Origin of the sequence: Bacillus sp. RC240, assembly GCF_044907945.1 — a bacterium.
In the GTDB taxonomy this organism is placed as follows: Bacteria; Bacillota; Bacilli; order Bacillales; family Bacillaceae_G; genus Bacillus_A; species Bacillus_A mycoides.
On the sequence record NZ_JBIYCT010000007.1, the window covers coordinates 115,343 to 173,013 of the forward strand.

A 57,671-nucleotide genomic window follows, 5' to 3' on the forward strand; every position below is an offset into this window, starting at 1 on the left:
GAATTAATGTTTTAATATCATAGTTGTAATCTGTTTGTGTATTAATTGGTAAGAATTCTAAATCTTTATTAATCTTTTTATCAATCGTTGGCTCTTCATAGTTCTTCACTTCCACAGTCTCTACTTTACCAGATGTAATTGAACCGTCCTCATTAATTGTACCTGATTCAGTAATTGAAAATGCATGTTCTGTTGGATCTGTAACATAACCTTTTGGTGCTTCTTTCTCTTGGAAATAATAATTACCATACTCTAAACCTTCTACACGAATTTTACCATCTGTACCTGTTACTAACTTTTCTTCAACTAATTTACCATCCTCTGTATATAAAGAGAATTTTACCCCTGGAAGTACTTTACCTTTTGCACCTATTTTTGTTAATTCTACTGCTCCACGTTTGATTTCATTCTTTGGATACATGTGAACATCGTAGTTTAGCACATCGCCCGTTTTACTTGTCATTGGAATGTCGACTGTATACGTATTTGGATTTAAGTTAACATGTGCTGGTCCAGCAACTTCTTTTACTTCATAACGTCCTAACGGTAAATCTGTAAATACTGCCTCACCTTTATCAGTTGTTGTCATTTTGATTGACTCTGCGTTTGTTACAGGCTTTACATATTCCTTTGCAATCTTCCCATCATTTGAAATCTTTTCGAATGACGCAATTTGCTTAATTTCAAATGTTACACCTTTTAATGGCTTAACGTCCTCAGGTACTGTTTGATTCGCAGAACCATCACCTTCTACACCTGGCTTCCCATTTTTTTCTTGTTCGTACTTATGAATGGTTAAAGAACCTGTATTTTTTGATGCTGCACTCACAAACATACTAGGCAACATAGAAAACGTTAATGCTAAAATTAACAACATACTAAAAATCTTTTTCATATTATTCTTCCTCACTATCTCTATAAATTTTTCAATTTAAAACTCTATTACTTATTCCTTTTATTTCGAACATATAAGAACACAACTAGTAACATTAAAATCCCACCGATGGAATAGAAAATGCCTGTTCCTATACCTCCCGTTTTCGGGATTTCCCACTGACTCTTTTGATTTTCTATTGTTATTTTGTGTACTGATGATCCGACTTCTACTGTAATTGGCTCTTTCAAAAGCATATAACCATCTGGTGCTTGTACTTCTTTAATTGTATATTTTCCGAACAGTAATGGATTGGAAACTGCCCTACCATTTTCATCGGTTGTTAATTTCCCAATCTCTTTACCATCTTTGTCTAAAATCTGAAACACAGCATTTTTTAATTTCAGATTGACATCTGTAGCATCGACCTTCGAAATTTCAATTACACCTTTTTCTAGCAATTCATTTTCAACGGTCTTCTCTATCGGCATTTTTGTGTCTTTCGTTATTTCAAAGTCGTATGATTTATTATCTAGTTTATAACCTTCTGGAGCTTCGACTTCAACTAGCTTATATTCACCAATTGGTAAATCCATTGCCTTAGCTTTTCCATCTTCACCCGATGTAATTGTTTGAATGACATGATTATCTTTATCTCGGACTTCGAAAACAGCACCTTTTAATGGAATATTGCTGCCTTTTTCTACTTTCGTAACTTCTAACTCCCCAGCACCAACTATATCTTCAACTAGTCCAGCATCGATTGTCATATTATGTTCATCTTCACCAAGTTTGATCATTTCTGAATATCCATCTTTATCAACATTAGAATCAATTTTTTCATCGTTACCAACGTTTTTATTTGTCCATTTGTAACCATCCGGCAACATAAATCTCACTTGGTATTCACCCGGATCTAAATTTACAAACTTGTAATAACCAGGATTTCCTTTTTTGTCATTACCAGTTCTCGTCATACTAATAACTTTTCCATCTTTATCTAACAACTCTACGACTACACCATTCACACCAGTGTTTCCATCGTTTTGAATGCCATCTTTGTTTTTATCCAGCCAGACGTAATCTCCTAATGAACTCTTTTTCGAGGCATGTAGCTGTACACCCACTCTGTTTGGCTCTGCTGGTTGAATCCAATTTCCTGTTACATCATTTATCGCACTATATCCAAATGAATTCCATGCAATTCCCGCCGAAGCATCTAGATCAACAGGTGCACGCATTGACCATTCTAGTGTCGCTGCTTCGCCTGGATATACAAGCTTATTCTTATCAAATTCAAATTTAACTGCCGTTACCTTTGTTAAATCCGCCGGTGGCTCTAAAGACCACTTCGGATCATTTGCACCATCCGGGTTCACAAAAGCATCATTTCCTTGAATTAAATCATCACGCTTAGGTTTTGAAACAGTCGTGTAATAAATCTTAATGAAATCACCGTCAGTAAGTTGAATTGGTGATGTTAAGTATGGGGTCCATTTACTACCACGCTCTTGTGAATGATTCTGCGTTTGTAAAACTGACTGGTCACCCTCTGCAGGGAATATATCAATTAAGACACCATTCCTAACCGCTACGGTCCCACCATTTTCAATTTTTAAACGATACTTCACTTCTCCACCTGGTACTGTCGTCGCTACTTCTGGTGAACCTTTCCAACTATCATCTAGTTCACCTTTTACATATTTAATTGATTTTAAAGATTGCTCTTCTTCAATCTCAACAGCATCTTGACTTTCAATAATTGGGTCATTTATGTCACCATCACCATCAAGATCATTTTCATCTTTTCCTGTTGGTTGTCCCCACTTATCTGCAGATACTATTGTTGAGACATTAGACATTAAGCCCGCCTTATTATAGTACTTGCCTGCCATCGCAAAGTTATTAACCTTTACTTTAAACTTAACAGTCACAGCGTCTCTCGGTGAAACATCTAATTCAGAGAAAGTCCATCGTAAAAGGGTTCTTCCTTTTTCTTTATAGTTCGGAATCGTTTCTACCTTTACTTTTTTTGCATCATAAGGTTTTCTATCCCATTCATCTTTAACGACAGCAAATGTCTCCGATCCTGGAACATATTCTAATCCCTTTGGTAACCAATCTACAATTATTGGTTGTTTTAAAGGTGTAGAACTCCAATCAACTTTACCAGTTAATTCAAATTCCACTTCTTCTCCCTTGATATACTTTTCTCCAGGCTTCGTTAACGCCTTTTTCTTAAAAGTAACCTTTGATTCGGGATTTTCTTTTACTTTTACTTGCGCTGTCGCTTCTTTTATATAGTTTTTTCCATCAATATCATATGAAATATGTGCGGTATTTTTCAAAATACCTTCTTTAAAGTTCGGATCATCCACTTTAAACATTAACCATGCGCCATAACTCATTTTAAAATCTGCAGGCACTTTACCAAATTCATATCGAATTCCGGTTACTTTATCACCTTCAACTAATGATAAAGAAGAAACATCTAACCATTCTCCGTTCGCATTACCACGAATCATTTTCCATTCTTTCCACTCTGGATTATTCTTCGTTTTGTATAAAACCTTATATTCACTTACACCTGAAAATGCACCTGTATGCATTCTCGTAAAATGAAGTTGTTCATCAAAACGGTCATCTTGGAGCACAAAATTATCAATTTCCTTAGAATATTGATTTTGAATGTTAGATAGTGTAAAAGCAATTTCTTCTTCTTTACTGTATTCAGACTTTTGGGCAGCTTTTCTCAGCTCTGAAAAAGCTTGCTCTGGAGGAATAACAGGAGGTTTTTTATTTGATACTTCAACATACGCATGTGTTTGTTTTGTTAATTCCTCTTCCCCTTTTGGCTTTAGTTTTGCCTCAACTCTATTTAGAACTTGTTGATTTTGATCTTCACCAAAATTTTCCTCGGGGAACTTAACCTTAACTTTAACAACTTTCTCACCTTCTACATTTTTCAAATCCCATACGACTGTATGTGAATTCGCATCATATTTCCCATTATCACTAGCTGAAATAAACTGAGCTTCTTTCGGTAATATGTCTTTTATTGAAAGTGATTCAAGTGTAGTAGGCCCACTAACATGTTGAGCACGAATTGTGTATTCGACTTCTTCTCCTGGTTTAATCGTCCACTTATTAGGAGTTTTACGCATTTCCCACTCTGGTTTCTTAGGTGGTTCAGGAGGAACTTCTTTTTCATATGCTACAACCGTTACTTCATTAGAAGTTTTTCCTCCTTGATCAGATACAAAATCCGCTACAGCTGTAGCTTTTGTTCCATTTTTTGTTCCTTTAGGAAACTTCACTGTAATAGGGACTGCTTTAGAATCTCCATTGGGAAGGGGCTCTTTAAAAGTATAAATAACTGAATGCGTTTCTTTATCGTATACTGCATTCGTGCCACTAATTTTCCCATGTCTTACGTACTCGACTTCAGGTGGTAGTTTAACAATGATTTTTGCGTCTTTATGCCCACCTTCTAAACCAAATGTACTTAGATCAAGTTGATATACAAAATCTTTATCTACATCTTTTGGCGAACCATCTCCGCCCTCAACCGAAAGCTTTAAACTTACATTCGCTTCTTTGTCATATGTTTCTGCTGCTACAATATGTATAAATGGCTGTACAATAATTTGCATTACCATTAAACAAATGACAAATATACTAATCTGTTTACTCTTCATACTCACACCTCTCTATTAATCTCCTTAACAACAAGGAGATTCACTGTTTCTTCGAATACCATCCGCTTTCAGCCTAAGAACAATAAAGTGTGCCATCTTAAAACAAACATCTTATTATCTGATAATTGGGCAAATAAAAAAGGATTGTCGGGTTGCAAATTGTATTTGCAACCCGACAATCCTAGTAATAAGATTTATTACCTTAGACTCAAAGCTTTGCGACCTATTCTTTCAAATAGTGTGCCAAGATATTCCAATATTACTATTCTATAAAAAAAATAAAAATTTATCCACTATATTTTTTTATTTCACATAATAATTCTCAAAAAACTTCCAATAAACCAGCAGACATCTTACTTCTAAAGTTTAAACTGACAATGCTCCTTCTCAATATAAAGCTATACTACATATACATTATTGCTCTATCTCTTTTATATTACACTTAGCATACAATTCAAACACCCTTAAATAATTTTTTCATATATATTATAGTAAAAATAATCTTCTATAAAAAGGAGTCATACTAATGAAACATACAAAATTAACCGGTCGTGTCGTCGTACCTTCAGATCCTGACTATGACGTGGCCCGAATGAATTTAAATTTAAGTATTCCAAAACTCCCTTGTATTATTGTTTTTTGCCAAAATAAAAATGATGTGTGTAACGCATTAAAATGGGCTCGTGAACGTCATATACCATTTCGCTTAAGAAACGGACATCATAGCTATGAAAATTTTTCTCTTTTAAATAGAGGACTTATTATTGATATAAGTGAAATGAATAGAATTACTGTTCATACAGAGAAATTAACAGCAACAATTGAGGCTGGTGCAAATCTAGGCTCTGTTTATAAGAATCTTTGGAAACATGGCGTTACAATACCAGCTGGTACAAGTGCAAGCGTTGGAATTGTTGGGCTAACACTTGGCGGCGGCATCGGTATGCTTTCACGCTTATTTGGACTAACATGTGATCAATTACTAGAAGTCGAAATGGTACAAGCATGTGGAAAGTTTGGTGCAAAAACCATTCGTGCAAATGAAAAGGAAAACCCTAGCCTGTTTTGGGCATGCCAGGGTGGTGGTGGTGGAAATTTCGGAATTGTTACTTCCTTAACTTTCCGGGTCCATCCTATAAAAAACGTCTCCATTTTCTCACTCACATGGGAATGGGAAGACTTTATTGCTGCATTTCAAGCTTGGCAAAACTGGGCACCTTATATAGATGAACGTCTCACTTCATCAATTGAATTATTCTCTAAACAACGAAATAAAATCGAGGTGAAAGGTGAATTTGTCGGCTCTCCTTCTGAACTCTATCATCTATTATCTCCTCTTCTTGAAACTGGTAATCCTTCTCTCTTTATAGATGAAGTCCCGTATATAAAGGCTGTTCAATTCTTTAATAGCGGCAATATTCCTGAAAAATTCAAACGTTCTGGTTCCTACGTATATAAACCTATCCCTCTTAAAGGTATTCAAATCTTACAATATTTTCTTTCTCATGCACCAAATAAAGATGCGAGTATTTGGCACCAGTCACTCGTAGGTGCTGTTGAAAATATTTCGCCTAATGAAACAGCTTATTTCCATCGTAAAGCAATTATTGCTCAAGAATACATTACCTCTTGGAAATGCGACGATGAAGAAAATCAAAATTTACGCTGGGTTAAAGATTTAAGAGAAAGCTTAAATCCTTATACATTAGGTGACTATGTCAATTGGCCCGATATCGACATTAAAAATTGGCAAACTAGTTATTATGGCTCTAATTTTCAAAAGCTACGTAAGGTGAAGACCATATATGACCCTTGCAATGTTTTTCGATTTCAACAAAGCATTCCTCCTTTTCATACGTAAAAAAAGGAAGAACAGAATACTGTTCTTCCTTTTCACATTGAAAATCGCTCAATTGTTTGTTTCAAGTCAGTTGCTTGCTTCTCTAAATCCTTTAATAATCGATCGATTATTACCATATTTTTAGACTGTTGCAGAGTCACACGCGCCACTTCTTGTGAACCAGCTGACGTTTCCTCAGCGATGGCTGCTACAGCCTTTGTTTGTGCTCCTGTTTGATGAATGCGACTCACTTGTTCATTCATATAACTACTAATTTGCTTAGTTGCATCTGCTACTTCCATAATACTTGATGACATTTCTTTTAAAATTAATTCTGTAGCTCCCCCGCGTTTCGCCTCTTCTTTAGCTTTTTTCACTTGCTCCGTCATTTTCAATGCGACTTGTTGCACTTCCTCTTGCATATTTCGTAATAACTGCGATATATTTCTTGCAGAATGATCGCTTTCATCTGCAAGTTTACGTACTTCTTCAGCTACAACTGCAAAGCCCCTTCCATGCTCTCCAGCACGAGCTGCCTCAATAGAAGCATTTAATGCTAATAAATTCGTTTGACTAGCAATCTCACTCACAACAGAAACAATATGTTCTACTTGTTTCATTCGTTCTTCTAACTTCTGTACATTTTGCATCGAATCTTCATTCTCTTTTGCCAATGTTTGAATGCCTTGAATTAAAGAAGTAAAGACACGTGTACTTTGTCCTAAAGCTTGAACCATTTCTAAAGACAACTCGTCGGACTTTTTTGCTTTTTCTTCTACTTCACTCGCAATAGAGGTTGTTGTATCGACAGTTGAAACAATCGCCTGAATGGAAGCTGCTGATTGCTCGGCGCCAGAAGAAATCTCTGCAAGAGTTTCAGACACACCGCGTGCTTGCTTTGTCGCTTCCTCTGTTTGTCTTCTAATTTGCTGAACTTGATTATTTGTATACGAAAATGTAGTATCAATATTTTTTACCATACCTCTTAAGTTCCCTAGCATCATATTAAATGCAACACTTAAAGATTTAATCTCATCATCTACTTTTGGCAACGGGACATCTTCACGAATATCACCATCAGCCGCTTTCCTTGCTGCTTCTTCCAACTTTCGAAGTGGTTTAATTAAAAATATTGCTGCCCCATACGCTAAAATTCCAGACCATACTACACCTAATAGCATAACGATAATATTATAAACAGTTTGACTTACGTAACTTTGAAAATAATCATATATAACGTAAATAAAAAATAAACTTGTTGAATATGTAATTAAAGCTAAAACTGTAGTAAATAGCATAAGCTGTATACGTAAACCAAAGGAAAATGTCTTCCTTTCTTTTTCCATCTCTTCTTTCCCCCTTTTTATAAGCAATATAAGTGCTACCTATATATTATTATCCATATTTTCGTTATAGAAAGATATAGAGATTTTAAAAATCATAATTCCCTTGAATATCAAATTCCGTCAAAAAAATAAAGGATTCTGACAATTTATGACTAATAACAGAAATAAGGGGAAACATTTGTAAAATATATTTTTGACTGGGGGTTTTGTATGATTCAGGTTCGAAATCTAGTAAAATCATTCGGCTCGCTTGATGTTTTAAAAGGAATTGATTTAGAAGTAAAAGAAAAAGAAGTTGTTGTTTTAATTGGTGCCAGTGGTTCCGGTAAAAGTACATTACTTCGCTGTCTTAACTTTTTAGAAATGTACGATGAAGGTGAAATTCACTTACAAGGTGAACGAATTGATCCAAAGCATTCAAATTTAAACAAAGTCCGTGAAAATGTCGGTATGGTTTTTCAGCACTTTAACCTCTTTCCTCATATGACCTCACTAGAAAACATCATAGAAGCACCTATCCATGTAAAAAAATTAGAAACAGTAAATGCAAAGGATATCGGAAATCAGCTTTTGCAAAAAGTCGGCCTACAAGATAAAGCAGATGTAACTCCCCACCTTCTTTCCGGTGGTCAAAAACAACGAATTGCGATTGCACGAGCTCTTGCTATGAATCCTAAAATTATGCTATTTGATGAACCTACCTCAGCCTTAGACCCTGAACTTGTTGGAGAAGTATTGCAAGTTATGAAAGAACTTGCTGAAGAAGGAATGACCATGATTATTGTTACTCATGAAATGAATTTCGCAAGAGATGTAGCTGATCGCGTCATATTTATGGATGACGGAAAGATTGTAGAGGACGCTCCGTCAGCACAATTCTTTTCAGCTCCATCACATGAACGAGCAAAACAATTTTTACGCAACGTTTTATAATGTAATTTCTGTTTCAAATGAAAAGAAATACATCCATACGGTGCACAACTAATTGTCCAAATAAAATATCTCAGTAACATACTTAAAACCATCCGTATGATCAATATATAGGAGGGGTTTTATGAAAAGAAAACTATTAACCATTGTTGCGAGTATTACATTATGTACATCCTTCATACTAGGAGCCTGTAGTAAGGAAAGTGCTACTACTTCTTCAAATGGTGAAAAAGAATTTCGTTATGCGATGAGTGGCTTATATAAACCTTTTAACTATAAAGAAAATGACGGAAAGCTTGCCGGTTTTGATGTGGAAATTGGTGAGGCACTTGCGAAAAAAATGAATATGAAACCCACTCCTATTACAAATCCATGGGAAACGCTAATTCAAGGTCTACAATCGAAAAAATATGATGCTATATTGGGCAGTATGGCAATTACAGAAGAACGCTTAAAAGCTGTTAGTTTCTCCAATCCTTATTATCGTTCTGGTGCCCAAATTTTTGTGGCTAAAAAGAATACATCTATCTCTTCTCCAGAAGATTTGAAAGGTAAGAAAATTGGTGTTGTAAAAGCTAGTACCTTTAAAGACCTTGTTGCAAAACATACAGATCAAATCACAGAATATGATAGCGATATTACTGCACTTATGGACTTAGAGCCTGGACGTATTGATGCAGTAATCACTGATCAAATGGTCGGTTTACGTATGATCAAAGAAGGTAAATCAAATATAAAAGAAGCTGGAAAACCATTAAATCTTGATGAAATGGGAATTGCTATTCGTAAAGATGATAAAGAAATGGTTGAGAAAGTAAATAAAGCTTTAGATGAAATCATTAAAGATGGTACGTATGAAAAGATCAGTAAAAAATGGTTTGGGCGTAATATTCTCGGTGAAGAGGAAAAAACGAAGTAAATTAGCTAGTCAAATGTTTCATACATTATGCCCCACTTTTTATGTGGGGTATTTCATTCCCTACTAAAATCCATACAATATGAGGTGACACATATGTTTGAAATTTTTATGTCTACTTATCCCACACTCTTAAAGGCTACTATTGTCACATTACAATTAACATTAACATCCCTATTACTTGGTTCACTAATTGGATTACTATTCGCTTTTTTTCGAATCTCTAACAATAAGATTTTAAATAGTATTGCTCATGTATATATCGCCATTATTCGTGGTACACCTTTAATTGTTCAAATTGCCATTCTCTATTTCGGTATTACATCGATTATTGTCTTCACTCCTTTTTGGGCAGGAGCAATTGCTTTAGCAATCCATAACGGTGCATATATTACTGAAATTTTCCGCGGATCCATTCAGTCCGTTGACCGTGGACAATTGGAAGCTGCTCGCTCTTTAGGTATGCCTTACCCTTTAGCTATGCGCCGAATTATATTACCACAAGCATTTCGTCTGTCTCTTCCCCCTCTAGGGAACCAATTTATTATTGGATTAAAAGATTCTTCTCTTGTTGCTTACGTAGGATTGTCCGAATTATGGGGATCAGGTTTATCAATTGCTGCAAGTAACTTCCAACAATTAGATACATACATAATTGTTGGTTTATATTACCTCGTACTTGTTCTTCTATTTACTTATTTTGTTAATCTTTTAGAAAAACGACTTCAACGAAAAGAAAATAACTCTGTCCAGGTCAAGACGAAGAACAAGAAAGAAGTCTCTTTATAACAAAAAGCAAGCTCTAAGAGAGCTTGCTTTTTCATCGTAAAATATGTCTATTATTGATTTACTTTTTTTATAGTCTCTTTTTCCTCTATATGTTCCTCACGATATGAAATATTATGAGGATCCAATCCATTTCCTAAAGAACCATAGAAATGCTCCCTATGCGGATCAACTAATTCACTTCCGTGATAATACACACGTGGTGTATTCCAAAGTGCTGCCAAAGCTTTTGTCATCGGCATTTCGTGATAGCGTTCCGGCCACATTTCTTTAATTTTATCTTTTACTAATGGATAGTATTTAGAACTCATAGCAGGAAACAGATGATGTTCTGTATGGTATGAGAAATTGAAATGTAAAACGTCTACCCAGCGCGGTACTGTTACTGATAAACAGTTTGCTAAAGGATCATTTACTGGAACAATAGGATTTAAGCGGTGATTTGTTGCGATATACGCCATTACAATAAAGTTAGCAATTAACAACGGAATCACGTATGCAAAGAACCACTTTGTAGGTCCCATAATAAACAATAAACTAATCCAAACTGTCCAGGGCAAAAGAAGTTGAAGCCATACAGATTTTTGATTGGATGACTTAAATTCTTTTATAAAATGAAAGAACATTCGAGTCGAATGTAACGTAAATTGAATTGTTAGTGACAGGAAACTAAAGAATGAACGTACATGAAGAGGCATGCGATATACCCAACTCAAAAACTTACTCTTTTTCAGTTTCTCAAATGTCGGCCATGCATCTGGATCATTCTCTTCATGCTGTGTGTGAACATGATGCGTTGCATTATGCCACTTTCTCCAAAGTTTTGGGCCAGTTGATAATGGCATAAATGCTATCGCACCTAAAAAATCACGAAGCCATGCCTTTCTTACAACTGTTCCATGTAAAATTTCATGTCCTAAAAATCCAAGTGAAGCAAAACATAATCCAAGAACAATTGCAATTCCTAGATTTGCCCACACATTCAATTCAAATACACCGATCGTTATTAAACCAGCCAATGCCACAAGTAAATAAGCCAGTCCACCAAATAATCGATTAGGAACTGGTTTAAATGCTTTTTTCGGCAAATGTGGTGCTACACGTGCTGCATACCACCCAAACGTATGAAGCTCCTTCATCCTTTTGCCCCTTTCTTATGCCGCGCCCCGCGCAACTTGCATATATCAATTCTTGCTTCCAGATTGATTTTACTACGTGATCCAAAAAGCATTTATCATAAGGAAAATATACTCACTCTATCGTCACTTAATTTTCGCTTTTATTATCAATGAAAAACATTTCTCTTTTTACTCTCTATCAACCTTTCCACATGATGAATCATAACAATAGAATTTCTATATTGTCAACAACTTTTATGACCTAGTAATAAAAGTTGGTTATATTTTTATAATTATACTTTATTTCACTAAAGAAAAAGCATAGATTTCATAAGGCTTTATCAGGTATATATACATATCCACTTAAACAACATAGACTCTATCTTATTCAAGAACTCTCTATGTAATCAACAAATGGAATCACTTGAATTTAGCTTTATATAAATCCTACTTCTTCATACTGCCCCAATAAAATAATTATATTAAAATATTTTTTCTTTCGTTTAGTAAGAATAGAACGCTACGAAAACAACATACATGAATTCCATATAAGATGGAAATATTAAAAGGAAAATTGTTCTAATTTGGAGGTTTTCAAAATGACAGATGACACATTTCCGCAGTTACCATCATCCTATTGGATTGAATCTACTCAATTTCCTACTTTTCCTCATTTATCCGAAAATATAAAGACAGAAGTTGCTGTTATCGGAGCTGGTATTACAGGCATTACCACTGCCTATTTACTCGCTAAAGAAGGAATGAAAGTCGTTTTAATTGATTCTGGTCTTATTTTAAATGGAACGACTGGGCATACAACCGCAAAGGTAACGGCACAACATGATCTTATTTATGATGAATTAATAAATCATTTCGGTGTGGAAAAAGCCCGACTTTACTATGAATCAAATAATCATGCTCTACAATTCATAAATGAGACTGTGCAAACATATAAAATCGACTGTAATTTCTCAAATGAAGATTCGTATTTATATACAACTACTGATAATGGATTAAGAAATTTATCGAAAGAATATGAGGCCTATCAAAAATTAAATATACCTTGTGACTATGTTCAATCCCTGTCGATTCCTATTCCCGTACAATCTGCACTTGTCATGAAAAACCAAGCACAATTCCATCCCCTCCTTTATTTGAAAACACTTTTAGAAAAGTTTGTGGAGATGGGCGGCAAAGTTTATGAACAAACAACAGCTATTGATGTGGAAAAAGGTGATTGTCCACAAGTCATTACAAAGGGTGACCATCGCATCACTTGTAAATATATTGTCTCTTGTTCACATTTTCCTTTTTATGATGCTAATAGCTTTTTCTTTACGCGAATGTATGCAGAACGCTCATATGCTCTTGCAATAAAAGCAAAAACAGATTATCCAGGTGGCATGTATTTAAGTATTGATGATCCAAAACGCTCCATACGTTATACGACAAGCAATGGAGAAAAGTTGATATTGATTGGCGGAGAGAGCCATAAAACAGGCCAAGGAATTAATACGATGCTTCATTATGATGCACTATATTCCTTTGCTGAATCTACTTTTGGAGTAGATGAAATTCCTTATAGATGGTCAGCGCAAGATTTAATCACGCTAGATAAACTCCCTTATATCGGACATATTAACGAAAGGAATCCAAATATATTTGTGGCAACTGGATATCGTAAATGGGGAATGACGACTGGAACTGCAGCAGCTCATTTACTGAAGGACTCCATTCTAAAAGTCCACAGTCCATATAAAGAACTGTTTGCACCATCACGCTTTCATGCAAATCCGGATATAAAAACTTTCCTCTCTCAGAACATTGATGTTGCTAAACATTTAATTGAAGGGAAAATTGAAACCGCATTACGTAAACCAGAAGATCTTGAAGTTGGCGAGGGATCTGTTGTACATGTTAACGGTAAACGAGCAGGTGCTTATAAAGATAAAGAAGGAAAATTACATATCGTCGATACGACTTGTACACACCTCGGTTGTGAAGTTGAATGGAATAACGGTGATTGTACTTGGGATTGCCCTTGTCACGGTTCCCGTTTTTCAATTGATGGGAATGTTATGGAAGGTCCAGCAGATCAACCATTAAAGCGAGTTGATAACGAATAATTACAGATTCAGCGTGAATTTTCATTTACTCCCTTTTGTAAGAATAATCGTAACTAGCAACGTTTTCTTTATTCCTAAAACACAAAAAGAGCACAAACTCACTTGTGCTCTTTTTCATATACTTCAAACAACATATTTCGAAATAATGTATTCAAACTCTCAATATCAATCCCTAATCTCTTTTCAATATCTTTCACATATTGCTGATAATAATTAATTTGTTCTTCTAAAAATTGATTTAGCACCTCAATTTTCAATCCAACGTCCAATTCAGTACCTGCTTTTTTCTTTATTAACAACTTTTCAATTTCATTCAATACACTAGGCTCTACTGATAGTTCCATAATTAACCGGTCAAATTCTACTGGGGGCAATGTCCCTTTCTCTTCTAACCATTTACAAGCTAAAATAGGACGTAATACGTAAAAGTACTTTTTCAACTTTACATTTTCACCTTGTAAAAATTCACGATAGTTTTTTGAAGCCATATGTAAGTAATGATATATCGTTGATTTCGGATTAAAATCCTTTTCACTCATTTGCTGAAGCTGCTCTGGAAGGTTCGAGTTTTCCGAATAAAAAATCGGCGATCGAATCCATTCGAGTAACGCTGGATTTGACTTTGCAAACAGTTGCAAAGCCTTTTTAATATCCCAACCACTTATGTCTAAATCATCACTAATTGGATATTCGATTACATCACGCTTATCATGGATTGATAAATACCATTCTACAGGGTGTATATAAACAAACCTAACATCATAATCACTATCTTTCGATGGAAACCCCCACGCCCGACTCCCTGATTCCACAGCGAATAAAATTTTCACACCATTCTCTTTTTCAATTCGCTCTAGTTCTAATTCAATTTTCTCTCTCATTTCATACCATCTCCATTTTTTGATTATTTCCCTGGGAATTCGACAAATATACGACTAATTTTACTATATACCAAAACAGCTGTCAGACAATTTCTGACAGCTCAATAAAGCACCTATTTTTTATTTTCAATTACAGTAGCAGTAATTCGTTCAAACTCTTTTTGAATTTCCTCTTTATATGCATCCACTTTTGAAAAATCCATAGCAGCAATATAAATTCGTTCTAATTTATCACGAACTGATTTTGCTTTTGCTAAGAAAGACATTGCCTCATTCATTTTTGCTTTATATTGAATGGAAACGTCACGAATTTCTGTAGCATACTTCTCATCCGTCCCCGGTTTAACAATAAGAGCATACATATCTATAATCTCATCACCTTCGCGACTTGGAAAATATTCATGTGGTGCGGTACTATCAAAAATTGCAAATCCTAATTCTCTTACGATAACCATATCAAGACTATTCGGGTCAAATCCGCAATGATATACTTCAACGTCAAAACCTTTTTCTTCTGCTGCCTTCGATAACTTTTTGAGCATTGTTGATTTTCCAGAGCCCGGGCGTCCTTTTATAAAATAACGATGTGGTAACCCTTCTGTTAAATTAGGAACAAAATCAACTGCTCCTTTCGGTGTAGCAGCTCCTAAAAAACGATGTTTCACAATCGATTGTTCTCCCTTTTTATCTGCAAATAATTTCTGAATTAGCTGTTCTGTTAGTTCATTTGCTTTATTAAAATCAATGTTATTAATATATATTTTCTCCCACTCATCATGTATAACTAACGCCTCTTTAAAACATCCGTAAGCAGATTTGAAAGCCTTGCCCGCTTCTAATACAAACCGTTCAATTTCTAACTTCTGCTTTCTTAATTTATCTGAGTCCCAAGCAACTCCTAAATTTATATACTCTTCAATAACTCCTGGCATTTTCGGCTCAATAACATGCGGTGATGTTCCATCAACAATTCCTACTTTTAATTTCGGAATAATCACTCCATCAACTGACTTATTATCAGAAGAACAATGCAAAAGTTCAATATCATATCCTTTTTCAACCCATTCACGACCTATTGCCTTAATTAAAGAAGATTTTCCCGTTCCTGGACCACCCTTTAAAATAAACAACCTATCTAGTCCTTTTAAATTCTCTTCGTATAAATTATGAAATCCTCTAGCTGTATTGCCACCAGCATAATAATTCAATACATTCCCTGTCACTGCACTCACTCCTTCGCAACAGTCTACTTACATAAGCTACAATATGCGAGCAACTTTATTTGGGTGAACACCTAATTTGTATTGCACGAAAAAAGGAAATGAATTACAATTTAAATATCACAAACATTCCGAATTTAAAACCGAATAAACCTTTATCAAGAGAGGCAGAGGGACCGGTCCTTTGAAGCCCAGCAACCTCAGTTTATGCAAACTGAATAGGTGCTAATTCCTGCAAAATGCATTGCATTTTGGAAGATAAAACTCAACTAGTATGTAAAGCTCATCTTTCTTGATTATGAAGGATGGGCTTTTTATTATTTGAAAAAAATATATTGGAGGTATGTAAAATGAAAGTAATTGATCTATCACAAACGTTTGAAAATAATATGTCTCAATTTCCTGGAACACCAAAAATCCAACTAGAAGCCATTACAAGCGTTGAAGAAACAGGTTATCAAGTTACGAATTTTCATTCTGTCGTTCATGTTGGTACGCATTGTGATGCGCCTGCTCATTTCATTTCAGGCGCAACCACTATTGATCAATTACCCCTAAATCAATTTGTAGGCGAAGCTGTCCTTATCGATGTGACTCATGTTCAAGAGCGAAAATTACCTAAGGAAGTATTACATACTGTCGACATAAAAGAAGGCGATATTGTCATTTTCCATTCCAATCTATCTAATAAATGGAATACCGAAGCTTATGAGAAAGAAGCGTTTTATCTTTCCGAAGAATTAGCTGAAGAACTAGTTCAATTAAAAGTAAAATCTGTCGGTTTAGATTTTATTTCTCCTGATGAGGTAACGACAGAAACATCACCGATTCATCACATACTGTTAGGAAATAATATTTACTTAATTGAAAACTTAACAAACTTAGATGCCATTAAAGCGAAACGATTCTTTTTCTCAGCAGCACCTTTAAAAATTAAAAATAGTGACGGTGCTTTCGCAAGGGCATTCGCTGTTATTTTTTAAACATGGTCTACAAAAAAAGCAAAGATCACTTTTGACCTTTGCTTTTATATTTTTTATTTAAGTTAAAAAAGAATTGTTCCACCCTTGGGCGTATCCAAGCTAAATAATCTTTATCTTTCTTCTTTGTACAAGCTATCTCTTCTCCATCTACCATTTCGACAAGTTCTAGCTCTAACAGTTGCCTCGTAAATGCTACCATATTTACTTCTTCTGCTGGATATTCTTCTTTTAATTTCTCCTCAATTTCCCCCAATAAAAAACCGTCACGCATCATTGCTAGTGCATCAATCCAAAGTGGCGGCATTTCATATGTCTCTCCTGTAATCGTATCTTTTACAATATAGTTCTTTTGCTCTTTTCGAAATTGAATCGTGTGTAAACATACAGTCGAATTTAATGTTAATTCCATCATACCACCCCTTTCATCATATCCGCATAGAAAAAAGGATGCGCGTGCACCCCTTCTTTTCTTTTCATAACACTACTGAACCGTTACATGAGCTAAAAGCTCTATGTCGATATTTTCCTCCATTATAAACGAAGTGTTTTATAAAAAAAACCCTTCTTGAAACATTTTATAAAATGTTTATATTTACACAACAAGAACACTTTTCTGAAAAGTAATTTCGTCTAATGCACTACACTGTTGGTAAATAAATTTCCACTTTCGTTCCTATCCCCATACTACTTTCAATCGCGATACTCCCTTGATGTTCTTCAATAATTTTATATGTAATCATTAATCCAAGACCTGTACCATTCTCTTTTGTTGTATAAAAAGCTTTTCCGATCTTTTCTATTTTCTCATTTTCTATCCCAAGACCTTGATCTTCAACAGAAATACACAAGTTCTCTCCAGCTTTTTCATATGCCAGAATCTGAATATTCCCGCCTCCTGGCATCGATTCAATTCCATTTTTGATGATGTTTAACAACACTTGTTTTAATTGCTTATCATCACCATTTATAACGGGTAAATTTCCATCTACTTGCAAATTAAATTTCACTTTATATTGAGTCGCATAGCTTTCCATTAACTGTACAACATATAAAAGGATTCCCCCTATATTACACCATTCATAATTTGTTGGTTTCGGTTTTCCTAATAACATCAATTCACTAACAAACCCATTAATTCTCTCAATTTCTTGCAGCATAATCTCATAGCTCATCGTATCTTCAGGATTTCTTTCTTTTTGAATTTGTGTAAATCCTTTTAAAGCTGTTAATGGATTTCGAATTTCATGAGCGATTGTTGTAGACATAGTCCCAATAACCGCTAAATTTTCTGTCTCTTTCATACTGTTCATCATCTCAACAACTGTCCTTACATAAGATTGAAATCTCTTTAATAAAGAATGCGAAATGATGAAAAAGAATATACATAATACAAGCGGAATCACAACTTTTACATCTTGTAATATCAAAGTAAAAAATACATATTTTCCAATTACACTACAGGAAACGAAATAAAAATATTTTCTGTTCACGAAAATCGGTGCAAATAAAATTAAAAATATTTCAACCATATTTCCATTTTCAAAAACACGATCACTGTGTAAATAAATCATTAAGTTATTAATAAGATCAATAAGCATGTACCCAATTAAAAATAAGTATTTCACAAAATATACATAACCTTGTTTTTGAAGATATATTGAAATAGGAAATAAAGATATTACTAATATATATACACCTATTCCCATACCACCTTCTGGCCACCCTACCCTTGCTTCATTAATATTCATAGCGGGATAAATAAAATAATAGATAACGTCATATAAAAAGAATATAATATAGAATAATAATATAAATACTTTTAAAGCTTCTCTTTCTTCATAAATCAAGCTCTTGTATTTGTTCATATAAAAACTCCTCTTGATCAATACAAAAAAACATTTCAAGTGTTATCTCTTTAAATTATAATTATGAAATTGCTTTCAGGGCAACATGTAACCTTCTAATACTAAAAGGAAGGAGATACATCTCCTTCCTTTTCAGTTACAATTTACATCCATCTTACCCTATCATTTAGCAATCCATCTGTGAAATTATTATGTCCTACTACAAAATCCTTCATATATAAATTTAAATATTCCCCATACTTACTTTCAGTATTTAATAATAATTCTTCTACATAATAAGTGCCTTGTCCAAAAGTATCTAACAGTAAACTACATAAGCCAGCATAAATTCCACACCCTACTTGGAAGTACGTCGCATTTGTTTTATATTTTTGAAAAACTTGGCTACTATTCATTACATTATACATGTATGTCTCATTATGTTCATAAACGAGCAACACACCGACTAAATCTTCTCCTATAATATCATCTTCTGCTGGATTAAATACTTTACGATTCCAATTCCATAAATCTTCCACTTTATCTAAGTTCTGTCTGATTAAGTTTGTTGTATACTCATTGATCCGATAAAGAAAACCCACTTCCATATTAAAAGATTTCCCTAAAATTAAAACTTCTTCATGTGGCATTAAGCAACCATAAAATTCTTTTTCACCTAACTTTACTTTATACTCTGAAGCATATACATCCTCATAAAAGTAAAGTGGACGATGATGACTCATATACATAGGATAACTCCATATCGCTTCATCAAGAAAACGCTCAACTGCCCATGATGCATAAAGTGTATGAGGTTTTATAAGCTCTTTATCATTCAAAAATGAATTATCATGTTCTACAATATAGCATGCTCGCGGCTTTTCATTTGGACGTTCTTTCATAAGCTCAACAACCATCCATTGAACAACACCAGGATTCATACCTGAGCCTATAATCGCTCTTGTATTTGTAAATGTTTCTTTCTCCTTCTCAAACCTCGTATACCTTTCCGTAAGCTGAAAACCAAGTAAACTATCGTCTTGATCTACTGCCTCATTTTCCAAAGCCGAATTAATATAACAAATGCCAAGGTCATTACAACAACTCAGTACCCTAATTGTATCTGCACCTGAAACATCAATAACAACCTTCGTTCTTTTTTCCTTTAAATGATGTTTAAATTTGACTACATCTTGAAGGTTTATTTCATATAAAAAAAATTGCTCTTTCAAATTTGGAAACAACTCATCATAATAACTTTTATCTTTTTGTTTTATATCCACCAAATGGAAGTTCATATTCTTTATCACTTCATAAATTGGATCTTTTTCATTTACTACCGCTTGATTCAAAATTGCTAACACTGCTTTTGCTGCTCCACCAGCACTTCCAAGTAATGTAATCGAAAACGAATTTGGAAACTGCTCCACAAACAAAACCCCTTTAATAAAGTAGTTGAGCAGCTCTTCCTCAAAAAGTGAGTTGAATACACCAAAAGGTAGCTCGTACACCTTTAGTACAAGATTGCCCCTTCAAAGATCACACTAACATACCTATATGATATTCAATTCATTTTCCCCTCATATCCAAATCGAATTAAACAAATAGGCTCGACCTTTTCTTCCCTATATATAAAAGAAAAAGCCAGCCCTTTCAACTAGCCTACGGACAATGGACAGATTTCACATGTTGAATATTCACGTACATTTTTGCGTCACGTGCTTTTAATATTTCAATATGCCCTTCATCAATTTTCGTCATCTTTCCGATTTTATTAGATTCCTCGCCTAAATCAAACACCATAATTTTCCCTGACATTTTAATAAGCTGTTCTTCAAAAGTTCTAGCTAGAGTAATATTTAATGGATTTACGGGGAGTTCATTTTTATTGAGGGAATAAGGTACTTGGTTCTCTTTATAAGGAATTAACCACTTCAAATGCTTTAAAGATATATATACAGTTTTGTAAACAGGGCTATAAAAAACAATATAATCGTTCATCACACTTGTAACATAACCGTGTATCGGAACATTTCCTGCCACATAAATTTCTGTAAAAATCCCTTTAGATGTGATTAATACTTTTCTCAAAGAAATTGAAGGTGATTCCCTCTTAATTACAGAGTCCACACCAGGCTTTAATATTTCTTCATCATGCTCTCTTAAAAATTTATAATACTGGATATGGTATAAAGATATATATACATAGTCTTGTCCATTGTAAAGAACTACAATATCATTTCCTACATCAATTAATACACCTTTAAATCTTTTTTCACCGATTAATTTAACGTATATATTTTCTCCAATATTTTTGTTTAACTCATTCATCTATATCCTCCTTTCTATAAAATACTACTTTTCCTGCCTTCCATTTCTAAAAAAATAATCAGGGCAATGTTCTGTCTTTTAGTAGTAAGAAATTCTTTTTCATATATCGCTAATAATTGTAGCGAACTATGAAATCGTTCTTCACTTCCAATCATAATGCCCCTCTTATTTATCAAACATTATTCTTCTTCATTCTTTTTACACTTAACTACTTGATTCACACTCTTAATATGATAAATAATCACGTAAATGACTTCATCACCATTTACTAGCGTAATGCATTCATCATGTACTTCACTTAATAAACCTTCCACACACTCTGGTCCACCACGATTAACCTTTATCCACTTATACTTCAGGTCACTTAATACATCTAAAAAAGTATCTTCATCAGAATAGAAACATGAACCATAGTAATCGTCACATTTTGTTTCTTTCACTTTCTTGACTAGACTCTTCACATGTTTCAACTGATAATATACTACTTCTCCATGAGGTAATTGTAGTGTAAGGTAATCTTTCCCCAACGATAAAAGTACACCTACTCGACTTTCCGGCCCGCGCAGATTTACCTTTACATTTTCACCGACTAAACCTTTAATTTGATCACAGCATAATAGACTCTCCAATTTCATATCCTCCTTTCTTATTATCTTCCTCTTCTTGATTGTCTTTGTGCACGAGCTCGACTTGAATCATTGCTACTTTCATCACTTTTCTCATCGCTCTCTCCACATACTGATTCGTTATAACTAACACTTTTAATATGAGCTAGTGCAATTAATATAACTTCCTCTTTTATAATTAACGTTACATAATCACAAGAAACGTCTTGTAAAATGCCTTCAACTTTCTCTGGACCACCACGATTAATTTTTACCCAGCGGTATTTGAAGCTTTGAAGTAGCTTTTCAAAATCTTCTGCACAGTCATATTCCAACCAGCCACAATCATCTGTTACACAATCTTTCGTATTCTTTGTAATACTTTTCAGATGGCGAAGCTGATAGTAATAGCGCTCTCCTTTTTCATTCTTTAATACGAAGTAGTCCGTACACACTGATACTATTGTTCCTTTTTGAGATTCTGGTCCACCTCTGTTTACTCTTACATAAGATCCAATTAAATCTTTCAAAAAATCACAATGAAGTAAACTCACGAGAAAACCCCTTCCATTAATTTATAAGCTTTTGCACTGATAGTATATGTATCTGTACAGGTTATGTTCGCTATGTTTGTCCCCGCTATGAAAAAATATGCTTTTAACTAATAATACTAATCCCTATAAAATCTTCTTTCCCTTAAAGTAACTCTAGGATTTCGGATGACTTTTTCATCCCTTAATATAAAAAGCCCCCGTATTAAGATACATTTCTGCATATCTTAATACGGGGGCTTTTTATAAATTTAATCTTCGTCTTTAACATCCATATCTTCTGGAATTGGTTCATTTAATATTTCTTCCACTAACTGCTTATATTTCTCCATTTGTTCTAAATGTGTATTAAACTGTTCCTTATTTATTAAATATTGCTCTCCATCAAACAATGCACGAACTTTCTTTTGCTGAATTAAGTCTTCAACATACGATTTTGGTAATTTCAAATACTCCGCAGCCTCTTCTATCGTTATATACAATGTGTTCATTCCTTTATTATTTTTTCATATACATAATGTATCTTACTTTATTTTTGTAAACAAATAAAAAAGATTTTGTAAATACAAATTAAAAAGCAGGTAGATGCATTCCATATATTGTATAATAGTATAGTAAGTATTTTTTAAATATAGAATGGTATTACCCATTTACACAAAGGAGAGTTAACATATGGCTACTCGTCACATCATTACAATGTTAGAAAAAACATTACGAGTTGAAACAGAAAACACAATTTCTCATCTATCTAAGTCTTTATCCGATCGTATTCTTTCACAAAGTGCAGCAGTACATGAAAATAATTGTTATCATACGATTGGTGAATGGTACAAAAATCATTTCTTATTCCAACAAGATGATTTCCTTTGGGCTAAATACGTTTTCTATGATGCATATTGTGAAGCTATAAAAAAACAAGGCAATCTTACAAAACGCGTTCGTCAAATATTAGAATCATTAGCTCGACAACATGGAAAACAATATATTGTTTCTATACAAAATATTCCATTTCCTAATGAACAGACAAAAGGGACCGCATAATTTAATAATGGTCCGCACAAACCAACTATAGATTCATTGTTTCCTAGAAAGATTTACAAATAAAATGTTCAAGTCTTTGTATTCCCTTTTTATAGAAATACATTCATATGACATGAACTAATGAAAACGGTGTCATGAAAATGATTGAAAATATAGTAAACAGGAAAAACCCCATTTGTATCTCTCGTCCATAGAAATAGAGATGTAAATGGGGGTATACTTGTTCCTTTATTATTTCATCATCTGCTTAATCAATTCTCGATTTCTCTTCTTAAATACTTCATTATGAGAAGAAACCATTCCGTACTCACTTGCATCAGGTTGAATAAATTGTTTCGCTTTATTCACAGCGTTTCCAGCATCTTGGAATGCCCCTGCGATTAAATGCAATTTCCCTTCATGCTTTAAAATATCTCCAGCGGCATATAATCCGTCTACCGAGGACTCACTATTTGCATTCCCTGCAATATAATAATTGTCAACAATAGCAACATCTAGCTCACTATTTTCTAATAATGTTATATCGCGTTCATATCCATGATTAATAATAACTTCATCGATAGATAAATGAGAAATTTCTCCAGTTTCATGATTTGTTAATTCTATATATTCAATCGCTTCATGGTTATCACCAGCAATTAATTTTGTAATCGATGTATTAAAGAAACATTCTGCTGAACTGTTCATAAGTTGTTTTACTTGTGCTTCATGACCAGATAATTCTTCTTTTCTATATGTTAAATAAACTTTTTTTGCGATTGGTTCTAATTCGTTCGCCCAATCAATTGCGGAGTTCCCTCCGCCTGAAATAATTACCGTTTTATCTTTGAAACGTTTTAACGATTTAACTGTATAATTTAAATTTGAGACTTCGAATCTCTCAGCACCTTCAATTGATAACTTTTGTGGATTCAATATACCACTCCCAGTTGCGACGATCACTGTTTTTGAAAAATGTTCTTCCCCAGAGCTTGTTTTCAATGTAAAAATGCCATCCTGATTACGAATAATTGATTCTATTTTTGTATTCAATACAACTTCAGGCTGAAATGTTAATCCTTGTTGTACAAGTTGCTCAATTAATTTATCACCAGTAACCGGTAATAATCCGCCAATATCCCAAATCATTTTCTCCGGATAAACATGTATTTTTCCACCTAACTGTGGTTGAAATTCTATTATTTTCGTTTTCATCTCTCTTAGTCCACTATAAAAAGCTGAATAAAGCCCTGCAGGTCCTCCGCCTATCACAGTTACATCAAACAATTCTTCTTGATTCATTCGTGTCACTCCTCAGCTACTAATAATTGATTATCATTCTCAATAAAATATAACTTGTTTTTATAAATTTTACAATCAAAATCACTATTGACAATACACCTATATAAAATTATAGTATTTAAAGAATCAATAGTGATAATCATTATCAATTTGTTAATTATTAGCAACTGTGAGATTACATCTTCTTCTATTACTATGGTGAATACTATATGGTAAAATCTCAAGTTCAAGATTGTTAATAAGACTTTTGTATTACCACTAACTTTTCAAAAGATCAAAGCCAAACAATTTATTGTATATCACATATCATCTATCAAAAGGAGAAAGACGATGAAAAAATTATTCATTTCACTAACAGTTCTGTTCGTCCTTGTTATGAGTGCTTGTAGCAATGGTTCAACAGACAAGAAGAACGACGCAAAAGGTAAGAAATCAGAAACAATTACATACCAATCTGAAAATGGTAAAGTTGAAGTTCCAGCAAATCCACAACGTGTTGTTGTCCTATCATCATTCGCTGGTAACGTAATGTCATTAGGTGTAAATCTTGTTGGGGTAGATTCATGGTCTAAACAAAACCCACGTTTTGATAGCAAACTGAAAAATGTCGCTGAAGTATCAGATGAGAATGTTGAAAAAATTGCTGAATTAAATCCAGATTTAATCATTGGTTTATCAAATATTAAAAATGTTGATAAGTTAAAGAAAATCGCTCCTACTGTAACATACACTTACGGAAAAGTTGATTACTTAACACAACACTTAGAAATCGGTAAATTATTAAATAAAGAAAAAGAAGCAAAAACTTGGGTTGATGATTTCAAGAAACGCGCACAAACAGCTGGAAAAGACATTAAAGCGAAGATCGGTGAAGATGCAACCGTTTCTGTTGTTGAAAACTTCAACAAGCAGCTTTACGTATACGGCGAAAACTGGGGCCGTGGAACAGAAATTCTTTACCAAGAAATGAAATTAAAAATGCCTGAAAAAGTAAAAGAAAAAGCCTTAAAAGAAGGATACTACGCATTATCTACTGAGGTATTACCTGAGTTTGCTGGTGATTACTTAATCGTAAGTAAAAACAAAGATACTGATAACTCATTCCAAGAGACAGAATCATATAAAAACATTCCGGCAGTAAAAAATAATCGTGTATATGAAGCAAACATGATGGAATTCTATTTCAATGATCCACTTACATTAGATTTCCAACTAGACTTCTTCAAGAAGAGCTTTCTTGGTCAATAATACAAACATGAGGAATTCTTAATTTAAGAATTCCTCTTCCTTTATTCTATGAAAAGAAAAGATGTGAAACTGATGAAAAAAGAGCAAGACAACCTACGTTCCAACGCTTTTACATACAAATTAATTTTGAGTATCATTGCATTCTTTCTTATTTTTATGTTTGCAATGGTGTTAGGCGCTGCAGATACTTCTATAAAAGACGTATGGTTAGCACTTACTTCCTCTGCTAAAGGAGATAAGCTATCCATCCTTCGTGAAATACGTTTACCACGTGAAGTTGCTGCTATTTTTGTAGGAGCTGGACTCGCTGTTTCTGGTGCAATTATGCAAGGATTAACGCGAAACCCACTTGCCGATCCTGGATTACTTGGCCTAACTGGTGGCGCAAATGCTGCACTTGCACTAACACTTGCCTTCAATCCTTCTATAAGCTACCTTTACTTAACACTAGCTTGCTTTATCGGTGCTGCAATTGGCGCTATTATGGTATTTGGAATTGGCATGGTGAAAAAGGGCGGACTTTCTCCTCTTCGAATTGTATTAGCTGGTGCTGCTGTTTCAGCATTTCTACTTGCAATCTCAGAAGGTGTTGGCATTTACTTTAAAATTTCACAAGATGTATCAATGTGGACGGCTGGGGGCGTAATTGGAACGAGTTGGAGCCAATTAAAAATTATTATTCCGGTTATTTCAATAAGTATATTTATCGCTATCTTACTTGCAAAGAAATTAACAGTTCTTAGTTTCAGTGAAGAAGTTGCCGTTGGACTCGGTCAAAAAATAATCGTTATTAAAACGATTTTATTTATCATTATTATCTTGCTTGCTGGTGCTTCTGTAGCACTTGTCGGAAACATGGCATTTATCGGCCTTATGGTACCCCATATGGTTCGTCCAATCGTTGGACCAGATTACCGTTTTGTTATACCGATGTCAGCGATTGCTGGTGCTTCCTTTATGCTGCTCGCAGACACAATCGGACGTACAATTAACGCTCCGTATGAAACACCAGTTGCTGCAATCGTCGCAATTGTAGGATTACCATTCTTCCTATTTATTGTACGTAAAGGAGGAAGAACTTTCTCATGATGCAATCTATTCTAAAGAAACAACGCCTTATCATACTTGCATTACTCATACTTACCATCACAACAATTGTAATTGGAATGGGACTCGGTTCTGCCGCTCTCTCCTATGACAGATTAATCCCAACACTTATGGGACAAGGTACATTTAAAGAAGAATTCGTTTTATATTCTTTAAGGCTACCTAGAATCGTCATTACATTATTAGCCGGTATGGCACTCGCTTTATCAGGTGCTATATTACAAGGTATTACCCGAAACGATTTAGCTGAACCTGGTATTCTGGGCATTAACGCTGGTGCTGGTGTTGCAGTTTCTGTTTTCTTTCTATATTTCCCGATAGACGTAGGTTCATTTCTTTACCTACTACCAGTCGTTGGATTTATCGGTGCGTTTCTAACAGCTGTTCTAATTTACGTATTTTCATATAGCAAATCCACAGGCCTTCAGCCAATAAGATTAACATTAACCGGCATCGGTTTTTCCTTTGCACTATCTGGCGCGATGATTGTACTTATTTCATCTGCAGATCGTATGAAAGTAGACTTTATCGCTAAATGGATTGCCGGAAACATTTGGGGAGATGACTGGACATTTGTTTTAGCAATGCTTCCATGGCTAATCGTATTAATCCCATTTGTCTTCTATAAAGCAAATCGATTAAATATACTAGCATTAAACGAACCAGTAGCAATCGGTGTTGGAATTGAAATTGAAAAAGAACGAAGATACTTATTAATCGCAGCCGTTGCACTTGCTGCCGCTGCTGTTTCCGTAACAGGAGGCATTAGCTTTATCGGACTTATGGCTCCTCACATCGCCAAATCTTTAGTAGGTCCAAGGCATCAAATATTCATCCCTATCGCCGTTTTAATCGGCGGATGGTTATTACTACTAGCGGATACAATTGGACGAAATATCGTCGAACCTAGCGGTATTCCAGCTGGTATTGTCGTTGCTTTAATTGGTGCACCTTACTTTATGTATTTGTTGCTTAAGAAAGTGTAAGAAACACCCTCAAGATTTTTTCTTGAGGGTGTTTTCATTTCATTCTACTGCTGTCCATACCCTTCAAACTTCTTCGACAAATTCTCCATCTCGTCTTCTGGCAGTAATTTCGGTTCTCCAACACTTTTCGTTTGATAATAAATTTGAGCACAAAACTCTATTTCTTCTGCAATAGTAAACGCCATTTTTATATTATTTGCACCAGCCATTAAACCATGATTCGCAAGTAAAACTGCACGACGATCAATCATTCCTTCCAAAGCAGCCTCTGCTAATTGCTTCGTACCAAATGTTTCATATGGTGCACAGCGAACATTCGGACCTGCAAAAGCAATTAAATATGATACAGCAGGAAGTTCCCATCCTAATGATGCGATTGTCTTCGCATAAGGAGAATGTGTATGTACAAGCGCATTTATATCTTCACGATTTCTATAATAGATAAGGTGCATATCTAATTCGCTTGATGGTTTTCTCTCTCCTTCTATCACTTCACCATCTAAATTCAATATAACTACATCTTCAGGCGTCGTTTCATAATAATCTAGACCACTTGGGCTAATTGCAACAAGACCTTGTTCACGATTGAAAATACTAATATTACCGCCAGTCCCCTTTGTTAAACCACTAGAAATCATTTTCTTTCCGTACGCTACAACTTCTTCTCTTTCTTTTTGCAATAACATATACATCCCCCTAGTAAGAAACTTATGATGACTATTTTTCTAAAAACTATCTACTTATTGAAATAGCTTTTTTAAATTCTCCATAAACGGTGCTCTCACAATTCCTTTTTCCGTAATAATCGCTGTTACATTTTCATATGGCGTGACATCAAATGCCGGATTGTATACTTTACTTTCTTGCGGAGCAGAGTATTGTCCGAAACGATTGATCACTTCAGAAGCATCTCTTTCTTCAATTGGAATTTCTTTTCCTGTCAGTGTTTTCAAATCAATTGTCGGCGTTGGTGCTGCTACATAAAACGGAATGTTATAATATTTAGCCAAAATCGAAACACCTAATGTTCCAATTTTATTTGCTACATCCCCGTTTGCTGCTACACGATCACATCCAACGATTACTGCATCGATTTTCCCTTGTGACATGACCATTGCTGCCATATTATCTGTAATGACCGTTACATCAATTCCCGCTCGCTGCAGTTCTAATGCCGTTAACGTTGAACCTTGTAATCTAGGGCGTGTTTCATCGGAATAGATTTTTAAGTCCCATCCTTTTTCTTTCGCTAAGTACATTGGAGCTGTCGCAGTACCATACTTAGTCGTTGCTAACGCACCTGCATTACAATGCGTTAATACCCCCATGCCATCATGGAATAATGTTAATGCATGTTCTCCAATTTGACGGTTAATTTCTTCATCTTCTCTATGAATCTTTTTTGCTTCTTCTAATAATCTATCTTTCAACTGCGCAATTGATAAGTGAGCATTCTCTTTCGCTACACTTTCCATTCTTTCAAGCGCCCAAAATAAATTTACTGCCGTCGGTCTTGATGTCGCTAAGTATGCACATACCTTTTTTACTTCCTCTATGAATTCTTCCGCCGAACTTTCCGCAACTTCCTTTACTCCTAAATACACACCGTAGGCTGCTGAAACACCTATTGCCGGCGCTCCTCGTACTTTCATTACTTGAATCGCATCCCACACACCCTCAGCTGTTTTAAAAGATTCATAGACTACTTCGTTCGGTAATACCGTTTGATCCAATAACACTAAAGCATCATCTTTCCACTGAATTGGTATTAATTGCTCTGCCATCATCTTCTCCCCTTATTTCGCACTATGCATTGACTGTTTTTTTAACGTTTCTACAAAGCTACTACCTGTTTTATATTGATTCGCTTGTAAAATAAACTTCTTCGCTGCCTGTAGACAAATTCGCTCCGCTCTAGCACGCGCTGCATCATTCTCAATACAAGTCATATCCTTCACCTTCGCTAGACCAACAATACGACGAATTAACTCAAGACCCGTCACTGCAGCTGTATCCTCTAATACAGATTGTAAATAAACTTGGTTAAAACCTTCTTCCTTCGCCATAATCTCTGTTACATGAATATCCCAAGCATCTAAAAACTTCTTCTTAAATAAATCAATTACATCTATCATGGTAGATTCTATCCAGTTCATATATGTATCTTTCTCAATACCAGATTGCATCACTGCATCTGCATTCACCCATGCAAACATTAAATTCGCCATTATATTCCCAACGTCATATCCCATAGGTCCATAAAAAGCAAATTCAGGATCAATAACCTTTGTAGAATCACTTTTTACAAAAACAGAACCAGTATGTAAATCACCGTGAAGCAGCGCTTGTGCATTCGTCATAAAAGAAAACTTAAGTTTTGCTACTTCCATACGAAGCTCTTTATCACTATAAATAAGCTCTCTAATCCATCCTTCGTTTAATTGAAACAATTCGTTGCGTTTATTATGATTTGTAAATGGCTCTGAATATACGAGGTCCTCTGTAATCTCACATAACTCAGGATTTATATAATTCTTCACAAGTTCCTTCTTTTCTTTATGATTCATTACAACATCTGATGTTAATAGAAGAGTGTTTACCATAAAAGTAGTTAAATCCTCAGCAAGCCTCGGAAACATTTGATGATTTATGAGTGCTGTACGCAATATTGTGTGATCTGATAAATCTTCCATCACGCAACAATTCATCACACTATCGAACAAATATACATTTGGCACGAGTCCAGGTGCTAATTCTCCTTCTAATCGTAAAACATCTGATTCTATACGGATTCGATTCGTCGACAACTTAAACTCATCTGAAATACGCGCTGTATCCCCAGCTTGTTTTACAATGACAGAAATGCTCTTCTGTTCATCACAAACGCGGAACACATAATTTAAATTACCATCACCTATTTCTTTACACTTTAGCCCCTTTGCATGCTCGAACTTAGGTACTTTCTCTTGCACATATGTAATCACATCTTTAGCTTCCATTAAAAAATACTTCGTGAACTTAGACATGGTTTCCCCTCCATACCAAATGTAAACGTTTTCTAAAAGCCGTAAAAAATAATAGATTGAAATTTTTTCAATCTATACTATATCTTCTCTATTGCAATACATATCTCGCTTTTATTATATCTTGTTAGAAATGAGCGTCAATGCTTCTATTTCTCATTGCAATATACTTCTTATTATATATATTTATGATGACAATAATTGTTCACAAAGATTCCGATACATTTTGTTTTATTTATTGCACAATTCTTTGTAAAATAGAAGTAAGTAGTTCCTTTTCAAATCCACAACTTCTAAGAAATATTTCCTTCCTAAGAATTTATACTTACACCATGTCTCTAACATACACACTACTCTTTCAAACACTCATTGAAAATTTATGACTTGAAAATTACCTTTTAATTCCCTAGCAGCCTTAATTGAGAATAAATATTAATTAAATTGGTATAAAGTTGGTTTATTCTCTTGACAAAATAACCACTTCTATATGATAATTAATATCGAATTAGAATTATTATAGTTAATTAAAAAATATATTTTATGAGCAAACTAATTTCCGATGCTCAAAACCAACCTTTAGGAGGAATTTTAATATGTTATTAATCGGCACAGAAGTAAAACCGTTTAAAGCTAATGCTTACCATAATGGAGAATTTATCCAAGTTACTGACGAAAGTTTAAAAGGAAAATGGAGCGTAGTTTGTTTCTACCCAGCAGACTTCACATTCGTTTGTCCAACTGAACTTGAAGACTTACAAAACCAATACGCAACTCTAAAAGACTTAGGCGTTGAAGTATACTCTGTATCTACAGACACTCACTTCACTCACAAAGCATGGCATGATAGCTCAGAAACTATCGGCAAAATCGAATACATTATGATTGGTGACCCAACTCGCACAATTACTACAAACTTCAACGTTTTAATGGAAGAAGAAGGTCTTGCTGCTCGTGGTACATTCATCATCGATCCAGACGGCGTTATCCAATCTATGGAAATCAATGCTGACGGTATCGGCCGTGACGCAAGCATCCTTGTTAACAAAATTAAAGCAGCTCAATACGTACGTAACAACCCAGGTGAAGTTTGCCCAGCTAAATGGCAAGAGGGTTCTGCAACACTTAAACCAAGCCTTGACCTTGTAGGCAAAATCTAAGGAGTTCGATCAAAATGATACTAGATGCAGATATAAAAACACAACTATCCCAATACCTTCAGTTAATGGAGAACGATATTTTACTTAAAGTAAGCGCAGGAGACGATAACGTATCTAAAGATATGTTATCTCTAGTAGATGAATTAGCTACTATGTCATCTAAGATTACAGTAGAAAAAGTTGAACTAGAGAGAACACCAAGCTTTAGCGTAAATCGCCCTGGTGAAGACACTGGTGTCGTATTCGCTGGTATTCCATTAGGACACGAATTTACTTCATTAGTGTTAGCTTTACTACAAGTTAGTGGACGTGCTCCAAAAGTTGAACAAAAATTAATCGATCAAATCAAAAACATTCAAGGCGAATATCATTTTGAATCTTATATCAGCCTAAGTTGTCATAACTGTCCTGATGTTGTACAAGCTCTTAACGTAATGAGCGTTCTAAACTCTAGTATTACACATACTATGATTGATGGCGCTGCATTCAAAGAGGAAGTAGAAAGTAAAGACATCATGGCAGTACCAACTGTTTACCTAAACGGCGAATCTTTCGGAAGCGGTCGTATGACACTTGAAGAAATTTTAGCTAAAATGGGTAACGGTCCAGATGCATCAGAGCTTTCTGATAAAGATCCATACGATGTTCTTGTTGTTGGTGGCGGCCCAGCTGGTGCAAGTGCAGCAATTTATGCAGCACGTAAAGGCATCCGCACTGGTATCGTTGCTGAGCGCTTCGGTGGTCAAGTAATGGATACTATGGGTATTGAGAACTTCATCAGCGTAAAACGCACTGAAGGTCCTAAGCTAGTAGCAAGCCTTGAAGAGCACGTAAAAGAATACGACATCGATGTAATGAATCTACAACGTGCGAAACGTTTAGAGAAAAAAGAACTTATTGAAGTGGAACTTGAAAACGGCGCTATTCTGAAAAGTAAGAGCGTAATCGTTTCAACAGGTGCTCGCTGGCGTAATGTTGGCGTACCGGGTGAAGCTGAGTTCAAAAACAAAGGTGTAGCATACTGCCCACACTGTGACGGTCCATTATTCATCGGAAAAGATGTAGCGGTTATCGGCGGTGGTAACTCTGGTATTGAAGCAGCTATCGACTTAGCAGGTATTGTTAAGCACGTAACTGTTCTTGAATTCATGCCAGAATTAAAAGCTGATGCTGTATTACAAGAACGTCTTAACAGCTTACCAAACGTAACTGTTCTGAAAAACGTTCAAACGAAAGAAATCACTGGTACTGATAAAGTAAACGGTATTTCTTACATCGATCGTGAAACTGAAGAAGTACACCATGTTGAATTACAAGGTGTATTCGTTCAAATCGGTCTTGTGCCAAACACAGACTGGTTAGGCGAAACAGTTGAACGCGTTCGCGGTGAAATCGTAACAGACAAGCACGGCGCTACAAACGTACCAGGAGTGTTTGGTGCAGGTGACTGTACAAATAATCCGTACAAACAAATCATCATCTCTATGGGTTCAGGTGCGAATGCAGCTTTAGGTGCATTTGATTACTTAATCCGTAACTAATTATATAAACGTGAGTTTTAAAAAAGCAGGTGCCAAGGCACCTGCTTTTTTTATAATCCTAATGTATAAACTAAAAATCTCTCATTCCCATTCTTCTCATAAGCACCCGGTAATCTAACTTCTCTCTTCAATTCAAAAGCAGTCTGATTCTCCAAGAAGAAAATATAATCTTCAGAAGGGTAGTATAAAATAATATCCACTTTCCTCTCTATTTCCTCTACCGAAAGCAAAATGTTATTTACTACATTCATAAACACTTGGACAGAAAATGGATTGAAGAAATAAAACCGGTTATCACGTGGATCAATCTCATATTCCTGTGCTAAACAACATTCAAACCGAATTTTATCTTTACTGTTTCTCACTTTCCGCGCATAACGATCACGATTATCCATTGCTTCTTTATAAAACTCTTCATTCATTTCAATCCCAACGGCCGAAGCACCACACTTATGGTGCATGTAAAAATTCAATCTCCCTTTTCCGCACCCAAAGTCTACAATTCGATCGCTACTTGTTATTTCATATTGATTTAATAACTCATCTAATCCGCTATATGGCGTCGGTTCATAACGGTGATAATGCATAGACTTATTAAATCCTTTTTGCTCACCGACGGTTTTTATATTTAATACAGCATCGTAATATTGTTCGTTCATTCGTTTGCTCCTATTAAGAAATATTACTATTATTATACACCACGTACTGAATGCTCATTTTTATCAAATTAATTGGTACGTGAAATTATATTATCGCGAAATCGAATATATCGACTTAACAACAAATTCCTACCAAAAAAACAGGAGCTTTCTAGCCCCTGTCTTCTAATACTTTCAATACAGTTTGTTTCAATATTTCTACTCCATCCATTATACAGCTATGATCAAACTTCATATACGGATGGTGTAATCCAGGTTGTAAGTTCGCCCCTAGTCCAAGCATGACAGCTTTTAAATGGGGTCTTTTCACTGTATAGTAATGGAAATCATCGCTTCCTGTCGTATACAGTGGTCCAGTACATCCCTCTTCCCCGTACACTTCAAGAATGCCTTTCCGCATGAAACGCTCAGCTTCTTCTGACACTTCAGCTCCTGGTGCGAGATCAATCCACTCATAAGAAAGTTTAGATCCCATTGATTCAGCTGACTGAATTACTTGCTCTATTTTTCGCTTCAATTCATCTAGTAATATGTTATTTTCTGCTCTTACATCTAAACTAAAGTGCCCGTTACCTGGAATAATATTTAGATTATCACCACCAGCTTGGCATCTCGTCATCTTAACAGAATAAGACGTCTGCGGCGGTAACCATATATTTTTCAATCCAATATTGATCATCGAAATGACATCAATTGCATTTATACCTTGATGTGGGCGTGCCCCGTGTGCATCATCTCCATGAATCATCCCTTCTAAAAATGCTGCAGCTCCGTGACGAATAGATGGGGCTGCTTGTTTCAAAGGCAGTTCTTCAATCGGCCTTAAATGAACACCAAATAAGAAATCAGCATCATCCACGGCGCCCTTCTCTACCATCTTTAAGGAACCATTTCCTTTTTCCTCTGCCGGCTGAAAAATAAATCTAACAGTACCACTATCCCATCTCATATTTTTCAATTGTAAAATAAGACCCATCACAATTGTCATATGAGCATCGTGGCCGCATGAGTGATTCGCTTTAAATTCTCCGTCTACTTCTTGCCATAGTGCATCCATATCAGCACGAATCGCGATAACTGGATTCCCTCTTCCGATTTCAGCAATCACGCCAGGGCAATCATCAAATATTTTATATGAAATTCCTTCTTCTTTTAGAAAGTTAGTAATATAAGCTGTCGTTTCATATTCCTTCCAGCTTACTTCAGGGTTTTCATGTAAATGCTGAAAAATTTCAGTTAAACGCTCTTGTAGTTCTAATGTTTTCAAAGCTTCATTCTCCTTCCCCTAATTACAAACCATTCAGATTAATTATACTTATGAAAAACAGATGTTTTTATGAACATATTGAATTTTAAGAAAAAAGTCAATTGTTTATTTTTTAATACCGTTAATACCCGATTTCAACTCATCTTATAAAGATATCCATACAAATAGAAGATTCTATATTTTCTGTTTTTATATTGACGCTTACATCTATTTTTAGTTATTATAACTTAATAACGTCTATTTTGCGACAATTCTAAAAATACAAACATACATAATGAGGAGGCAGTTTATGAAAAGAGAAATACCTTTTGGCATAGCAATAATCCCTATTATCATTACAGTTGCAGTTATGATGGTTACAATTGTTGTATTAGAACAAAGCCCTCACGTCCCACTTATTATCGGTACAACCGTTGCTTCGATCGTCGCTTGGCGATACGGTTACAAATGGAATGACATTGAAGAATCGATGTATAAAGGAATTCGCCTTGCATTACCCGCTATCGTTATCATTATTCTTGTAGGTTTAACGATCGGTGCTTGGATTGGCGGCGGAATCGTCGCTACTATGATTTATTACGGCTTAAAACTTTTAACTCCATCACTATTTTTAGTTTCAATTACAATTATTTGTTCTATCGTTGCATTAGCAATCGGTAGCTCTTGGTCTACAATGGGAACAATCGGTGTTGCTGGAATGGGAATTGGCCTAAGTATGGGAATCCCAGCTCCAATGGTTGCTGGCGCTATAATTTCCGGTTCTTATTTTGGCGATAAAATGTCACCGCTTTCAGACACGACAAACTTAGCCGCAGGATTAACAAATACAGATTTATTCACACATATTCGTCACATGTTATTTACTACAATTCCAGGTTTAATTATTACTCTTATCGTTTATGCGTTCTTAGGAAGAAGCTTTGGCGATAACAATATTGATTCAAAAAGCATCGATCAAACGTTACAAGTATTGCAACAAAACTTTGTTATCTCACCTTTTCTATTAATTATACCAGTAGTTGTTATGGTATTGGTCGCTAAAAAAGTCCCTGCTATACCAGCTATTCTCGTAGGTGTTATTTTAGGATTCTTATCACAAGTCTTTATTCAAGGTGGTTCTGTCTCATCAGCTGTCGGTGCACTCCAAAGTGGATTTGTTATAGACACTGGAAACAAGCTAGTAGACGAACTATTTAACCGTGGTGGCTTAAGCTCTATGATGAATACAGTTTCTATGACAATTGTCGCTATGACTTTCGGAGGAGTACTAGAACATACTGGCATTCTTCGCTCAATTGTAAATCAAATTTTAAAATTAGCGACATCAGCAAAGGGACTTATCGCTTCTACTATCGCATCTTGCTTTGCAACGAATCTTACTTGCTCTGAACAATATATTTCGATTGTTGTTCCTTCAAGAATGTATGCAAATGCGTACACAGAAAAAGGACTACATTCTAAAAATTTATCCAGAGCATTAGAAGATGGCGGAACATTAACTTCTGTTTTCGTACCTTGGAATACATGTGGTGTATTTATACTCGCAACACTTGGTGTAGGCGCATTCGAATATGCTCCTTATGCTATATTGAATTTCATCGTACCTATTATTTCAATCATTTATGGTATAACTGGCTTCACAATTACGAAGCTATCTGATATTGAAAAAGCAGACCTACTGAAAAAACAAAAAGCACAACTAGAAGCTTAAAATTTTTGAAACGAATACAACGGTAAATTTAGCTCATATATTGCACGAGGGCGCCCTTGTTGATAGGGCATTTCCTCGCCGCAAATATTGGCATATCTGTAATCAACTAATTTCTTTAACAGCCTTTCCGTCGATCGCCGAGTCACTTGTAAGTACTCAGAAAGATCCGCCGCTGTAAATTTCAATGATGGATGCGATTGACTAAACTGAATAATTTTTGACAAGTTTGCAGGACTAAGCTTCGTTTCCTTCGCTATTTTCATTAATTCTGGATTATCGTTTTTTAAACTTTGTACTCTCTGTTCTTTCGGGAACGGGCCAAATAATTTTTTATCACTTGTTAGTATATAAAAGCAGCGTTCTATCGGATTATTTTTTGCGAAACCTTGAGCGATTTTTGCATTTTGTTCCGCTTCATTTACTGTTTTTCCGTAACCAAATCCAATAGATACAGCTCCTTCTATATTCGTAAATAAACGATCTATCGTATTTGTTTTTATACTCGATTCGATATCACCACGAGTTGTATACAAAATAAAAGTCATTTCATCAACTTGTTTAAATGAACCACGTAATTCTTTTGAAATTACATTTAATTGTTCAAGCGATCTTTCTTGTAACTCTATAAAGGATATAATACAAGCACCAACAGTAGCTGAATGGCTTTTTGCTAACTCAGCTTTTATTTTTGCATCTTTTAATCCATGTATAATTGATTGCGTTGGATCTATCATACGCTCTGAAGGAATACCTATTTTTTGAAGTTCATCGTAGACAGCGTGAATACTAGTTAAAGCTAAATCAGCCTCTCCTGATTGATATTTAGCTAAATGAAAATCAATGATTCTCTTAATTTCATCATTACTCCATAACACATTTTCATAATCCATCACTTGCGGAGTTTCTTTCAGACCGATATCATGGAACACATTTTTAATAAACGAACGATCTACTAAATCAATTGAAATTTTATGAGGTTGAATACTTTGATGATATATTATAGAAAGAAGTGAAGAAGCGACAGTTGTCTCGTCTTGCTGTAAGTACGTACTTGGAATTGGTAATTGTTCTCTTATTTCTTTTGCCATATAATAAGGTAGGGCACCCGAGAAAAAAATAACATTACAAGGTTTTAAACGCTTTAATAGTTCAGAAGATTCTGCCGGGTGAAGGTAAATATATGGATCAATCTCTATCTCTTCTAGTTTATGAGCAATAGGTAAAAGATTCTCCATAAACTCTTTTGAACCGACAACTGCAATTTTTATCATCATTTTCTCTAACTCCTTATCATTAATTAACGACTATTTAACGTCAACTATATCAAATGTACAAAACCATTGTAAACAGGAAGGGGTCTTTATTCAATGAAAATTACAGCTATTCACCTTTACGCAATTCGTTTACCGCTTCGCGATCCGTTTGTTATTAGTTATGGTTCTTATTCTGATATGCCTTCTATTATCGTCAAAATGGAAACAGATGAAGGCATTATCGGTTACGGTGAAGGCGTTGCTGATGATCACGTTACAGGTGAATCATGGGAAAGTACTTTCCATGTTTTAAAACATACACTAGCTCCTGCTCTAATTGGGAAAAATCCAATGAATATCGAAAAAATACACGATATGATGGACAATACAATTTACGGTATTCCTACTGCGAAAGCTGCGATTGATATCGCTTGTTTTGATATACTGGGTAAAAAACTAAATCAACCTGTATATCAATTAATTGGAGGACGCTACCATGAAGCATTTCCTGTCACTCACGTCTTAAGTATCGCCGATCCAGAAAATATGGCTGAAGAAGCAGCTTCCATGATTAAGAAAGGTTACCAATCTTTCAAAATGAAAGTCGGCACGAATGTAAAAGAAGATGTAAAACGAATTGAAGCTGTACGTGAACGTGTAGGAAATGATATCGCGATTCGTGTTGATGTAAACCAAGGCTGGAAAAATAGCGCAAACACATTAACAGCACTTCGTTCATTAGGACATTTAAACATCGACTGGATTGAACAACCTGTTGTAGCGGATGATATTGATGCAATGGCTCACATTCGTTCGAAAACAGATCTTCCGCTTATGATTGATGAAGGACTAAAAGGCTCTCGTGAAATGCGCCAAATTATTAAATTAGACGCAGCTGATAAAGTGAATATAAAACTAATGAAATGCGGCGGCATATATCCAGCTGTAAAACTCGCTCATCAAGCTGAAATGGCAGGCATTGAATGCCAAGTTGGATCCATGGTCGAATCATCTGTTGCCTCTTCCGCAGGATTCCATGTCGCTTTCTCAAAAAAAATCATTACTAGTGTCGAGCTAACGGGGCCATTAAAATTCACGAAAGACATCGGAAACTTACATTACGACGTACCATTTATTCGCTTAAACGAAAAGCCGGGACTCGGCATTGAAATAAACGAAAATACATTACAAGAATTAACCGTCTTTCAAGACGTTGTACGCTAAAGGAGGACTAACACATGACGACTCTTTACGAAGGAACATTAAAACAAAACAACGATTCATTTCACGTTACATTACTATCTTTAGAACATATGGAACAAATTTTATCATTACAAAACGTTGTAGTTGAAGCGCTAGAAGATAAAGGTCGTTTACAACCACTCTTGCTAGAAGAATTTCAATACATTCTAGAAGGAAATGGCATGATGATCGGTGCGTTTATACAAAACGAGCTCATCGCATTTCGTGCCCTACTCGTCCCTCCTATCGACGATGAACATTTAGGACTTGATATCGGCCTATCAGAAAGTGAACTACACCGCGTCATCTATCAAGAAATCTCAAACGTTCACCCGAACTGCCGCGGAAATGGCATGCAAAAAATATTAGCCACAGTCATCATGGATGAATTACAAAAAGAAGGCAGCCAGTACGACTATGTTTGCTGCACCGTTGCACCTTTTAACATTCCTAGTTTAAAGGATAAATTTGCGCAAGGGATGGAAATTGCTGCGCTGAAGGAGAAGTATGGCGGGAGTATGCGGTATGTTTTTGTGAAGGAATTGCGTAAGGACACAGAAAGAGATTGGACGAATGTTAAAAGTGTTCCGATGAGTGATGTTAGTGAAAAGCAAGCGTTACTTTCAGAGGGGTATCGTGGATATAAGATGGAGAAAATAGATGGGGATTTCGTTGTGAAGTTTGGACGATAGTTCCTACACCTGAAAAAGGAGATGTCCACTGTGACACCTCCTTTTACTTTCTCCTCATTCAATAATCCCCTGGCAAATGAAATTATATGAGCGATTTTTTAAATATATCGACTTACCGACAAGTATTGACAATAATCGCAACCTATATAAAGCGCATTACTAAACCGTCATCTTCCAACTTGATAACGCTAACCAGTTTTCCATTTCCTTATAATCAGGCATTATCTTCCCAACAAGACGCCAAAAAGAACGATCATGATTTAAATGAACCATATGACACATTTCATGAACAACTACATAATCAATTACTCGCTGTGGTGCCATTGCTAACTTCCAATTAAACGTTAACTGTAGATTTGAATCACAAGTTCCCCACGTACGACTACTATCTGTAATACGAATAGAACGTGGTTTTGTTTTAAAATTACTTTGATGCGCTTTAATACTCTTCTCTACTAATGCCTTGCACTGCTTATAGTAAAATCGTTTTAAAGCCTGCTGGATTTTCTCATCCTTAAGCTCATTCACGTAAATATGTAGCTTATTCCCTTCAAATACTGCATTATCTTGTTCAATACTTGCATCTTGAGAAATCTGTATCGGATACGTATTCCCTAAATACAGAAAGCCCTCGCCTTGATCATAACCCTTTTCCTGTGGTCCAAGCGCTCGCTCCTGCATTTCCTTACGTGTTTTCTGAATCCAATCCCATTTCTCCTCTAACAATTGGACTAAGTATTCAACAGGCGTTCCTTTTGGAGCTTGCACTTCCACATTTCCGTACGAATCTACAAAAAGACGCACCGACTTTTTCTTCTTATAAGTTATATGAAAATTAATTGTCTCACCTAAATATGTATGTACCATTTCATCACCTAGTGTATTATTTTACAAATAAAAAAGAATAGGACACAAACGCCCTACTCTATCTATTATATCATTTACTGTTTCACCGAACTTATTATCCTCTGTACTTTACACCTAATCCCTTAATGAAATTCCTTGCGTATCTATCGCCGCACTCTTTGTAATGCTTATGGCCTTTCTTTCTTAATAAAGCGCCTAACTCTCCTTTTGTTACGATAACTCCTACGCTGTCTAATATATCAAGCACATCTTCACTCGTTAAAGATAGTGCTATTTTCATTTTCTTTAGAAGAAGGTTATTCGCACTCTCCTTGCTCTGTACAGGTGCCGGTTGCCCTGGTTTCGGATCTTGCTTCCCTCTTTTTAAAGTAATAAATCCATTTAAAAATGCCTCTAGCATCATCATGTCGCATGTTAATACGTACTCATCTTCGATTACATCATCATTTTCAGCTTCATGTTGTGGACTTCTCTTTACTTTTGTAAGCATATCAAGTACGTCCTCTTTCGTTACTTCCATGCCACCAAGATTAAATATTTCCACCATATCTATATCTCTTATATCTAAAGCGTATCTTACTCTTTTTAATATATCGTTGTTGCTCATTGCCATTGTATTTCCTCCTGAAATGTTGATTATAGTAATGCTTTTAGCATGTGTAAATTAATGTCGTTAAGTTACTACTTTAACATTTTAGGGTGAGGTTTTGTAGTCTTGGGTGGATTAATGCTTTTGGGGATGAGTTTAAAACAGCAATATATGTTGTTTAGGCACTTGGAATTATCCATTTTAAACCAATTGAATTATAATGATACTAGAGTTCATACGGGAGGGAATCAATAGTGAATTATCTAATTGGTTATAAAGATGCTGAACGAAACTTCGGACATGAGGACCCAATGCTAACAGAATATACATATGGAGAGTCAGGGGCTAATACCGAAAAGCTCCTAAAAGTACAAAAGGGAGATTTTCTATTCTTTCATAAAACAATACATAACAAGCGCTATATAACCGCATATTATCTGGTCGAAGAAGTCGTGCTTGTAAAAGATATCAAACAGAATCGTTTAATCATGAATAAATATGATAATCCTCACCTAAAGAAAGAGATTCAGCAACTGACACCAAGCGAATGTATTGCGTTTGGAAATCCTATTCAATCTAAAGTCCTTCAAGTTCCTTTGGAAATTACACCTGAATTATTGAGTAAATTATCCAGGTCTGCAAACCTTAATCCTAATCAAACTTTATTAAGTGCAATTTCTTCTGCTCTTCGTACTTGGAAAGAATTGAATCCATCTGATATCAATTTATTATTAGATTTAATTGAACAAAATGAGTCCAAGGGTAGACTTACTAATAGAGTTTTAACCGCTGAAGAAGTATTTCAAATTTTAGAAAGAGATATCGAGAAATTCATCATTTCTAACCCTTCAATACTTGATGCAAACTATACAATTGAAAAATCACAGCATATCTTCTCAGATGAATCACGTTTAGATTTGTTATTAAGAGATACTACTAATAACGAATTTATTGTAGTAGAAATTAAGAAAGGCCCTATTGATAGAAACGCTTTAAATCAAATTAAACATTATATTAAACTATGTAAAGAAGAATTAAAATTAAATACTGTAAAAGGTATTTTAGTTGGTAGTGGGACATCACCTTCCTTTGAGGATGATATTAATAAAGCAAAAAAGGATAGGATAATCGTGCGAAATTACGGATGGGGATTTACTATTAATTAACATACTTGAAAATGGACAAACCTAATATAGGTTTGTCCATTTTTTTATGCAACTCAAATATGAATATTTGTGGTACAGTTCACCATAACTAATCTAAATGAGGTTATTGTTCATTATTTTCATAATTAAATTTAACAAAAAAGGTCGTGCCTTCCGAGCCTGTTTGAATTTCTATTTTTGCATTATGACGGGTAGCAATGGCATAACATATGCCTAGCCCCAATCCAGTTCCATTATCTTTGGTCGTGTAAAATGGAGTACCCAGTTTCTCTAATACTTCAGGCCTGATACCTTTTCCTTGATCCCGCACTGCAAGCACCACACAATTTTGACATTCCTTGTAGGTGCTAATGGTTAGAACTTTCCCTGTGCTCATCGCTTCTAAGCCATTACGGTATAGGTTTATTAATAATTGTCGTATCTCATTACGATTTAAAAATAATTCCGGAATGTCATTTGTATCGACTTGAATAGATTTATTTTGATTATACGTATCAATCTTTATTAAAGGAATAATATCGTGGATAATTGAATTTAAATCTAACATCTGCAAATCCGATTTCCTTGTATTACCGATTGAGAGAAATTCAGTAATAATAGAATTGGCACGATCAAGTTCTTCAATCATTAAATTAAAGTACTTATTATGTTTCTCATAGGTGCGCTCTTCTTTTAATAACTGCAAAAATCCTCTTACTGTTGTCATTGGATTTCTAATCTCATGGCTGATACCTGCTGCCATTTGCCCTATTAAATCTATGTTGGATAACCTTTTCAATTCCTGCTCATATTGCTTTTTTTCCGTTATGTTTTTAAAAATACAACAAATACCATCATCATACGGATATGCAATAACTTCGTGCCAATATTCATCAGAGATAGAAAAAAATTCGAAATGAACTGTAATTCGCCCTGACATTGCACGATGAAATTCCTTATACATAACTGCGTCGACGCTACTCGGGAAGACCTCCCATATATTCTTACCTAATACATCTTTTGCTGTTTTTCTTTGTGGAAAATATTGATGCTTATTTACGTACGTGAATTCCCATTCATTATTCAGAGTAAAGAATCCATCCGTAATAATTTCAATCACACTTGTAACTTTTTCATTAGCAGCAGCTAGTTCTCTCGTTCGCTCTTCCACCATGCTTTCAAGTTGATCCATATATAACAAGTTTGAAAACGTAGGAGCTGTGGCATCAACGATAGATTTTGCCAGTTGAATTTGGGAATTATCGTAATTGTGAGCTTTTCCCTCTTTGCCAACGACGATTACCCCTAATACTTCTCCCATTGAAACCAATGGAATCATCAGTAGACCCTTACTATCTATATTTTTTGTTTGAATAACCTCTTGAATCTTGGCTTCATAGCTTTTCTCCATCCAATCCGCTTCTGTCCAATCACAGTCCTTGCTTAACTTCGTTGTTTTAATCGTTGTTTTGTCTAGCGGGTCTAAAAGGTGGGCAGCCATGTTTTTACTCTCTAAAATCTGTCCTAAGTAAAAAAAACATTTATCAAAACTCTCCTGTATCGAGGAACACATTGATAAATCACGGGTAACATCTAGTAACAGCTGCTTCTCGGCAATAAGGTTTTCCTTTTGTGTTAAATTATTTGCGTTTTGAATTGCGACCGCAGCCATATTTACATAAGCTTCAACACTTTGAATCTCTGAATCTGTTAAGTTCATTGGAACTCCATAATCAAATAAAAAAACCAGACCAAATAACTCTTGTCCAAATGAGATAGGCAGGGCTAATAAGGACTTAATTTTGAACGCATCAACTGGTCTTGGATCCGGCCGATGATCCTTTGAGGTATCAGGGATATAGATGGTTTTTTTTGTTTCAATAACTTCTTTTGCCAGTAAGTCTATTTCAGGATCAATTACCTGAGTATCGAGCGTTACGCCATTTATGGTCTCTGGTTTCCCTGCAAACCCTCTAAATGTTCCATCTTCCTGGGGTAAATAAATTCCAACAGCGTTGCACCTAACAATCTCCTCTGATATCGCCATTGTTACACGCTGCAATACTTCACGTAATTCTAATTTTGTATTTATTATTTTTGTTATATTCGCGAGCCTAGAATACCTCGTCTGATCACTTAACATTCACATAGCCTCCAAGTTATAGGCATAATAAAATAAACATGATAATATCAGTGAAAATCAAGACCAACCTGCCATTTTCAATTTTCTCCTGTATTCTTTTCTTACCCTTGTTTTACATAGAATACCTCACTTACTTATGATACGGTTCACCTTAATTAAAATGGAACAAACACTCATAAAATCGCTACACCCTATCCCTCTAACTTTCAAAAGTTACACTGTTTCACTATCTCCATCCTTATCAACACTCGCCTCAAACTTATCAAGCAACGCACGCACTTCATCAGTTGATTTCGTGTTCATCAATTGATTTCTTAGTTCAGCAGCTCCAGGGAATCCTTTTACATAAATTTTGAAGAAGCGATGAAGCCCTGTGATTGAACGTGGTAGTACTTCTGCATATTGATCTTGAAGGTCAAGCTGCAGTCTTAAAAGGTCAAGGTGTTCTTGACTGCTATGCTCTCTCGGTTCTTTTTCAAAGGCAAACGGATTTTTAAAGATTCCTCGTCCAATCATAACGCCATCAATACCGTATTTTTCAGCAAGTTCCATTCCAGTTTGACGGTCAGGAATGTCTCCATTGATTGTTATTAACGTATTTGGTGCGATACGGTCACGTAACTTTTTAATTTCCGGAATTAGTTCCCAGTGCGCATCTACTTGGCTCATTTCTTCTCTTGTACGTAAGTGAATAGAAAGGTTCGCAATATCTTGTTTGAAAATGTGCGTTAACCAATCCTCCCACTCACTTAACTCTTTAAAGCCAAGTCGTGTTTTTACGCTGACAGGTAGTCCACCCGCTTTTGCTGCTTGAATAAGTTCTGCCGCAACGTCTGGACGTAGAATAAGGCCACTACCTTTTCCTCTTGATGCTACGTTCGGTACAGGGCAGCCCATATTAATATCAATACCTTTAAATCCTAACTCTGCCATACCAATACTCATTTGGCGGAAATATTCAGGATTATCTCCCCAAATATGCGCCACTATCGGTTGCTCATCTTCTGTAAAAATTAAACGGCCACGTACACTTTTCATACCTTCTGGATGACAATAGCTATCCGAGTTTGTAAACTCTGTGAAGAATACATCTGGGCTACCAGCTTCACTTACTACGTGACGAAAAACAACATCTGTCACATCTTCCATTGGTGCAAGTACGAAAAATGGTCGTGGTAAATCATTCCAAAAATTATCTATCATTTCAAATTCAAATCCTCTCAATATGAATACAATTTCAAACTCTCAATTTAAAAATATAAAGCCAAATAGCAAAAGTACATTTGGGCATTTATATTTTGTGAAAATCAGCAATATTCATTTTAACTAAAATCGTTGCTGAATGGTATTTTTATAAACCAAAAAGCAGATGGTATAGATTTTTCTATATCAACTGCTTTTTTATTATACCAACTTAAGCCAAGCCACACACTCCACATGAGTCGTATGCGGGAACATATCAACAGGTTGTACTTCCTGTGTTTTATATCCGCCTTCTTCTAGTACTTTTAAGTCGCGTGCTAATGTTGCTGGGTTACACGATACGTATACGACGCGCTTTGGCTTCATGTCGATGATTGTGTTTAGTAATGCTTCATCACAGCCTTTACGCGGTGGGTCTACGACCATTGTGTCGGCGATTACGCCTTCTTTGTACCATTTTGGAATGACTACTTCTGCTTCTCCTACGCCAAATTCAGCGTTTGTCATGTTGTTTAGTGCTGCGTTTCGGTTTGCGTCTTCGATTGCTTCTGGAACAATTTCAACACCGTACACTTTTTTCGCTTTTTGCGCTAGGAATAAGGAGATTGATCCGATTCCGCAATAGGCATCGATTACTGTTTCGTCACCATTTAATTTTGCGTATTCTAACGTTTTATCGTATAGCACTTTCGTTTGTTCTGGGTTTACTTGATAGAATGAACGTGCTGAAATCGCAAATTTAATGTCACCGATAAAGTCATAAATATATTCTGATCCGTACAGTACTGTCGTTTTATCTCCGAAAATAACGTTTGTACGTTTCGTATTTACGTTTTGAACGATTGATTTTACTTCTGGGAATTTCGCAGCGATTTCTTCAATGATTGCTTCTTTATTTGGCAATTCAGCTGTACGTGTAATGAAGACAAGCATAATTTCCCCTGTTACTTGTCCGTAGCGAGCCATTACGTGGCGAAGTGTTCCTTTGTTACGCTCTTCATTGTAAGCCGAAATACCGTGCTTTTCACAAATACGTTTTACTTCTTGAATTAATGTATCGTTTTCTTCCGCCTGAATTAAGCATGATTCCATATTAATGATGTCATGCGTTCCTTGACGATAGAAACCAGCTACAAGTCCACCTTCACGTTCTCCAATTGGCACTTGTGCTTTATTGCGGTATACCCACGGGTTTTTCATTCCAAGTACAGGATGAACAGGAACATCACTTAATCCACCGATGCGCTGCATAACGTCACGTACTTGTTTTTCTTTCGCTTTTAATTGTCCCTCATATGTTAAGTGCTGAAGTTGACAACCTCCGCACTCGTTGTACACGGGGCATTCTGCATCTTTACGATATGGACTTTCTTGATGAAGCTTCATTAAACGACCAAACGCGAAATTTTTCTTCACTTTAATAATTTTAATTTGCGCTTCCTCACCTGGTAATCCGTTTTTTACGAAAATAGGATATCCCTTCACTTTCGCAACACCGGCACCATCATGTGTTAAATCTTCAAACACTACATCTATAAACTCGTTTTTTTCAACTGGTGGCGTCATTTTTATACTCATTTTCCGACCTCTCTTTTTCATAACACTGCGTTACATTTTATCATACTTATATGGTCTATTTCTATTGGAAGAAAAAAAGCTATTGACGATAGTTCTCTAGTAATGTTACGCTACTACTAATTTAATACGGACGATGTTACCTCATATATAGTCGATAATATGGATCGAGAGTTTCTACCCGGCAACCTTAAATTGCTGGACTATGGGGAAAACTAATGAATATTAGCCTATGTATAAAAAAGACTCCTATTGATTAGCTTTCTCTCATAGATGAAAGTGAATCCATAGGGGTCTTTTTTTATTTTTCAAAAAGGTCAGACATCTTACGTATGACATGAAACTTCCATTACTTTATTTTTAGTAATATAACGAGCGTTTTATGTAAAAACTTTATACGAACTTCTGAAAGGGGCAACTACATGCAATATGTAATGAGCATTATCGGTATTCTTGTCGTTTTAGGTTTATGCTTTGCTTTGTCAAACAACAAAAGTAAAATCAACTTCCGTGCAATTGCTATTATGATTGGTTTCCAAATTTTAATCGGTTGGTTTATGTTTGGCACAAAAATTGGTCAACAAATTATCATCTTCATTAGTAAAGTTTTCAACAAACTAATTAAACTTGGTACGACAGGTGTCGATTTTCTCTTTAATGGAATTCAAAGAGATTTTGTCTTTTTCTTAAATGTATTATTAATTATCGTATTTTTCTCAGCACTACTTTCTATCTTTAGTTATTTAGGTGTTTTACCATTCATCGTTCGCGTTGTCGGCGGTGCAATTTCAAAAATTACTGGTTTACCACGCGTTGAATCATTCCACGCAGTAAACTCTGTATTCTTCGGTTCAAGTGAAGCGTTAATCGTTATTAAAAACGATTTACAGCATTTTAATAAAAACCGTATGTTTATCATTTGTTGTTCTGCGATGAGCTCAGTTTCTGCTTCTGTTACAGCATCATACGTAATGATGTTAGATGCGAAATATGTACTAGCAGCTCTTCCACTAAACTTATTCTCAAGCTTAATCGTTTGTTCGTTATTAACACCAGTTGATACGAAAAAGGAAGATGAAGTGATTCAAAAATTTGATAGAACTCTATTCGGAGACAGCTTTATCGGCGCAATGATTAACGGTGCGCTTGATGGTTTAAAAGTAGCTGGTATCGTTGCCGCATTAATGATCGCCTTTATCGGTGTTATGGAAGTTGTAAACTACGTAATCAGCGCTGCTTCAGGTGCAATGGGATATGCTGTTACTTTACAACAAATCTTCGGTTATATACTTGCTCCATTCGCATTCTTAATGGGTATCCCAACTCATGATATTATCCCAGCTGGTGGTATTATGGGTACGAAGATTGTATTAAACGAGTTTGTAGCAATCCTTGATTTAAAAGGCGCTGCTGCAACATTAGATCCACGTACAGTTGGAATCGTTACTGTATTCTTAATTAGCTTTGCAAGTATTAGCCAAATTGGTGCAATCGTTGGTACAATCCGTGCCCTTTCTGAAAAGCAAGGAAGCATCGTATCAAAATTCGGTTGGAAAATGCTATTTGCATCAACACTTGCTTCTATTTTATCTGCAACAATCGCTGGATTGTTTATTTAATAAAAAATCACCTTACGCTTTTAAGTAAGGTGATTTTTTTGATTCCTTATGAAATAGAACGGAATTCAATTACTTCCTCTTTACTAATAAGTTTTCCTTCGTGTATACCTTTTACTGAAATATCAATAATGGATTTATCCTCTCCTTCAAGCTTACCCAAAGAAAATATATAAATTAAATTTTCTTCTTTTAGCATCCATTGCTTGCCATGCCAGGGCCCCGTTATCTTTTGTTCCAAAGATGTTTTTTCTTCTCCAACATACTGACATTCTCCAAACGAAGTTTTTACTATATTTTTCTCCGTATCAATTACTATATTTCGAAATAGCTCTAAGTTTTTGCTTGAAACAATTTCTATCTCATGGTTACTTTTTTGTTTAAATTGCAGTTTTCCATCACTTGTATTAGATAAACTACTATTCTCAACGGCGTTCCTAAAAAAGTTATATTCTTCTTCTGTAATACCAAAATTAGGATGATATGGCTTCACCTGTTTATCTATATGCCCCGATATGTAGTTTACATACCACTCTTTATCATTTTTCACATGATCACTCATTTTTTTAGTAATAGCCTCTACTTTTTTACGAGTATCACGATCCATCTCAATCGTCATAATATCCGCCGTCACTTCCGCATTCATAAGATGCGGCGGAATATACTCTTCCACACTATTCGCTTTACTCGTTTCACTTTGACAACCGACTATGAATAGCAATATGAGCAGGATATATACTAATTTTTTATACTTCATCTCTGTTCTCCACTCCGTACATCATTCTTGCTTACATTTATAGCGGTTCTTATTATAGTCCAAAATCCTGATATTTCAATAGAAACTACTCTACATATGCAAAATTACATATTAATAAACCTTTCTCTTACTTTAAAATTAACTTAAATCATTTACAAAAATATACAAATTACAAATGAAAAATGTTATAATTTGCAAAAATATATTGGAGGATATTATGAAAGCCCACGCCCTTTTCGACTTCTTACACTTACTAATTTTAAGCATGAAAAGCTATTATGTATGGGGAATGCCAATCTATGTATTTATTATCCCTCTTATTTTTGTAGTAGGTTATATCATTATCAAATCAAATAAAAAACGAACGAATACCTCTATTCAAAGTCATTAACCTACCCTTCACCTAAAAGTGATATGATGAACAAGGGTATATCCCCACCTCTCTTATAGCGGTGGGGATTTTAATGTAAGTATGCAACATAATACACAATAGAAGGTGATTTCATGAGAAAATACGCAGCGATTGCTTTATGTACGTCTGCCATTCTAGCAGGCTGTAACACAAATAATGCTAGCCCAGAACCTGCAAAAGAGAAAAAGGTACAAGAAGTAAAAAAACAAGCAGAGACTGTACAAACACAAGGTAAAATTTCTTATAATCCACTTACGCACGAATCTACAAACGCAAATATTCATATTACAGACATAAAAGATTCTTTAACCGAAGTACAATATAAAATTTGGCGCACTGCTGATGGAAGGGAAAGTGCTAAATCCTTTTCTTCTAAAGAAAAAAATCAACAATTTACACTTCCCTTTGATATAAAAGAATTTGAAGGAAAACGCGGTGAGTACCAAATTGAAGCAACAGGAACAACAGAGGGCGGAAAAGCTATTCCACTTACGAAATCTACTATTACTTTCGAGCAAAAAGTTCCTGTTCTTATGTACCACGCAATTGATGATTATCATGGACAAGGTATTAAAGATTTATTCGTATCGCCTGCTAACTTTGAAGCACAAATGAAGTATTTAAAAGACAATCGTTATACATTATTAACATTTGAACGCTGGAGCGATATAAATAAAGTAAACAAGCCGATTTTCGTTACATTTGATGACGGTATGAAAAATAATATGAATGCATTTCATGTTTTACAAAAACTAAAAGACGATAAATTTAAACCAGCGGCAACGGAATATATGATTGTTGATAACGTTGATGTAGAAGGAGCTCTTTCTACATCTGAAATAAAAGAAATGGTTGATTCAGGTATTTTTTCTGTACAATCTCACACAGCAACACACGCAGACTTGCCGAAAATTACAAACTATGATGAAGAGTTAAAAGGATCAAAAGAAAAGCTAGAGAAAATAACAGGTAAGCCTGTTATCGCAATTGCTTATCCTTTCGGTCATGTAGATGATAAAGTTGTCGCAGAAACAAAGAAACACTATCAATTTGCAACAACAACGAAGCCTGGACAATTCATTACGAAGGGTGAACCTGATGAGTTGTTAAAAATGAAGCGTGTTCGCATACACCATACAACGACTGTAGAACAATTTGCTTCTTCGATTAAATAACTATTAGAGCTCAATACATTTTGAGCTCTCTTTTTACGTTATATTTATATATATTTTTAGAATTTTCTTGTATTATATATAGTAAGAAATCTTTCAAACTAAAGGAGATTATACATATGTCATTTGAACAAACGTTAGAGAAATATGCTGCCCTTGCAGTCAATGTTGGTGTTAATATTCAACCCGGACAAACTTTATCAATCAGTGCACCTCTTGAGGCTGTACAGTTTGTACGCCTAGTTACAGAAAAAGCATATAAATCTGGTGCAAAACACGTATATGTTGATTGGAATGATGAGACGTTAACACGCTTAAAGTTCGATCTAGCTCCTGAAGAAGCTTTCTCTGAATTCCCTTCTTGGAAAGCACATGCTCGTGAAGAATTAGCAAAAGAAGGCGCTGCATTTATGTCCATCTATGCAGAGAATCCTGATCTATTAAAAGGTGTAGAACCAAAGAAAATTGCAACAGCTCATAAAGTAGCTGGAGAAGCGATGAAAGTATACCGTGATTATGTACAAGCAGATAAAGTAAGCTGGTGCGTAATTTCTGTTCCTACGAAAGAATGGGCTGCAAAAGTATTCCCTGACGTAGCGCCAGAAGAACAAGAAACAAAACTATGGGATGCTATCTTCAAAGCTACTCGTGCTGATTTAGAAAATCCTGTGGAAGCATGGAAAGAACATGATGAAACACTACATACAAAAGTAGATTACTTAAACGAAAAACATTATAAAGCTCTTCACTATACAGGCCCTGGAACAGACTTAACAATCGAACTTCCAGAGAAGCATGTATGGGCTGGTGCTGGTAGCTTAAATGAAAAGAACGTAGCATTTATGGCTAACATTCCAACTGAAGAGGTATTTACAATGCCTCTTAAAACAGGTGTGAACGGCCAAGTATCTAGCACAAAACCGTTAGCATTTGCAGGTAATATTATCGATAACTTTACATTAACATTCGAAAACGGACGTATCGTAGACTATAAAGCTGAATCTGGTGAAGAGGCTTTAAAACATTTAGTAGAAACAGATGAAGGTTCTCACTTCTTAGGCGAAGTAGCTTTAGTACCTCATGATTCACCAATTTCAAACACAAATATTTTATTCTACAATACGCTATTTGATGAAAATGCATCTTGCCACCTTGCAATCGGAAATGCTTATGCATTTAACTTAGTTGGCGGAAAAACAATGTCTAAAGAAGAACTTGCTGAAAATGGCGCAAACGCTAGTATTACACACGAAGACTTCATGATTGGATCAGCTGAGCTTGATATCGACGGCATTACAGCTGATGGAAGACATGAGCCGATCTTCCGTAAAGGTAACTGGGCGTTTTAATAAAAATAAAAGGCTATCTTCCACGCCGGAAGATAGCCTTTTATGATGCCGATGACACTTTCAGTCCAATTACGCCTAAAACAATAAAGAGAATACAAAATGCTTGGAATAAATTAATATGCTCTTTAAAAAAGTACACACTAATGATTGTAATAAGTAGCGTTCCCACACCAGACCAAATTGCATAAGCAATGCTTAAATGAATCTTTTTAACAACGATAGCAAACACGCTGAAACAAATTCCATAGAATACGAAAATAAGTACACTTGGAACAAGCTTTGTTAAACCGTTCGATAACTTCATCGCAATCGTTCCAGCTACTTCAAAAATAATTGTTACGAGTAATAATAGCCAATATACCATACTAGAATCTCCTTCTCTGTTACCTTATAGAGATTCTAGTATACTACTTATAGTCCTAACGAAATATATTTAATTTCTAAATATTCCTCGATACCGAAATGGCCTCCTTCACGGCCGATACCACTTTCTTTAAAGCCACCAAACGGTGCTTGTGCAACTGATGGAAGGCCATCGTTTAAGCCGATAATTCCGTACTCTAACGCTTCACTAATTTGGAATGCTTGGCTAATATCTTTTGTAAAAATATAAGCAGCCAAGCCATACGGTGTATTATTTGCTCGTTCGATTACTTCTTCAACTGTTTTAAATTTCGCAACTGGTGCAACTGGTCCAAATGTTTCTTCATTCATACAAAGCATCGTGTCATTTGCCAATCCAATTACTGTTGGCTGAATGAAATAACCATCTAACTCTGCAAATTTATGGCCACCGTATAAAACTTCTCCGCCCTTTTGAATTGCATCTTCAATATGTTCTTGTACTTTCGAAACTGCATTCGCATCAATAAGTGGCCCTACAGTTGTTCCTTCGCCGAATCCATCTCCAACTTTAAGCTGCTCTACAGCTTTTGTGAACTTCACTGCAAATTCTTCGTACACTTCTTCTTGAACAAAGACGCGGTTTGTACATATACACGTTTGTCCTGCATTACGGAATTTCGAACCAATTACCGCTTCTACCGCCTTATCTAAATCAGCATCATTCATAACAATAAATGGAGCGTGACCACCTAATTCAAGCGAAACCTTTTTCATCGTTTGCGCAGCGCTAGCCATTAATTCTTTCCCAATTTCAGTTGATCCTGTAAAAGAAACTTTTCGAACGCGCTCATCTTCCATCCACGTATCAGCAATTGCTTTTGCACTACCTGTTACAATATTTATTACACCTTTTGGAATGTCTGCTTCATGTGCTAATTCAACTAACTTCAATGCAGTTAATGGCGTTTGACTCGCTGGTTTCACAACTGCCGTACAGCCTGCTGCAAGTGCTGGAGCTACCTTTCTTGTAATCATAGCAGCTGGGAAGTTCCACGGTGTAATAGCTGCCATAACCCCAACTGGTTGCTTCATAACTAAAATACGCTTATCCGGATGAGAAGCAGGAATCATTTCACCGTATATTCTCTTTCCTTCTTCTGCGTACCATTCAACAAAACTATTTGCATAATTCACTTCACCAAGTGCTTCTGCAAACGGCTTCCCTTGTTCTCTCGTCATGATTGCTGCAATTTCTTCTTTATTTTCATCAATGAGCGTGAACCACTTTTTTAACTTTACTGCACGATCCGCTGCCGTTAATTTTGACCATGATTTAAAAGCTTCATGTGCAGCATCAACTGCTTGCTTTGCCTCTGTAATCCCGCCCTTTGGTACAGTTGCAAATACTTCCTTTGTCGCTGGATTATTCACTTCGATTTGTTCTTGCAGTGTAATCCACTCACCATTTATATACATCGCCTTTTTCTCTAAGTTTACGAACGTCGCTTTTTTATCCAATGTTTTCTTCCTCCTCTATATCTTCATTCTCATTAGAATTATTCTTATACTTATCAAACAGCATTCTCATAAAGAAATAACCACCTAAAATCGTCCACCCTAACACCATTAGCCATTCGTACGGCCAAATTAATGCAGCAGGCATCCCTGGCATATACAATAAAATAAAACCAATACTTAATATTACCGCTATACTCCCGACTACTTTTCCATTCTTCACTCGAAACGGTCTAGCCATATTAGGTTCTGTTTTGCGTAACTTTAAAAATGATAAACTAACTAATAAATATGAAACAACAATCCCAAGCCCACCTGCATTTACAATCCATACAAGTGCTGGTCTTCCAAGTAACGGAGCAAAAAATGATAGCATCCCTAGGAACATAATCGCATTAGTAGGTGTTTTATATTTCGGATGTACTTTTCCAAACCAAGCTGGAATCATTTCATTTTTAGCCATCGCATATAACACACGACTACCTCCAATAATAAAAGCATTCCAACTTGTAACAATTCCAGCTAACCCACCAAAGATTAAAATATTCGCAAATATTTTCGATCCAAAAACTGCTCCCATCGCATCAGCAGTTGCCAATTTTGTATTCAGGAGTGCGTTTTGATCTAATGCCATCGAAACTCCAACTGTAATAAGTAGATAGAATACGACCGCACAAACAACAGAGAATATTAAAAGTTTTCCGATTTCTTTAAACGGAAGATTCACTTCCTCCGCTACTTGTGGGATTACATCAAATCCGACAAATAGAAACGGAACCATTATAAGGACAGCCATTACTCCACCTGCACCATTTATAAAAAATGGCTCTAAATTTTTTGTATCTCCGTTGAAACTAGATCCAAAAACGAGCATAATGCCCGTCGCTACAATAAATATTGTAAATATACTTTGAAATACAGCGGCTGTTTTGACACCAAAGTAGTTAATGATTGTAATAAGTAATGCTCCGCCCATTCCAATCATCGCCCACGTCAAGTATACATCCCAGCCTCCTATCGTCCATAAATAAATACTTTGATAATTTGGCAATATATAATCTACCACTGTTGGTAAGGCAACAGCTTCAAAAGTAACAACTGATACATATCCAAGCACCATTGCCCACGATGCGATAAATGCTGATTTTTTCCCAAATGCTTTTTTTACATATAGTAAACCACCGCCTGTTTCCGGCATGGCAGAAGCAAGTTCAGCATATGTTAGTCCAACGAAAATAACAAGTAATCCTCCTATAACGAAAGCAATAACTGCCCCTATAGAACCAGCCGATGTAACCCAATCCCCTGAGAGTACAACCCAACCCCATCCAAGCATAGCGCCTATCGCAAGGAAAAGAACATCAAAACGTGATAGCACTTTTTTAAGTTCCTTCTTCTCCTCCAACTATATAATCCTCCTCTATAAACTTCTTAATTTTCCTAGTAGCAGCAGATTGGCTTATTTTCAAGAATTCTGCGACTTTATAACTGGATCCATGTGTTTTGTATGTTTTTAAGATAATGTTTCGTTCCACTTCTTCTAACATTTTATAGAGACTTTGACCCGATTGCTCCACTGTAGACTCCTGCATCGATATTGGCAAATCTTCTATCGTGACAACATCGTCAGCAGTTATAACAATCCTCTCAATTACATTTTCAATCTCTCTATTATTTCCTTCCCAAGGGTACCCTACAAACATTTGTAACGTACTAGGTGCTAACTTCACATCACGTCCGTACTTTTTATTAAAATGCTGTAAATAATGATAGATGAGCGGCAAAATGTCTTCTGTTCTCTCCCGAAGTGGCGGAATTGAAATTGGAATGACATTCAGACGATAGTATAAATCTTTCCGGAATGTTCCTTGTTTCACCATCGTACTTAAATCTCTATTTGTTGCCGCTACAATTCTAACGTCCACCTTTTTTAATTCTCTTCCGCCTATAGGACGAAACGTTTTTTCTTGCAATACTTGCAAAAGCTTCGCTTGAATTTCAAGCGGCATTTCACCAATTTCATCTAAGAAAAGGGTTCCTTTATGCGCTGATTCTAATAGCCCCTTTTTCCCTTCACGATTTGCACCTGTAAAAGACCCACCTGAATATCCAAAAAGCTCAGATTCGATTAAATTCGTCGGCAATGCCGCACAATTAATTTCATAGAAACTTTCATTCTTCCGGTGACTCACTTCATGCAAATGGCGTACTAATCGGCTTTTCCCCACTCCAGTCTCACCTAATACGAGAACAGTACTATCTACTACAGATACTTTTTTTATTGTTTCGATTATTTTTTGCATAGTGATACTTTTAAAAATAAGTCCTTCGTGTTCATATGTTTCTCTTAATTCTTTTTTATATGTTTTTAACTGATTATCCATTTCCTCTACCTTTTGACGTAATTGATAGAGTTCTGTAAGATCACGAGAATAACTAATCACTCTTCTTAAATTTCCCTCATCATCAAAAACAGGCCTTGTACGAACATGCAAATACTCTCCTGATTTCGTTGTTTGAACAAGTTCAACTGGCCTTTTCTTTTCAATTACTTCTAACGTTGCAGACGGATAAAAAATCCCTTCTTTTTGTAGTTCTTTTACATGCTTTCCTACCAATTCCTTAGCAGAGAGCTGGTAATGTCTTTCACACATGCTATTTACACGTACAACGATTCCTTTATCATCCGTAACAAAAATTTCGTCAAATGCATATTCAAATACATC

Annotated in this window: 50 protein-coding genes, 2 pseudogenes and 3 riboswitches (2 of these 55 running past the window's edge); of the genes and pseudogenes, 20 read left to right on the forward strand and 32 right to left on the reverse strand. The window is 35.5% G+C overall.

Features of this window, described 5'->3' with window-relative positions; all coding sequences use genetic code 11:
- Positions 1-895, reverse strand: the 5' portion of a protein-coding gene (locus tag ABH955_RS21225) for a SpaH/EbpB family LPXTG-anchored major pilin (RefSeq protein ID WP_404457611.1). The gene continues 767 nt to the left of window position 1, outside the view; only the first 895 of its 1,662 coding nucleotides appear in the window; the start codon lies at positions 893-895; its stop codon lies beyond the left edge, outside the window.
- A 47-nt stretch (positions 896-942) separates the two neighbouring features.
- On the reverse strand, positions 943-4,572 hold the full coding sequence (locus ABH955_RS21230; protein ID WP_404491635.1) for a SpaA isopeptide-forming pilin-related protein: 3,630 nt from the start codon (positions 4,570-4,572) through the stop codon (positions 943-945).
- Positions 4,573-4,735: 163 nt separating this feature from the next.
- Positions 4,736-4,827: riboswitch (cyclic di-GMP riboswitch) on the reverse strand.
- Positions 4,828-5,098: 271 nt separating this feature from the next.
- Between ABH955_RS21230 and ABH955_RS21235 the strand changes: the two genes are divergently transcribed.
- The gene (locus ABH955_RS21235) at positions 5,099-6,433 is read left to right on the forward strand and encodes an FAD-binding oxidoreductase (RefSeq protein WP_404491636.1); all 1,335 of its coding nucleotides are present in this window, start codon (positions 5,099-5,101) and stop codon (positions 6,431-6,433) included.
- Positions 6,434-6,465: 32 nt separating this feature from the next.
- Here the strand turns inward: ABH955_RS21235 and ABH955_RS29190 are convergent.
- Together ABH955_RS29190 and ABH955_RS29195 are read right to left on the reverse strand one after the other, a co-directional pair.
- Positions 6,466-7,038, reverse strand: a pseudogene (locus ABH955_RS29190) (methyl-accepting chemotaxis protein); the annotation flags it as partial.
- A gap of 369 nt (positions 7,039-7,407) precedes the next feature.
- Positions 7,408-7,758, reverse strand: a pseudogene (locus ABH955_RS29195) (HAMP domain-containing protein); the annotation flags it as partial.
- 210 nt (positions 7,759-7,968) lie between these two features.
- On the opposite strand from ABH955_RS29195, the gene ABH955_RS21245 reads away from it, so the two are divergent.
- The 3 genes from ABH955_RS21245 to ABH955_RS21255 all read left to right on the forward strand — a co-directional run bounded on the left by ABH955_RS21245 (position 7,969) and on the right by ABH955_RS21255 (position 10,393).
- On the forward strand, positions 7,969-8,691 hold the full coding sequence (locus ABH955_RS21245) for an amino acid ABC transporter ATP-binding protein (protein WP_404491637.1): 723 nt from the start codon (positions 7,969-7,971) through the stop codon (positions 8,689-8,691).
- Between the two features lie 121 nt (positions 8,692-8,812).
- Positions 8,813-9,607: an ABC transporter substrate-binding protein gene (locus tag ABH955_RS21250; protein WP_002016697.1), complete on the forward strand. Its 795-nt coding sequence runs from the start codon at positions 8,813-8,815 to the stop codon at positions 9,605-9,607.
- 93 nt (positions 9,608-9,700) lie between these two features.
- Positions 9,701-10,393, forward strand: coding sequence for an amino acid ABC transporter permease (locus ABH955_RS21255; RefSeq protein WP_002029538.1), 693 nt, complete (start codon positions 9,701-9,703; stop codon positions 10,391-10,393).
- A 50-nt stretch (positions 10,394-10,443) separates the two neighbouring features.
- On the opposite strand, the gene desB is transcribed toward ABH955_RS21255, so the two are convergent.
- Positions 10,444-11,529, reverse strand: a complete 1,086-nt coding sequence (gene desB, locus ABH955_RS21260) for a Delta(10) desaturase DesB (RefSeq protein WP_002091268.1) — start codon at positions 11,527-11,529, stop codon at positions 10,444-10,446.
- Between the two features lie 578 nt (positions 11,530-12,107).
- On the opposite strand from desB, the gene ABH955_RS21265 reads away from it, so the two are divergent.
- On the forward strand, positions 12,108-13,634 hold the full coding sequence (locus ABH955_RS21265; RefSeq protein WP_404457599.1) for an FAD-dependent oxidoreductase: 1,527 nt from the start codon (positions 12,108-12,110) through the stop codon (positions 13,632-13,634).
- Between the two features lie 98 nt (positions 13,635-13,732).
- Here the strand turns inward: ABH955_RS21265 and ABH955_RS21270 are convergent, their stop codons facing one another.
- On the reverse strand, positions 13,733-14,515 hold the full coding sequence (locus ABH955_RS21270) for a nucleotidyltransferase domain-containing protein (protein ID WP_404457597.1): 783 nt from the start codon (positions 14,513-14,515) through the stop codon (positions 13,733-13,735).
- A gap of 113 nt (positions 14,516-14,628) precedes the next feature.
- On the reverse strand, positions 14,629-15,738 hold the full coding sequence (locus tag ABH955_RS21275; protein ID WP_404457594.1) for a PRK06851 family protein: 1,110 nt from the start codon (positions 15,736-15,738) through the stop codon (positions 14,629-14,631).
- A 149-nt stretch (positions 15,739-15,887) separates the two neighbouring features.
- A riboswitch (SAM riboswitch) is annotated at positions 15,888-16,000 on the forward strand.
- Between the two features lie 85 nt (positions 16,001-16,085).
- Here ABH955_RS21275 and ABH955_RS21280 point away from each other — a divergent pair.
- Positions 16,086-16,718, forward strand: a complete 633-nt coding sequence (locus tag ABH955_RS21280; RefSeq protein ID WP_002091277.1) for a cyclase family protein — start codon at positions 16,086-16,088, stop codon at positions 16,716-16,718.
- Between the two features lie 25 nt (positions 16,719-16,743).
- Here the strand turns inward: ABH955_RS21280 and ABH955_RS21285 are convergent, their stop codons facing one another.
- The 8 genes from ABH955_RS21285 to ABH955_RS21320 form a co-directional block, all read right to left on the reverse strand.
- The gene (locus tag ABH955_RS21285; RefSeq protein ID WP_033708170.1) at positions 16,744-17,127 is read right to left on the reverse strand and encodes a hypothetical protein; all 384 of its coding nucleotides are present in this window, start codon (positions 17,125-17,127) and stop codon (positions 16,744-16,746) included.
- Between the two features lie 229 nt (positions 17,128-17,356).
- Positions 17,357-18,583 (reverse strand): ATP-binding protein, encoded by a 1,227-nt coding sequence (locus tag ABH955_RS21290; RefSeq protein ID WP_404491638.1) that lies wholly within the window; start codon positions 18,581-18,583, stop codon positions 17,357-17,359.
- A 143-nt stretch (positions 18,584-18,726) separates the two neighbouring features.
- Positions 18,727-19,992, reverse strand: coding sequence for an S-adenosylmethionine decarboxylase related protein (locus ABH955_RS21295; protein WP_404457589.1), 1,266 nt, complete (start codon positions 19,990-19,992; stop codon positions 18,727-18,729).
- 232 nt (positions 19,993-20,224) lie between these two features.
- Positions 20,225-20,893: an LSm family protein gene (locus tag ABH955_RS21300; RefSeq protein WP_002016710.1), complete on the reverse strand. Its 669-nt coding sequence runs from the start codon at positions 20,891-20,893 to the stop codon at positions 20,225-20,227.
- 14 nt (positions 20,894-20,907) lie between these two features.
- On the reverse strand, positions 20,908-21,048 hold the full coding sequence (locus ABH955_RS21305) for a hypothetical protein (protein WP_219300418.1): 141 nt from the start codon (positions 21,046-21,048) through the stop codon (positions 20,908-20,910).
- 24 nt (positions 21,049-21,072) lie between these two features.
- Positions 21,073-21,522 carry a spore coat protein gene (locus tag ABH955_RS21310; RefSeq protein ID WP_113938009.1) on the reverse strand — a complete coding sequence of 150 codons (450 nt, stop codon included), beginning with the start codon at positions 21,520-21,522 and terminating at the stop codon, positions 21,073-21,075.
- Positions 21,523-21,542: 20 nt separating this feature from the next.
- Positions 21,543-22,052: a spore coat protein gene (locus ABH955_RS21315; RefSeq protein WP_113938010.1), complete on the reverse strand. Its 510-nt coding sequence runs from the start codon at positions 22,050-22,052 to the stop codon at positions 21,543-21,545.
- A gap of 248 nt (positions 22,053-22,300) precedes the next feature.
- Positions 22,301-22,540, reverse strand: coding sequence for a helix-turn-helix domain-containing protein (locus tag ABH955_RS21320; RefSeq protein ID WP_002010190.1), 240 nt, complete (start codon positions 22,538-22,540; stop codon positions 22,301-22,303).
- Positions 22,541-22,721: 181 nt separating this feature from the next.
- Between ABH955_RS21320 and ABH955_RS21325 the strand changes: the two genes are divergently transcribed.
- Complete coding sequence (locus ABH955_RS21325) at positions 22,722-23,090, forward strand: hypothetical protein (protein WP_016103223.1); 369 nt, start codon at positions 22,722-22,724, stop codon at positions 23,088-23,090.
- 231 nt (positions 23,091-23,321) lie between these two features.
- Here the strand turns inward: ABH955_RS21325 and ABH955_RS21330 are convergent, their stop codons facing one another.
- On the reverse strand, positions 23,322-24,371 hold the full coding sequence (locus ABH955_RS21330; protein ID WP_113938012.1) for an NAD(P)/FAD-dependent oxidoreductase: 1,050 nt from the start codon (positions 24,369-24,371) through the stop codon (positions 23,322-23,324).
- A 330-nt stretch (positions 24,372-24,701) separates the two neighbouring features.
- Here ABH955_RS21330 and ABH955_RS21335 point away from each other — a divergent pair, with 330 nt between their 5' ends.
- From ABH955_RS21335 to ABH955_RS21345, 3 genes are read left to right on the forward strand one after another with little or no spacing between them, the layout of a single operon-like run.
- Positions 24,702-25,619: an iron-hydroxamate ABC transporter substrate-binding protein gene (locus ABH955_RS21335; protein ID WP_000732562.1), complete on the forward strand. Its 918-nt coding sequence runs from the start codon at positions 24,702-24,704 to the stop codon at positions 25,617-25,619.
- Positions 25,620-25,667: 48 nt separating this feature from the next.
- Positions 25,668-26,708, forward strand: a complete 1,041-nt coding sequence (locus ABH955_RS21340) for a FecCD family ABC transporter permease (protein WP_002139451.1) — start codon at positions 25,668-25,670, stop codon at positions 26,706-26,708.
- Positions 26,705-27,712, forward strand: coding sequence for a FecCD family ABC transporter permease (locus ABH955_RS21345; RefSeq protein WP_044444293.1), 1,008 nt, complete (start codon positions 26,705-26,707; stop codon positions 27,710-27,712). The genes ABH955_RS21340 and ABH955_RS21345 overlap by 4 nt, the downstream gene beginning before the upstream one ends.
- A 44-nt stretch (positions 27,713-27,756) precedes the next feature.
- Here ABH955_RS21345 and ABH955_RS21350 read toward each other — a convergent pair whose 3' ends face one another.
- The 3 genes from ABH955_RS21350 to mtnK are packed head-to-tail and all read right to left on the reverse strand — an operon-like array spanning position 27,757 to position 30,738.
- The gene (locus ABH955_RS21350; protein WP_404446861.1) at positions 27,757-28,398 is read right to left on the reverse strand and encodes an L-fuculose-phosphate aldolase; all 642 of its coding nucleotides are present in this window, start codon (positions 28,396-28,398) and stop codon (positions 27,757-27,759) included.
- A gap of 54 nt (positions 28,399-28,452) precedes the next feature.
- Positions 28,453-29,496, reverse strand: a complete 1,044-nt coding sequence (gene mtnA, locus ABH955_RS21355) for an S-methyl-5-thioribose-1-phosphate isomerase (protein WP_404446864.1) — start codon at positions 29,494-29,496, stop codon at positions 28,453-28,455.
- A gap of 12 nt (positions 29,497-29,508) precedes the next feature.
- Positions 29,509-30,738, reverse strand: a complete 1,230-nt coding sequence (mtnK, locus tag ABH955_RS21360; protein WP_404491640.1) for an S-methyl-5-thioribose kinase — start codon at positions 30,736-30,738, stop codon at positions 29,509-29,511.
- A gap of 590 nt (positions 30,739-31,328) precedes the next feature.
- Here mtnK and ahpC point away from each other — a divergent pair.
- Positions 31,329-31,892 (forward strand): alkyl hydroperoxide reductase subunit C, encoded by a 564-nt coding sequence (gene ahpC / locus ABH955_RS21365; RefSeq protein ID WP_000924420.1) that lies wholly within the window; start codon positions 31,329-31,331, stop codon positions 31,890-31,892.
- Positions 31,893-31,906: 14 nt separating this feature from the next.
- Positions 31,907-33,433 carry an alkyl hydroperoxide reductase subunit F gene (gene ahpF, locus ABH955_RS21370; protein WP_016093439.1) on the forward strand — a complete coding sequence of 509 codons (1,527 nt, stop codon included), beginning with the start codon at positions 31,907-31,909 and terminating at the stop codon, positions 33,431-33,433.
- A gap of 50 nt (positions 33,434-33,483) precedes the next feature.
- On the opposite strand, the gene ABH955_RS21375 is transcribed toward ahpF, so the two are convergent.
- Both ABH955_RS21375 and ABH955_RS21380 read right to left on the reverse strand, forming a co-directional pair.
- Positions 33,484-34,092 (reverse strand): SAM-dependent methyltransferase, encoded by a 609-nt coding sequence (locus tag ABH955_RS21375; RefSeq protein ID WP_404491642.1) that lies wholly within the window; start codon positions 34,090-34,092, stop codon positions 33,484-33,486.
- A gap of 151 nt (positions 34,093-34,243) precedes the next feature.
- Positions 34,244-35,359 carry a M20 peptidase aminoacylase family protein gene (locus ABH955_RS21380; protein WP_002124929.1) on the reverse strand — a complete coding sequence of 372 codons (1,116 nt, stop codon included), beginning with the start codon at positions 35,357-35,359 and terminating at the stop codon, positions 34,244-34,246.
- 289 nt (positions 35,360-35,648) lie between these two features.
- On the opposite strand from ABH955_RS21380, the gene nhaC reads away from it, so the two are divergent.
- Positions 35,649-37,070 (forward strand): Na+/H+ antiporter NhaC, encoded by a 1,422-nt coding sequence (gene nhaC / locus ABH955_RS21385; RefSeq protein WP_404457575.1) that lies wholly within the window; start codon positions 35,649-35,651, stop codon positions 37,068-37,070.
- Here the strand turns inward: nhaC and ABH955_RS21390 are convergent.
- Positions 37,067-38,344, reverse strand: coding sequence for a transcriptional regulator (locus ABH955_RS21390; protein ID WP_404491644.1), 1,278 nt, complete (start codon positions 38,342-38,344; stop codon positions 37,067-37,069). The genes nhaC and ABH955_RS21390 overlap by 4 nt on opposite strands.
- A gap of 93 nt (positions 38,345-38,437) precedes the next feature.
- Here ABH955_RS21390 and ABH955_RS21395 point away from each other — a divergent pair, with 93 nt between their 5' ends.
- On the forward strand, positions 38,438-39,547 hold the full coding sequence (locus ABH955_RS21395; RefSeq protein WP_078178036.1) for a mandelate racemase/muconate lactonizing enzyme family protein: 1,110 nt from the start codon (positions 38,438-38,440) through the stop codon (positions 39,545-39,547).
- 14 nt (positions 39,548-39,561) lie between these two features.
- A complete protein-coding gene (locus tag ABH955_RS21400; RefSeq protein ID WP_404457569.1) occupies positions 39,562-40,257 on the forward strand; it encodes a GNAT family N-acetyltransferase in 696 nt (231 codons plus the stop codon).
- 159 nt (positions 40,258-40,416) lie between these two features.
- Here the strand turns inward: ABH955_RS21400 and ABH955_RS21405 are convergent, their stop codons facing one another.
- Positions 40,417-41,124, reverse strand: coding sequence for a M48 family metallopeptidase (locus tag ABH955_RS21405; protein ID WP_000233748.1), 708 nt, complete (start codon positions 41,122-41,124; stop codon positions 40,417-40,419).
- Positions 41,125-41,218: 94 nt separating this feature from the next.
- A complete protein-coding gene (locus ABH955_RS21410) occupies positions 41,219-41,737 on the reverse strand; it encodes a YehS family protein (RefSeq protein WP_404457566.1) in 519 nt (172 codons plus the stop codon).
- A gap of 230 nt (positions 41,738-41,967) precedes the next feature.
- Between ABH955_RS21410 and ABH955_RS21415 the strand changes: the two genes are divergently transcribed.
- Complete coding sequence (locus ABH955_RS21415) at positions 41,968-42,879, forward strand: endonuclease NucS domain-containing protein (RefSeq protein ID WP_088031355.1); 912 nt, start codon at positions 41,968-41,970, stop codon at positions 42,877-42,879.
- A gap of 103 nt (positions 42,880-42,982) precedes the next feature.
- Here ABH955_RS21415 and ABH955_RS21420 read toward each other — a convergent pair whose 3' ends face one another.
- The 3 genes from ABH955_RS21420 to rlmD all read right to left on the reverse strand — a co-directional run bounded on the left by ABH955_RS21420 (position 42,983) and on the right by rlmD (position 47,782).
- The gene (locus tag ABH955_RS21420) at positions 42,983-45,001 is read right to left on the reverse strand and encodes a GAF domain-containing sensor histidine kinase (RefSeq protein ID WP_404457564.1); all 2,019 of its coding nucleotides are present in this window, start codon (positions 44,999-45,001) and stop codon (positions 42,983-42,985) included.
- 213 nt (positions 45,002-45,214) lie between these two features.
- The gene (locus ABH955_RS21425) at positions 45,215-46,204 is read right to left on the reverse strand and encodes a tRNA dihydrouridine synthase (protein ID WP_016121383.1); all 990 of its coding nucleotides are present in this window, start codon (positions 46,202-46,204) and stop codon (positions 45,215-45,217) included.
- A 201-nt stretch (positions 46,205-46,405) separates the two neighbouring features.
- Entirely contained in the window at positions 46,406-47,782 is a 1,377-nt protein-coding gene (gene rlmD, locus ABH955_RS21430; RefSeq protein ID WP_044444283.1) for a 23S rRNA (uracil(1939)-C(5))-methyltransferase RlmD, read from the reverse strand.
- 121 nt (positions 47,783-47,903) lie between these two features.
- Positions 47,904-48,005: riboswitch (purine riboswitch) on the forward strand.
- 196 nt (positions 48,006-48,201) lie between these two features.
- On the opposite strand from rlmD, the gene ABH955_RS21435 reads away from it, so the two are divergent.
- Entirely contained in the window at positions 48,202-49,398 is a 1,197-nt protein-coding gene (locus ABH955_RS21435) for a NupC/NupG family nucleoside CNT transporter (protein WP_002063580.1), read from the forward strand.
- Between the two features lie 46 nt (positions 49,399-49,444).
- Here ABH955_RS21435 and ABH955_RS21440 read toward each other — a convergent pair whose 3' ends face one another.
- Positions 49,445-50,152, reverse strand: coding sequence for a hypothetical protein (locus ABH955_RS21440; RefSeq protein ID WP_404457559.1), 708 nt, complete (start codon positions 50,150-50,152; stop codon positions 49,445-49,447).
- Positions 50,153-50,369: 217 nt separating this feature from the next.
- On the opposite strand from ABH955_RS21440, the gene ABH955_RS21445 reads away from it, so the two are divergent.
- The 3 genes from ABH955_RS21445 (at position 50,370) to ABH955_RS21455 (ending at position 53,085) form a co-directional block, all read left to right on the forward strand.
- Positions 50,370-50,543, forward strand: a complete 174-nt coding sequence (locus ABH955_RS21445; RefSeq protein ID WP_404491646.1) for a hypothetical protein — start codon at positions 50,370-50,372, stop codon at positions 50,541-50,543.
- A 113-nt stretch (positions 50,544-50,656) separates the two neighbouring features.
- On the forward strand, positions 50,657-51,739 hold the full coding sequence (locus ABH955_RS21450; protein ID WP_377954386.1) for a polysaccharide deacetylase family protein: 1,083 nt from the start codon (positions 50,657-50,659) through the stop codon (positions 51,737-51,739).
- A gap of 116 nt (positions 51,740-51,855) precedes the next feature.
- Positions 51,856-53,085, forward strand: coding sequence for an aminopeptidase (locus tag ABH955_RS21455; RefSeq protein WP_002010058.1), 1,230 nt, complete (start codon positions 51,856-51,858; stop codon positions 53,083-53,085).
- A gap of 40 nt (positions 53,086-53,125) precedes the next feature.
- On the opposite strand, the gene ABH955_RS21460 is transcribed toward ABH955_RS21455, so the two are convergent.
- The 4 genes in view from ABH955_RS21460 to ABH955_RS21475 are tightly spaced (at most 47 nt apart) and all read right to left on the reverse strand, a layout consistent with a single transcriptional unit that may run on beyond the window.
- The gene (locus ABH955_RS21460) at positions 53,126-53,449 is read right to left on the reverse strand and encodes a DMT family transporter (RefSeq protein WP_000263259.1); all 324 of its coding nucleotides are present in this window, start codon (positions 53,447-53,449) and stop codon (positions 53,126-53,128) included.
- Positions 53,450-53,496: 47 nt separating this feature from the next.
- Positions 53,497-54,948 (reverse strand): NADP-dependent succinate-semialdehyde dehydrogenase, encoded by a 1,452-nt coding sequence (gene gabD / locus ABH955_RS21465; protein WP_404457550.1) that lies wholly within the window; start codon positions 54,946-54,948, stop codon positions 53,497-53,499.
- Positions 54,941-56,350 carry an APC family permease gene (locus tag ABH955_RS21470; RefSeq protein ID WP_071735241.1) on the reverse strand — a complete coding sequence of 470 codons (1,410 nt, stop codon included), beginning with the start codon at positions 56,348-56,350 and terminating at the stop codon, positions 54,941-54,943. The genes gabD and ABH955_RS21470 overlap by 8 nt, the downstream gene beginning before the upstream one ends.
- A protein-coding gene (locus ABH955_RS21475) for a sigma-54 interaction domain-containing protein (RefSeq protein WP_404457547.1) crosses the window boundary here: on the reverse strand, positions 56,328-57,671 show its 3' portion. The gene runs 39 nt beyond the window's last position; 1,344 of the gene's 1,383 nt are visible here — the last part of the coding sequence; the start codon falls outside the window, past its right edge; the stop codon is at positions 56,328-56,330. Before ABH955_RS21475 ends, ABH955_RS21470 begins: the two co-directional genes overlap by 23 nt.

Excerpts from the sequence above, each read along its gene's own strand:
- rlmD (WP_044444283.1), bottom strand. The coding sequence starts at position 47,782 with ATGAGTATAAAAATGACGCCACCAGTTGAAAAAAACGAGTTTATAGAT.
- ABH955_RS21390 (WP_404491644.1), bottom strand. The coding sequence starts at position 38,344 with ATGATGATAAAAATTGCAGTTGTCGGTTCAAAAGAGTTTATGGAGAAT.
- ABH955_RS21400 (WP_404457569.1), top strand. The coding sequence starts at position 39,562 with ATGACGACTCTTTACGAAGGAACATTAAAACAAAACAACGATTCATTT.
- ABH955_RS21420 (WP_404457564.1), bottom strand. The coding sequence starts at position 45,001 with ATGTTAAGTGATCAGACGAGGTATTCTAGGCTCGCGAATATAACAAAA.
- desB (WP_002091268.1), bottom strand. The coding sequence starts at position 11,529 with ATGAAGGAGCTTCATACGTTTGGGTGGTATGCAGCACGTGTAGCACCA.
- ABH955_RS21455 (WP_002010058.1), top strand. The coding sequence starts at position 51,856 with ATGTCATTTGAACAAACGTTAGAGAAATATGCTGCCCTTGCAGTCAAT.
- ABH955_RS21335 (WP_000732562.1), top strand. The coding sequence starts at position 24,702 with ATGAAAAAATTATTCATTTCACTAACAGTTCTGTTCGTCCTTGTTATG.
- ahpF (WP_016093439.1), top strand. The coding sequence starts at position 31,907 with ATGATACTAGATGCAGATATAAAAACACAACTATCCCAATACCTTCAG.
- ABH955_RS21235 (WP_404491636.1), top strand. The coding sequence starts at position 5,099 with ATGAAACATACAAAATTAACCGGTCGTGTCGTCGTACCTTCAGATCCT.
- ABH955_RS21290 (WP_404491638.1), bottom strand. The coding sequence starts at position 18,583 with ATGAACAAATACAAGAGCTTGATTTATGAAGAAAGAGAAGCTTTAAAA.
- ABH955_RS21445 (WP_404491646.1), top strand. The coding sequence starts at position 50,370 with ATGAAAGCCCACGCCCTTTTCGACTTCTTACACTTACTAATTTTAAGC.
- ABH955_RS21265 (WP_404457599.1), top strand. The coding sequence starts at position 12,108 with ATGACAGATGACACATTTCCGCAGTTACCATCATCCTATTGGATTGAA.
- ABH955_RS21345 (WP_044444293.1), top strand. The coding sequence starts at position 26,705 with ATGATGCAATCTATTCTAAAGAAACAACGCCTTATCATACTTGCATTA.
- ABH955_RS21255 (WP_002029538.1), top strand. The coding sequence starts at position 9,701 with ATGTTTGAAATTTTTATGTCTACTTATCCCACACTCTTAAAGGCTACT.
- ABH955_RS21245 (WP_404491637.1), top strand. The coding sequence starts at position 7,969 with ATGATTCAGGTTCGAAATCTAGTAAAATCATTCGGCTCGCTTGATGTT.
- ABH955_RS21435 (WP_002063580.1), top strand. The coding sequence starts at position 48,202 with ATGCAATATGTAATGAGCATTATCGGTATTCTTGTCGTTTTAGGTTTA.
- nhaC (WP_404457575.1), top strand. The coding sequence starts at position 35,649 with ATGAAAAGAGAAATACCTTTTGGCATAGCAATAATCCCTATTATCATT.
- ABH955_RS21270 (WP_404457597.1), bottom strand. The coding sequence starts at position 14,515 with ATGAGAGAGAAAATTGAATTAGAACTAGAGCGAATTGAAAAAGAGAAT.
- ABH955_RS21285 (WP_033708170.1), bottom strand. The coding sequence starts at position 17,127 with ATGGAATTAACATTAAATTCGACTGTATGTTTACACACGATTCAATTT.
- ABH955_RS21425 (WP_016121383.1), bottom strand. The coding sequence starts at position 46,204 with ATGATAGATAATTTTTGGAATGATTTACCACGACCATTTTTCGTACTT.
- ABH955_RS21410 (WP_404457566.1), bottom strand. The coding sequence starts at position 41,737 with ATGGCAATGAGCAACAACGATATATTAAAAAGAGTAAGATACGCTTTA.
- ABH955_RS21280 (WP_002091277.1), top strand. The coding sequence starts at position 16,086 with ATGAAAGTAATTGATCTATCACAAACGTTTGAAAATAATATGTCTCAA.
- ahpC (WP_000924420.1), top strand. The coding sequence starts at position 31,329 with ATGTTATTAATCGGCACAGAAGTAAAACCGTTTAAAGCTAATGCTTAC.
- ABH955_RS21350 (WP_404446861.1), bottom strand. The coding sequence starts at position 28,398 with ATGTTATTGCAAAAAGAAAGAGAAGAAGTTGTAGCGTACGGAAAGAAA.
- ABH955_RS21230 (WP_404491635.1), bottom strand. The coding sequence starts at position 4,572 with ATGAAGAGTAAACAGATTAGTATATTTGTCATTTGTTTAATGGTAATG.
- ABH955_RS21440 (WP_404457559.1), bottom strand. The coding sequence starts at position 50,152 with ATGAAGTATAAAAAATTAGTATATATCCTGCTCATATTGCTATTCATA.
- ABH955_RS21460 (WP_000263259.1), bottom strand. The coding sequence starts at position 53,449 with ATGGTATATTGGCTATTATTACTCGTAACAATTATTTTTGAAGTAGCT.
- mtnK (WP_404491640.1), bottom strand. The coding sequence starts at position 30,738 with ATGTCTAAGTTCACGAAGTATTTTTTAATGGAAGCTAAAGATGTGATT.
- ABH955_RS21320 (WP_002010190.1), bottom strand. The coding sequence starts at position 22,540 with ATGAACACATTGTATATAACGATAGAAGAGGCTGCGGAGTATTTGAAA.
- ABH955_RS21325 (WP_016103223.1), top strand. The coding sequence starts at position 22,722 with ATGGCTACTCGTCACATCATTACAATGTTAGAAAAAACATTACGAGTT.
- ABH955_RS21375 (WP_404491642.1), bottom strand. The coding sequence starts at position 34,092 with ATGAACGAACAATATTACGATGCTGTATTAAATATAAAAACCGTCGGT.
- ABH955_RS21340 (WP_002139451.1), top strand. The coding sequence starts at position 25,668 with ATGAAAAGAAAAGATGTGAAACTGATGAAAAAAGAGCAAGACAACCTA.
- ABH955_RS21450 (WP_377954386.1), top strand. The coding sequence starts at position 50,657 with ATGAGAAAATACGCAGCGATTGCTTTATGTACGTCTGCCATTCTAGCA.
- ABH955_RS21250 (WP_002016697.1), top strand. The coding sequence starts at position 8,813 with ATGAAAAGAAAACTATTAACCATTGTTGCGAGTATTACATTATGTACA.
- ABH955_RS21395 (WP_078178036.1), top strand. The coding sequence starts at position 38,438 with ATGAAAATTACAGCTATTCACCTTTACGCAATTCGTTTACCGCTTCGC.
- ABH955_RS21305 (WP_219300418.1), bottom strand. The coding sequence starts at position 21,048 with ATGATTGGAAGTGAAGAACGATTTCATAGTTCGCTACAATTATTAGCG.
- ABH955_RS21330 (WP_113938012.1), bottom strand. The coding sequence starts at position 24,371 with ATGAATCAAGAAGAATTGTTTGATGTAACTGTGATAGGCGGAGGACCT.
- ABH955_RS21300 (WP_002016710.1), bottom strand. The coding sequence starts at position 20,893 with ATGAATGAGTTAAACAAAAATATTGGAGAAAATATATACGTTAAATTA.
- mtnA (WP_404446864.1), bottom strand. The coding sequence starts at position 29,496 with ATGGCAGAGCAATTAATACCAATTCAGTGGAAAGATGATGCTTTAGTG.
- ABH955_RS21405 (WP_000233748.1), bottom strand. The coding sequence starts at position 41,124 with ATGGTACATACATATTTAGGTGAGACAATTAATTTTCATATAACTTAT.